Annotated in this window: 49 protein-coding genes and 4 pseudogenes (2 of these 53 only partly in view); 33 read left to right on the top strand and 20 right to left on the bottom strand. The window is 74.4% G+C overall.

Going from position 1 to position 56,578, the window contains the following annotated elements:
• From IE180_RS08845 to katG, 4 genes are all read right to left on the bottom strand, one after another.
• Positions 1–346 carry the start of an ATP-binding cassette domain-containing protein gene (locus IE180_RS08845; protein WP_190156218.1) on the bottom strand. The gene continues 656 nt to the left of window position 1, outside the view, so the window shows 346 of its 1,002 coding nt (coding positions 1–346); it begins with the start codon at positions 344–346; its stop codon lies beyond the left edge, outside the window.
• Between the two features lie 69 nt (positions 347–415).
• Positions 416–1,258: a DUF4097 family beta strand repeat-containing protein gene (locus IE180_RS08840; protein WP_190156217.1), complete on the bottom strand. Its 843-nt coding sequence runs from the start codon at positions 1,256–1,258 to the stop codon at positions 416–418.
• Between the two features lie 95 nt (positions 1,259–1,353).
• Positions 1,354–1,866 carry a toxin-antitoxin system HicB family antitoxin gene (locus IE180_RS08835; protein ID WP_190156216.1) on the bottom strand — a complete coding sequence of 171 codons (513 nt, stop codon included), beginning with the start codon at positions 1,864–1,866 and terminating at the stop codon, positions 1,354–1,356.
• A gap of 346 nt (positions 1,867–2,212) precedes the next feature.
• Positions 2,213–4,438 (bottom strand): catalase/peroxidase HPI, encoded by a 2,226-nt coding sequence (gene katG, locus IE180_RS08830; protein WP_190156215.1) that lies wholly within the window; start codon positions 4,436–4,438, stop codon positions 2,213–2,215.
• A gap of 198 nt (positions 4,439–4,636) precedes the next feature.
• On the opposite strand from katG, the gene IE180_RS08825 reads away from it, so the two are divergent.
• A complete protein-coding gene (locus IE180_RS08825) occupies positions 4,637–5,056 on the top strand; it encodes a Fur family transcriptional regulator (RefSeq protein ID WP_190156214.1) in 420 nt (139 codons plus the stop codon).
• Between the two features lie 97 nt (positions 5,057–5,153).
• On the opposite strand, the gene tpx is transcribed toward IE180_RS08825, so the two are convergent.
• Positions 5,154–5,654, bottom strand: a complete 501-nt coding sequence (tpx, locus tag IE180_RS08820; RefSeq protein WP_190156213.1) for a thiol peroxidase — start codon at positions 5,652–5,654, stop codon at positions 5,154–5,156.
• Positions 5,655–6,130: 476 nt separating this feature from the next.
• On the opposite strand from tpx, the gene IE180_RS08815 reads away from it, so the two are divergent.
• Entirely contained in the window at positions 6,131–7,405 is a 1,275-nt protein-coding gene (locus IE180_RS08815) for a glycoside hydrolase family 16 protein (RefSeq protein WP_190156212.1), read from the top strand.
• A gap of 84 nt (positions 7,406–7,489) precedes the next feature.
• On the opposite strand, the gene IE180_RS08810 is transcribed toward IE180_RS08815, so the two are convergent.
• Positions 7,490–8,257: an AraC family transcriptional regulator gene (locus IE180_RS08810; protein ID WP_190156211.1), complete on the bottom strand. Its 768-nt coding sequence runs from the start codon at positions 8,255–8,257 to the stop codon at positions 7,490–7,492.
• A gap of 84 nt (positions 8,258–8,341) precedes the next feature.
• Between IE180_RS08810 and IE180_RS08805 the strand changes: the two genes are divergently transcribed.
• From IE180_RS08805 to IE180_RS08785, 5 genes are all read left to right on the top strand, one after another.
• The gene (locus IE180_RS08805; protein ID WP_190156210.1) at positions 8,342–9,142 is read left to right on the top strand and encodes a sulfite exporter TauE/SafE family protein; all 801 of its coding nucleotides are present in this window, start codon (positions 8,342–8,344) and stop codon (positions 9,140–9,142) included.
• A 157-nt stretch (positions 9,143–9,299) separates the two neighbouring features.
• On the top strand, positions 9,300–10,352 hold the full coding sequence (locus IE180_RS08800) for an AI-2E family transporter (RefSeq protein WP_190156370.1): 1,053 nt from the start codon (positions 9,300–9,302) through the stop codon (positions 10,350–10,352).
• 108 nt (positions 10,353–10,460) lie between these two features.
• Positions 10,461–12,110, top strand: coding sequence for a glycosyl hydrolase family 8 (locus IE180_RS08795; protein ID WP_190156209.1), 1,650 nt, complete (start codon positions 10,461–10,463; stop codon positions 12,108–12,110).
• Between the two features lie 480 nt (positions 12,111–12,590).
• Entirely contained in the window at positions 12,591–13,280 is a 690-nt protein-coding gene (locus IE180_RS08790; protein WP_190156208.1) for a 4'-phosphopantetheinyl transferase family protein, read from the top strand.
• Positions 13,281–13,357: 77 nt separating this feature from the next.
• Positions 13,358–13,717 (top strand): hypothetical protein, encoded by a 360-nt coding sequence (locus IE180_RS08785; RefSeq protein WP_190156207.1) that lies wholly within the window; start codon positions 13,358–13,360, stop codon positions 13,715–13,717.
• Between the two features lie 128 nt (positions 13,718–13,845).
• On the opposite strand, the gene IE180_RS08780 is transcribed toward IE180_RS08785, so the two are convergent.
• Positions 13,846–15,237 carry an MFS transporter gene (locus IE180_RS08780; RefSeq protein WP_190156206.1) on the bottom strand — a complete coding sequence of 464 codons (1,392 nt, stop codon included), beginning with the start codon at positions 15,235–15,237 and terminating at the stop codon, positions 13,846–13,848.
• 111 nt (positions 15,238–15,348) lie between these two features.
• The gene (locus IE180_RS08775; RefSeq protein WP_190156205.1) at positions 15,349–15,738 is read right to left on the bottom strand and encodes a hypothetical protein; all 390 of its coding nucleotides are present in this window, start codon (positions 15,736–15,738) and stop codon (positions 15,349–15,351) included.
• A gap of 202 nt (positions 15,739–15,940) precedes the next feature.
• Here IE180_RS08775 and IE180_RS08770 point away from each other — a divergent pair, with 202 nt between their 5' ends.
• From IE180_RS08770 to IE180_RS08755, 4 genes are all read left to right on the top strand, one after another.
• Positions 15,941–17,149, top strand: coding sequence for a serine hydrolase domain-containing protein (locus IE180_RS08770; RefSeq protein WP_190156204.1), 1,209 nt, complete (start codon positions 15,941–15,943; stop codon positions 17,147–17,149).
• Between the two features lie 102 nt (positions 17,150–17,251).
• Complete coding sequence (locus IE180_RS08765) at positions 17,252–17,671, top strand: STAS domain-containing protein (protein ID WP_190156203.1); 420 nt, start codon at positions 17,252–17,254, stop codon at positions 17,669–17,671.
• Positions 17,664–18,128: an ATP-binding protein gene (locus IE180_RS08760; protein ID WP_190156202.1), complete on the top strand. Its 465-nt coding sequence runs from the start codon at positions 17,664–17,666 to the stop codon at positions 18,126–18,128. The genes IE180_RS08765 and IE180_RS08760 overlap by 8 nt, the downstream gene beginning before the upstream one ends.
• A gap of 65 nt (positions 18,129–18,193) precedes the next feature.
• Positions 18,194–18,517: a plasmid stabilization protein gene (locus tag IE180_RS08755; protein ID WP_190156201.1), complete on the top strand. Its 324-nt coding sequence runs from the start codon at positions 18,194–18,196 to the stop codon at positions 18,515–18,517.
• A 67-nt stretch (positions 18,518–18,584) separates the two neighbouring features.
• On the opposite strand, the gene IE180_RS08750 is transcribed toward IE180_RS08755, so the two are convergent.
• The 6 genes from IE180_RS08750 to IE180_RS08725 form a co-directional block, all read right to left on the bottom strand.
• Positions 18,585–19,943 (bottom strand): carboxyl transferase domain-containing protein, encoded by a 1,359-nt coding sequence (locus IE180_RS08750; RefSeq protein WP_190156200.1) that lies wholly within the window; start codon positions 19,941–19,943, stop codon positions 18,585–18,587.
• A 97-nt stretch (positions 19,944–20,040) separates the two neighbouring features.
• Positions 20,041–21,054, bottom strand: a complete 1,014-nt coding sequence (locus tag IE180_RS08745; RefSeq protein ID WP_190156199.1) for a radical SAM protein — start codon at positions 21,052–21,054, stop codon at positions 20,041–20,043.
• Between the two features lie 9 nt (positions 21,055–21,063).
• A complete protein-coding gene (locus tag IE180_RS08740) occupies positions 21,064–22,275 on the bottom strand; it encodes a cytochrome P450 (protein WP_190156198.1) in 1,212 nt (403 codons plus the stop codon).
• Positions 22,276–22,428: 153 nt separating this feature from the next.
• Positions 22,429–24,264: an ABC transporter ATP-binding protein gene (locus tag IE180_RS08735; RefSeq protein WP_444545780.1), complete on the bottom strand. Its 1,836-nt coding sequence runs from the start codon at positions 24,262–24,264 to the stop codon at positions 22,429–22,431.
• A gap of 214 nt (positions 24,265–24,478) precedes the next feature.
• A complete protein-coding gene (gene lanKC / locus IE180_RS08730) occupies positions 24,479–27,100 on the bottom strand; it encodes a class III lanthionine synthetase LanKC (RefSeq protein ID WP_190156197.1) in 2,622 nt (873 codons plus the stop codon).
• Positions 27,101–27,162: 62 nt separating this feature from the next.
• Entirely contained in the window at positions 27,163–28,839 is a 1,677-nt protein-coding gene (locus IE180_RS08725) for a cytochrome P450 (RefSeq protein ID WP_190156196.1), read from the bottom strand.
• A 178-nt stretch (positions 28,840–29,017) separates the two neighbouring features.
• On the opposite strand from IE180_RS08725, the gene IE180_RS37120 reads away from it, so the two are divergent.
• A complete protein-coding gene (locus tag IE180_RS37120; protein ID WP_190156195.1) occupies positions 29,018–31,939 on the top strand; it encodes a helix-turn-helix transcriptional regulator in 2,922 nt (973 codons plus the stop codon).
• A 114-nt stretch (positions 31,940–32,053) separates the two neighbouring features.
• Here IE180_RS37120 and IE180_RS08715 read toward each other — a convergent pair whose 3' ends face one another.
• Positions 32,054–32,512, bottom strand: coding sequence for a Crp/Fnr family transcriptional regulator (locus IE180_RS08715; protein WP_190156194.1), 459 nt, complete (start codon positions 32,510–32,512; stop codon positions 32,054–32,056).
• 226 nt (positions 32,513–32,738) lie between these two features.
• Here IE180_RS08715 and IE180_RS08710 point away from each other — a divergent pair, with 226 nt between their 5' ends.
• The 7 genes and pseudogenes from IE180_RS08710 to IE180_RS37495 form a co-directional block, all read left to right on the top strand.
• Positions 32,739–33,494, top strand: coding sequence for an amino acid ABC transporter ATP-binding protein (locus tag IE180_RS08710; protein ID WP_190156193.1), 756 nt, complete (start codon positions 32,739–32,741; stop codon positions 33,492–33,494).
• A 96-nt stretch (positions 33,495–33,590) separates the two neighbouring features.
• Positions 33,591–34,439: a glutamate ABC transporter substrate-binding protein gene (locus IE180_RS08705; protein ID WP_190156192.1), complete on the top strand. Its 849-nt coding sequence runs from the start codon at positions 33,591–33,593 to the stop codon at positions 34,437–34,439.
• Between the two features lie 10 nt (positions 34,440–34,449).
• A complete protein-coding gene (locus tag IE180_RS08700) occupies positions 34,450–35,115 on the top strand; it encodes an amino acid ABC transporter permease (RefSeq protein WP_190156191.1) in 666 nt (221 codons plus the stop codon).
• The gene (locus tag IE180_RS08695; RefSeq protein ID WP_190156190.1) at positions 35,112–36,014 is read left to right on the top strand and encodes an amino acid ABC transporter permease; all 903 of its coding nucleotides are present in this window, start codon (positions 35,112–35,114) and stop codon (positions 36,012–36,014) included. The genes IE180_RS08700 and IE180_RS08695 overlap by 4 nt, the downstream gene beginning before the upstream one ends.
• Positions 36,015–36,207: 193 nt before the next feature.
• Positions 36,208–37,812, top strand: coding sequence for a molybdopterin-dependent oxidoreductase (locus IE180_RS08690; RefSeq protein ID WP_190156189.1), 1,605 nt, complete (start codon positions 36,208–36,210; stop codon positions 37,810–37,812).
• A gap of 375 nt (positions 37,813–38,187) precedes the next feature.
• On the top strand, positions 38,188–40,332 hold the full coding sequence (locus IE180_RS08685; protein ID WP_190156188.1) for an ATP-binding protein: 2,145 nt from the start codon (positions 38,188–38,190) through the stop codon (positions 40,330–40,332).
• Positions 40,333–40,513: 181 nt separating this feature from the next.
• A pseudogene (locus tag IE180_RS37495) lies at positions 40,514–41,329 on the top strand (molybdopterin-dependent oxidoreductase); the annotation flags it as partial.
• A gap of 12 nt (positions 41,330–41,341) precedes the next feature.
• Here the strand turns inward: IE180_RS37495 and IE180_RS37490 are convergent.
• Positions 41,342–41,515 (bottom strand): annotated as a pseudogene (locus IE180_RS37490) (hypothetical protein); the annotation flags it as partial.
• Here IE180_RS37490 and IE180_RS37485 point away from each other — a divergent pair.
• The 6 genes from IE180_RS37485 (at position 41,450) to IE180_RS08655 (ending at position 47,252) form a co-directional block, all read left to right on the top strand.
• Positions 41,450–41,824: a molybdopterin-binding protein gene (locus tag IE180_RS37485; RefSeq protein WP_373302708.1), complete on the top strand. Its 375-nt coding sequence runs from the start codon at positions 41,450–41,452 to the stop codon at positions 41,822–41,824. The pseudogene IE180_RS37490 and the gene IE180_RS37485 overlap by 66 nt on opposite strands.
• A 65-nt stretch (positions 41,825–41,889) precedes the next feature.
• A complete protein-coding gene (gene nadE / locus IE180_RS08675; RefSeq protein WP_190156186.1) occupies positions 41,890–42,720 on the top strand; it encodes an NAD(+) synthase in 831 nt (276 codons plus the stop codon).
• Between the two features lie 179 nt (positions 42,721–42,899).
• Positions 42,900–44,207 (top strand): alpha/beta fold hydrolase, encoded by a 1,308-nt coding sequence (locus IE180_RS08670; RefSeq protein ID WP_190156185.1) that lies wholly within the window; start codon positions 42,900–42,902, stop codon positions 44,205–44,207.
• A gap of 140 nt (positions 44,208–44,347) precedes the next feature.
• Positions 44,348–45,481, top strand: a complete 1,134-nt coding sequence (locus tag IE180_RS08665; RefSeq protein WP_190156184.1) for a GntR family transcriptional regulator — start codon at positions 44,348–44,350, stop codon at positions 45,479–45,481.
• A gap of 89 nt (positions 45,482–45,570) precedes the next feature.
• Positions 45,571–46,503 carry an SIS domain-containing protein gene (locus IE180_RS08660; protein ID WP_190156183.1) on the top strand — a complete coding sequence of 311 codons (933 nt, stop codon included), beginning with the start codon at positions 45,571–45,573 and terminating at the stop codon, positions 46,501–46,503.
• Positions 46,500–47,252, top strand: a complete 753-nt coding sequence (locus IE180_RS08655; RefSeq protein WP_190156182.1) for a PIG-L deacetylase family protein — start codon at positions 46,500–46,502, stop codon at positions 47,250–47,252. Before IE180_RS08660 ends, IE180_RS08655 begins: the two co-directional genes overlap by 4 nt.
• 19 nt (positions 47,253–47,271) lie before the next feature.
• Here the strand turns inward: IE180_RS08655 and IE180_RS08650 are convergent, their stop codons facing one another.
• Positions 47,272–48,045 (bottom strand): VOC family protein, encoded by a 774-nt coding sequence (locus IE180_RS08650; RefSeq protein WP_190156181.1) that lies wholly within the window; start codon positions 48,043–48,045, stop codon positions 47,272–47,274.
• 193 nt (positions 48,046–48,238) lie between these two features.
• On the opposite strand from IE180_RS08650, the gene IE180_RS08645 reads away from it, so the two are divergent.
• From IE180_RS08645 to IE180_RS08625, 5 genes are all read left to right on the top strand, one after another.
• Positions 48,239–48,826: a helix-turn-helix domain-containing protein gene (locus IE180_RS08645; protein ID WP_190156368.1), complete on the top strand. Its 588-nt coding sequence runs from the start codon at positions 48,239–48,241 to the stop codon at positions 48,824–48,826.
• 89 nt (positions 48,827–48,915) lie between these two features.
• A complete protein-coding gene (locus IE180_RS08640; RefSeq protein ID WP_190156180.1) occupies positions 48,916–49,884 on the top strand; it encodes an NADPH:quinone oxidoreductase family protein in 969 nt (322 codons plus the stop codon).
• Positions 49,881–51,062 (top strand): acyl-CoA dehydrogenase family protein, encoded by a 1,182-nt coding sequence (locus tag IE180_RS08635; RefSeq protein WP_190156179.1) that lies wholly within the window; start codon positions 49,881–49,883, stop codon positions 51,060–51,062. The genes IE180_RS08640 and IE180_RS08635 overlap by 4 nt, the downstream gene beginning before the upstream one ends.
• Positions 51,059–52,204 carry an acyl-CoA dehydrogenase family protein gene (locus IE180_RS08630; protein WP_190156178.1) on the top strand — a complete coding sequence of 382 codons (1,146 nt, stop codon included), beginning with the start codon at positions 51,059–51,061 and terminating at the stop codon, positions 52,202–52,204. Before IE180_RS08635 ends, IE180_RS08630 begins: the two co-directional genes overlap by 4 nt.
• Before the next feature lie 224 nt (positions 52,205–52,428).
• Positions 52,429–52,623: a hypothetical protein gene (locus tag IE180_RS08625; protein ID WP_123457658.1), complete on the top strand. Its 195-nt coding sequence runs from the start codon at positions 52,429–52,431 to the stop codon at positions 52,621–52,623.
• 115 nt (positions 52,624–52,738) lie between these two features.
• Here IE180_RS08625 and IE180_RS08620 read toward each other — a convergent pair whose 3' ends face one another.
• Positions 52,739–53,266, bottom strand: coding sequence for a GNAT family N-acetyltransferase (locus IE180_RS08620; RefSeq protein WP_190156177.1), 528 nt, complete (start codon positions 53,264–53,266; stop codon positions 52,739–52,741).
• Positions 53,267–53,354: 88 nt separating this feature from the next.
• Here IE180_RS08620 and IE180_RS08615 point away from each other — a divergent pair.
• The 3 genes and pseudogenes from IE180_RS08615 to IE180_RS08605 form a co-directional block, all read left to right on the top strand.
• Positions 53,355–53,853 (top strand): annotated as a pseudogene (locus IE180_RS08615) (IS5/IS1182 family transposase); the annotation flags it as partial.
• Between the two features lie 186 nt (positions 53,854–54,039).
• On the top strand, positions 54,040–54,837 hold the full coding sequence (locus IE180_RS08610; protein WP_229860399.1) for a hypothetical protein: 798 nt from the start codon (positions 54,040–54,042) through the stop codon (positions 54,835–54,837).
• A 174-nt stretch (positions 54,838–55,011) separates the two neighbouring features.
• A pseudogene (locus tag IE180_RS08605) lies at positions 55,012–55,671 on the top strand (IS5 family transposase); the annotation flags it as partial.
• A gap of 19 nt (positions 55,672–55,690) precedes the next feature.
• On the opposite strand, the gene IE180_RS08600 reads toward IE180_RS08605, so the two are convergent.
• Complete coding sequence (locus IE180_RS08600) at positions 55,691–56,491, bottom strand: VOC family protein (protein WP_190156176.1); 801 nt, start codon at positions 56,489–56,491, stop codon at positions 55,691–55,693.
• Between the two features lie 47 nt (positions 56,492–56,538).
• On the bottom strand, positions 56,539–56,578 hold the final stretch of the coding sequence (locus IE180_RS08595; RefSeq protein WP_190156175.1) for a nucleotide triphosphate diphosphatase NUDT15. 512 nt of this gene lie beyond the right edge of the window; only the last 40 of its 552 coding nucleotides appear in the window; its start codon lies beyond the right edge, outside the window; the stop codon is at positions 56,539–56,541.

The following is a 56,578-nucleotide window of genomic DNA, read 5'->3' as shown; positions in this document are numbered from 1 at the left end:
GGAGCATGTTCTCCTCGCCCGTGATCAGGCCGTCCACCGCGGAGAACTGGCCGGTGACGCCGATCGCGGCCCGGACCGCCTGCGCCTCTGCGGTGAGGTCGTGGCCGCCGACCCGTACCTGCCCGCCGTCGGCCGTGATCAGCGTGGACAGGATCTTGACCGCCGTCGTCTTGCCCGCGCCGTTCGGACCCAGCAGGGCGAAGATCGAACCGGCCGGGACGTGCAGGTCGATGCCGTCCAGGACGGTCTTGTCGCCGTAGGACTTGCGCAGGCCGGTGGCGCTGATGGCGGCCGCCGGCGGCCGCCCGTCCGTCGGATTGATCATGGGCATGACAGAAGAAGGCATGGGGCCCTCCGATCGAAGGGTGAAGGAGGAAAGGGGAAGGGGGTGCGTGACCGGGCGCGGAGGTGGCGCTCAGGCCCTGGCGCGGCGGATGTCGATGTTGCCGTGGCGGGTGCGGGCGCGGACCTCGACGGTGTCCTCCGCCTTCCCGGGGGCCTCGGACGTGGTGAGCCCGTTGCGCACCTGGCCGGAGGCCGAGTGGGCGTCCAGCCAGGCGGCCACGCCCTCGCGGATGCCGACCTCGATGGCACCGTACGAGGTCTCCAGCTGGACGGTGCCGCTCGCCACCTCGCCGACGCGCAGGGTGCCGTGGGCCGTCGTGGCGGCGACCGAGGCCTCGGCGCGGCCGATCTCGATGTCGCCGTTGGCTCCGCTCACCCGCAGGGCACCGGTCGCGGCACCGATGGTCGTGGTGCCGTGCGAGTTCTTCAGGACGGCGGGGCCGTCGACGAGGCCGACGCGCAGGCTGCCGGAGCTCGTGGTGATCTCGGCCTTGCCCTCGACCCGGTCCACCGTGATCGAGCCGTGCGAGGCGGTCAGGTGCAGCGGGCCGGTGGTGTCGAAGCGGGCGTCTCCGGCGGAGGTCTTCACACGGACCTCGCCGAGCCGGCCCTCGCCGAGCACCTGGGTCCAGGCGCCGGTCATGTCGATCCGCGAGCCGGCGGGCAGTTCGACCGTGACGTCGACGACGCCGGTGCGGCCGAACATGGTGGACTTCGGCGTCCGGACGGTCAGTACGCCCCTCGCGTACGTGACCTCCGTCTGGTCCGCGGTCCGCGCGTCCAGGTCCTTCTTCGGGTTGCGCGCCCGCACCTCGACGACGGTGTCGGCGCGGTCGCCCGCGAGGAACTGGATGGAACCGGCCTCCACGCGCGCCGTGGCCGAGATCGGTTCGGGGGTGTCGAAAGAAGGCATGGCTGTCCCGTCCTCTTGGGTCTTCAGGTCGTCCCCGCAGGTGGGACGTGGGGTGGGTGAGGTGGTGCGGGTGGAGCGGCGGGCCCGGGGTGTGACTAGCGCACCCATCCGGTGATGCTCTGTCCGACGCTCTGGGGCCTCTCCGGCGTGCGGGGCCGGGCGCCGCCGACCGCGGCCGACACGGCCCGTACCAGCCAGGCGTTGACCGACAGGCCCTCGCGCGCCGCCGCCTCCTCGGCGCGGGTCTTGAGGTGGGCGGGCAGGCGCAGGTTGACGCGGGCGGTGCCGCCCTCGTCGCCCTCGGCGGGAGCCGGGGCGGGGAGGGCTTCGGCGGGGGCGTCCGGCTCCGCGGGGGCGCCGCCGGTGGGCGGGAGCGTCACCACGAAGTCGGGGTCGAGGCCCCGGAGCCGTACGTCGACCGAGCCGGGCGCGAGTTCACGGGTGATCTCGTCCGTCGCGGCGGAGAGCGCGTTGAGCAGGGTCAGCCGGACCGCCGACTCCAGGGGAGTGGTGAGCCGCTCCGCCAGCTCGCGCGCCTCCTCGCCGCCGGCTTCGGCAGCCACCGCGAGCTCGCGGCGAAGGTTCTCGACATACGGGGTGAGGTCCATGACGCCATCATGGCACCACTGTGGCGCCATGCGCAAGCGTTGCGGGGGAGGTGGCGAGTTCTTCTTCCTGTGTACCAGCTCTGACCTGCGGAAACTTCTCGATGTCGTGCGAGGGTGCCGGGATGTCGGAGGGGTGCGGTCGCCGTGGGTGGCACCGGCTGGCGCCATGTGGCACCACGTGGCACCACATGGCGCCATGACGTGCCGTGCGGCGTCACGGCACGGCGCGGGGGGCGGGTGCCGGACGTCCCGGCGCACCGCCCATGGGAACGGGGCCGGCCCGGGCGGCGTGGAAGCCACCCGGGCCGGCCCCGGAATCGCGCTGAGGATCAGTCAGCGGCGAGGATCAGGCGATGTCGAACCGGTCCAGGTTCATCACCTTGTCCCACGCCGACACGAAGTCCTTCACGAACTTCTCCTTCGCGTCGTCGCTCGCGTAGACCTCGGCCAGCGCGCGCAGTTCGCTGTTGGAGCCGAAGACCAGGTCGGCGCGGCTGCCCGTCCACTTGACCTCGCCGGTGGCCGTGTCGCGGCCCTCGAACGTGGTCTGGTCGGCGGAGGTGGACTTCCACTCCGTGCCCAGGTCCAGCAGGTTGGCGAAGAAGTCGTTCGTCAGCTTGCCGGGCGTCTCGGTGAGGACGCCGAGCGAGGACTGCGGCTGGGTCACGCCCAGGGCGCGCAGGCCGCCGACGAGGACGGTCAGCTCGGGCGCGCTCAGGGTGAGCAGGTTCGCCTTGTCGATGAGCAGGTACTCGGCCGGGAGGCGGTTGCCCTTGCCCAGGTAGTTGCGGAAGCCGTCCGCGGTGGGCTCCAGGGCGGCGAAGGACTCGACGTCCGTCTGCTCCTGGGCGGCGTCCACGCGGCCCGGGGTGAAGGGCACCTCGACGGCGTGACCGGCGTCCGCGGCCGCCTTCTCGACCGCCGCGACGCCCGCGAGGACGACGAGGTCGGCGAGGGAGACCTGCTTGCCGCCGGCCTGGGCGGAGTTGAAGGACTCCTGGACGCCCTCCAGGACGCGCAGCACCTGCGCCAGCTCGTCCGGGTTGTTGACCTCCCAGTTGCGCTGCGGCTCCAGGCGGATGCGACCGCCGTTGGCGCCACCGCGCTTGTCGCTGCCGCGGAAGGACGAGGCGGCGGCCCAGGCGGCGGAGACCAGCTGCGTGACCGTCAGGTCCGAGGCGAGGATCTTCTCCTTGAGGGCGGCGACGTCCGCGGCGTCGACGAGCTCGCCCGTGCGCTCCGGCAGCGGGTCCTGCCAGAGGAGCACCTCGGACGGGACCTCGGAGCCGAGGTAGCGCGCGACCGGGCCCATGTCGCGGTGGGTGAGCTTGTACCAGGCGCGGGCGAAGGCGTCCGCGAACTCCTCCGGGTTCTCGTAGAAGCGCCGGGAGATCTGCTCGTAGACCGGGTCGAAGCGCAGCGACAGGTCGGTGGTGAGCATCGTCGGGAGGTGCTTCTTCTCCGGGTCGTACGCGTCCGGGATGATCGCCTCGGCGTTCTTCGCGACCCACTGGTGGGCGCCGGCCGGGCTCTTGGTGAGCTCGTAGTCGTACTCGAAGAGGTTCTTGAAGAAGCCGTTGCCCCACTGGGTCGGCGTCGTGGTCCAGGTGACCTCCAGACCACTGGTGATCGCGTCGGCGCCCTTGCCGGTGCCGTACGAGCTCTTCCAGCCGAGGCCCTGGGCCTCCAGCGGCGCGGCCTCGGGGTCGGCGCCGACGTGGTCCGCCGGACCGGCGCCGTGCGTCTTGCCGAAGGTGTGGCCGCCGGCGATGAGGGCGACGGTCTCCTCGTCGTTCATCGCCATCCGGCGGAAGGTCTCGCGGATGTCGCGGGCCGCGGCGATCGGGTCCGGATTGGCGTTGGGACCCTCCGGGTTGACGTAGATGAGGCCCATCTGCACGGCGCCGAGCGGGTTCTCCAGCTCGCGGTCGCCGGTGTAGCGCTCGTCGCCGAGCCAGGTGGTCTCCGGGCCCCAGTAGACGTCCTCGTCGGGCTCCCACACGTCCGCGCGGCCGCCGGCGAAGCCGAAGGTCTCGAAGCCCATCGACTCCAGGGCGACGTTGCCCGCGAGGATCATGAGGTCGGCCCAGGAGAGGCTCTGGCCGTACTTCTTCTTCACCGGCCACAGCAGACGGCGCGCCTTGTCCAGGTTGCCGTTGTCCGGCCAGCTGTTCAGCGGCGCGAAGCGCTGCTGGCCGGCGCCGGCGCCGCCCCGGCCGTCGCTGATGCGGTAGGTGCCGGCGCTGTGCCAGGCCATGCGGACCATGAACGGGCCGTAGTGGCCGAAGTCGGCGGGCCACCAGTCCTGCGAGGTGGTCAGGACCTCGGCGATGTCCTGCTTGACGGCCGGCAGGTCGAGGCTCTGGAAGGCCTCGGCGTAGTCGAAGTCCTCACCGAGCGGGTTGGCCACGGCGGGGTTCTTGGCGAGGATCTTCAGGTTCAGCCGGTTCGGCCACCACTGGCTGTTGCCGCCGCCCTGGGTGGGGTGGGCGGCACGCCCGTGCGCGACGGGGCAGCCGCCTGCGCCCTCCGTCTTCGGGTCGGTGACGATCGCGTCGTGGTTCTCAGACATGGAAATCCTTCCGGACATGGCGGATCACTGTGCTCAGGAAGTGCGTTTCGGCGGACGGGCCTGGCGCGGGTGACACGTGTGCTTCTCCCGCCGTGCTGGAGTCTTCCTGTCCCTTGGCCATTTACGAAACCGATCCTACGATGGACGTTGTCCAAGTCAAGAAGAACCCCAAGTTTGCCTATGTCTCCGAGGTGAAACATGAGTGACCTGCTGGAGCGCCTGCGCGCACGCGGCTGGCGGATGACGTCCCAGCGCCGCGTCGTCGCGGAGGTCCTGGCCGGGGAGCACGTGCACCTCACGGCGGACGAGGTCCACGCGCGCGCGGTGGAGCGCCTGCCGGAGATCGCGCGGGCGACGGTCTACAACACCCTCGGCGAGCTGGTCGCCCTCGGGGAGGTCGTGGAGCTCTCCATGGACGGGCGGGCCAAGCGCTACGACCCGAACGCGCACCGCGCGCACCAGCACCTGGTCTGCTCGAACTGCGGGCTCATCCGCGACGTCCGTCCCTCGGGGGACCCGCTCGCGGTCCTCCCGTCGACGGAGCGGTTCGGCTTCGCGGTGTCGAAGGCGGACGTGGTCTACCGGGGGCTCTGCCCGGGCTGTGCCCGGGCGCGGTGATACGACGGGAGCCCTCCACCGACCGGTGTCGGTGGAGGGCTCCTTCGTGACCCGCGTCGGCGAGGACCGCGGGGAACGGCCGGAGGCCGTCCGGGGATCACTTCAGGACGGCGAGGGCCTCGTCGTAGCTCGGCTCGTCGGCGATCTCGCCCACGAGCTGCGCGTGCAGGACCGTGTCGTTCTCGTCGAGGACGACGACGGCGCGGGCCGTCAGGCCGGCGAGCGGCCCGTCCGCGATCTCCACGCCGTAGTTGGTGTGGAACTCGCGGCCGCGGAGCGTCGAGAGGTTCTTGACGTTCTCCAGGCCCTCGGCGCCGCAGAAGCGGGCCTGGGCGAAGGGCAGGTCGGCGGAGATGCAGAGGACGACCGTGTTGTCCAGCTGCCCGGCCTTCTCGTTGAAGGCGCGGACGGAGGAGGCGCACGTCGGGGTGTCGACGCTCGGGAAGATGTTGAGGACCTTGCGCAGACCGGCGAAGTCCTTCAGCGACTTGTCCGCCAGTCCCTCGGCGACGAGCGTGAAGTCGGGGGCCTGGCTGCCGGGGGTCGGCAGGGCGCCGTTGACCTGTACGGGGCTGCCCTTCAGCGTGACCTGGGCCATGGGATCTCCTTCAGACGTATGAGTGGCAACGGGGGGAATCGTACGGAAGACAGGCCCGTCCCGACGACGCGGGCCGTCGCGACGCTCCTCCATCGATTCACAAACTTGAACCAGGAGGTCCGTCGATGGACGCGGTGATCCTCCCGCGAGACCGAACTTTCGCCAACAGGCATTCTTGACAACTCCGGTTCAGGCCTTCGAGTTCCCTCCTCCACCCTCCCCGCTTGTTCATGTACGTGGATAAGGGGTAACCACGTGACCCAATGGTTCACCGCCCCTCGTCCTCGCCGGCCGCCCGGCAGGCCCTCACCCACGCGGGCGATCCCCGCTGGGACGAAGGGAGCGGGGGAGGGTCCGGAAGGGGTTCGAAAGGTACGTCCCACGTCTTGACGACCCCTTACCTCACTCCTTAAATCATGGGTGCGGCGAAGTGGACCGTCCCGCCGCGCCCCCACAGCCGACGGAAGAGAACCCCCATGACCTCCTCCCGTGCACGACTGCGCTCACGACTGCGACCGCTGTCCTCCGCCGTGACGGCCCTCGCGCTCGCCCTGGCCGTCGCGGCGCTCGGCCCGGCCGGACAGCCGGGCGAAGCGCTCCGGACCGTGGCCGGGACGGCCGCCGTCACCTTCTCCGACGACTTCGACGGCCCCGCCGGCTCCGCCGTCGACGGCACGCGGTGGCAGACCGAGACCGGCGACAACGTCAGCAACCACGAGCGCCAGTACTACACGGCCGGCAACGCCAACGCCGCGCTCGACGGGCAGGGACACCTGGTCATCACCGCCCGCAAGGAGAACCCGGGCAACTACCAGTGCTGGTACGGGCGCTGCGACTACACCTCCGCCCGGCTCAACACCGCCGGAAGGTTCACCACGAAGTACGGTCACGTCGAGGCCCGCATGAAGGTGCCGCGCGGCCAGGGCATGTGGCCCGCCTTCTGGATGCTCGGCAACGACATCGGCCAGGTCGGCTGGCCGAACTCGGGCGAGATCGACGTCATGGAGAACGTCGGCTTCGAACCGTCCACCGTGCACGGCACCCTGCACGGCCCCGGCTACTCCGGGTCCGGAGGCATCGGCGCCCCCTACACCCTGCCCGGCGGACAGGCCTTCGCCGACGCCTTCCACACCTTCGCCGTGGACTGGTCGCCCAACCTGATCAGCTGGTCCGTGGACGGGACCGTCTACCAGACCCGCACGCCCGCCGACCTCGGCGGCCGGACCTGGGTCTTCGACAAGCCCTTCTTCCTCATCCTCAACCTCGCCGTCGGCGGCTACTGGCCCGGCGACCCGGACGGCTCCACCGCCTTCCCCCAGCAACTCGTCGTCGACCACGTCCGCGTCACCACCGCCGACGCGCCCGCCACCGCCGGACCGATCACGGGCATCGGCGGCAAGTGCGTCGACGTGGCCGGCGCGAACACCGCGAACGGCACCCCCGTCCAGCTCTACGACTGCAACGGGACCCCCGCCCAGCAGTGGACCCTCGCGGCCGACGGAACCGTCCGCGCGCTCGGCAAATGCCTCGACGTGACCTCCGGAGGCACGGCCGACGGCACCCCCGTGCAGCTGTGGGAGTGCAACGGCACGGGCGCCCAGCGCTGGACCGCCACCTCCGCCCGGGACGTGGTGAACCCACAGTCCGGAAAGTGCCTGGACGCCACCGGCAACAGCTCCGCCAACGGCACCAGGCTCCAGATCTGGACCTGCTCCGGCGGCGCCAACCAGAAGTGGACGGTGACCCGTTGAACGCGTGAGGGCCGACCGTCCCCGCTCGTGTCCCCGAGTGCGCCCCGGCCCTCCGGCGACCGCCGTCCCGTCCCGGGCGGCGGTTCAGCCCCGGCCCGCCGAGAAGCGGGACGGCGGCGTGCCGAACGCCCGCGTGAACGCGGCCGTGAACGCGGCCGGAGAGGCGTACCCGAGCCGGCCCGAGACCTCGGTGACCGTCGCGGTGCGCAGCAGGGGCACGGCCGCGAGGAGCCGGGCGCGGGACCGCCAGGCGGCCGGGCTCTCGCCCGTCTCCGCGCGGAAGCGCCGGGTGAACGCCCGCTCGCTCAGCGCGGACCGGGCCGCCCAGTCGGTGTTGGTGACGGCGGCGTCCGGGGCGGCCAGGTACTCCCGGCACAGCGCCGCGAGGTCGCCGGAGGCGGGGACCGCCACGTGGAAGGGGAGCGGGGAGCGCGCGGCGATCTCGTGCAGCAGCAGCGTCGCGATGGCGCCCTCCCGCCCCGACAGGTCGTAGTCGGGCGCGAACTCCACCGCCGCGAGCAGCAGTTCGCGCAGCAGCGGCGGCACGTCCACCACCGTGCAGCGGGCCGGCCACCAGGGAACGGCACCCGGCTCCACGTACAGGCTGCGGGTGCTCACGCCCAGCATCCGGACCCGGTGCGGAGTGGCGGCCGGGATCAGGACCGCCCGCTCGGGCGGGACCGTCCAGGTGCCGTCGGCGGTCTCGACGACCATGACGCCGGTCGCCCCGTAGAGGAACTGCGCCCGCCGGTGCTCGTGCCGGTCCAGGACCTGACCCGGCGCGTAGTCGGTGCCGATCGGCAGCACCACCCGGTCGAGGTGGTCGACGTCGTCCAGCGGGATGTTCTTCACCGGGCCACCGTACCGGCCGAGACGCGAAGGAATCCTGCCGACCATCGCATGCGGGAACCCCGGGCCGCCTGGTGATCTTGAGTCATGGACGTGGTGGTTCTGATGGCGATCGGGCTCCTCACCGGAGCGACGACGGTCTTGTTCGGGTTCGGCGGCGGGTTCGTGGCCGTCCCGGTCGTGGCGTGGGCGGACGCGGCCCTCGGCACCGCGGCCCTTCCGGTGGCCACCGCCACCTCGGCCCTGGTGATGGCCGTGAACGCCGCCTTCGCCACGGCCGTCACCCCACGGCCGGTGCTCCTCGCCCTGCGCGGCAGCGGCGCGCTGCTGCCCCTGCTCGCGGCGGGCGCCTGCGCCGGGGCGTACGCGTCCCGCTTCGCCCCGCCGGCCCTCGTCCGCTGGGCGTTCGTCGCGTACACCGCCCTGACCGCCCTCGACCTTCTGCTCCGCCCCGGCTTCCTCCGCCCCGCGCCCCCGCCGGACGCGGCGCCGTCGCGGATCCCGAGGCCGCTGCCCGCCGGCGCCGGCGCCCCGATCGGCGCCGTCGCCGCCTTCCTCGGCGTCGGCGGCAGCGTGATGACCGTCCCCGCCATGCGCCGGGCCGGCCATCCCATGCGGATCGCGGCCGCGCTCGCCAACCCGCTCACCCTCGCCGTGGCGTTCCCGGCCGTCGCGGTCTCCCTCGCCGCCTCCCCGCCCCCGGCCGCCGCCACCGGACTGATCGGCCTGGTCGATCCGTACGCGGCGGGGGCCCTGCTCCTGGGTGCCCTGCCGGTCGTCGTCGTCCTCCGCCGCCGCCCGCCCCGGATCCCGGACCGGATCCACGCCTGCGCGTACCTCGCGCTGCTCGGCCTGGTGATCCTCGCGATGCCGCTCACCGGCGACTGATCCCCGCACCCCCCGGCGGGCGGGACGGCGCCGGAGGCCCCGGGCGTCACCGCGCCGCGCACCCGCATTCGCCGGACGGCCGAATGCCGCGCCCGGGTCGGGCGAATCCGGGGCCTCGGAGGTGGTGCCGTGAGCCGGTGGTGGTACGTCGATGGCCATGCAGCCAGGCACACCCCCGACGGTCTCCCCCTTCCTCCGTACGGCCGCCGCCTACGCGTGGCGGCTGCTCGCCGTCGGCCTCCTCGTCTACAGCCTGTTCGCGGTGCTCGGGCGCTTCCACGAGATCGGGGTGGCCGTCTTCCTGGGTCTGGTGATCACCGCGTTGCTCCGGCCCGTCGCCGACCTGGTCGCCCGGCTGCTGCCCCGCCCGCCGGCCGTCGCCCTCACCCTGATCGGCAGCATCGTGCTCTTCCTCGGGGTCCTCGCACTGGTCGGCGAGGCGGTCGCGGGGGAGCGGACGACGCTCGTGCGCGAGTTCCGGGCGGGCGTCGGGCGGATCGAGGACTGGCTGGAGCGGCCGCCGTTCCGCCTCGACCCCGGCACGCTCTCCAGCCTCCAGGACAAGATCGGGGACTACCTCTCCAGCCACCGGACGGACCTGCTCAGCACGGCGGTGAGCGGAGCCGGCCACGTCGTCGCCGTCTTCGCCACGCTGGCCCTCGGCCTGTTCTCCTCGGTGTTCTTCATCCACTCGGGGGACCGGCACTGGTCCTGGTTCCAGCAGCAGCTGCCGAGGTCGGTGCGCGGCCGGGTGGGCATCGGCGGCCGCGCGGCCTGGCGCACCTTCACCGGCTACACGCACGGCATCGTCCTGGTGGCCGGTACGAACGCCGTCCTCGTCGGCCTCGCCCTCTGGGCCCTCGGGGTCCCGCTGGCGGTGCCCCTCGCCCTCCTGGAGTTCTTCGCCGCCTTCGTCCCGCTCGTCGGCTCGCCGATCGCCCTCGCGATCGCCGCCGTGGTGGCGCTCGCCTCGAAGGGTCCGCTGGTGGCGGGCCTCGTCATCGCCCTGATCGTGGTCATCGGCCAGATCGAGGGGCACCTGCTCCATCCGCTGGTCATGAGCTGGGCGGTGCGGCTCCATCCGCTGGTGGTGGCCATCTCGGTCGTCGCCGGCTCGATCGCGGCGGGCGTGGTGGGCGCGGTGGTGGCGGTGCCGCTGGTGTCGGTGGTGTGGGCGGTCCACACCGCGCTCCGGGACGCGCGCGTCTGAGCCCGCCCGTGCACGGGGTCTTGCGCGGAAGGTGCGGCCTCTCTACTCTCCCGGCCAATGGTTAGGAATATTTCCTAACCATTGGCCATGGAGGGAAAGGGAGTTGACATGCGTCGACGAAGCGTCTCGCTTCTCGGGCTCGCGGGTCTGCTGGCGTTGCCCCTGACGGTCATGCCGCAGGCGCAGGCCGCCGACGGCCTGGTGTCCGGCGGAAAGGCGGTGACGGCCTCGTCCGTCGAGACCTCGGCCTTCGGGCCCGGCCTCGCGGTGGACGGCAGCACGGCCACCCGCTGGGCGAGCGCCGAGGGGGTCGACCCGCAGTGGATACGGATCGACCTCGGCGCGAACCACACGATCTCCCGCGTGAAGCTCGACTGGGAGGCCGCGTACGGCAAGGCGTACCGGATCCAGACCTCCACCGACGGTTCGACCTGGACCGACGTCTACTCCACCACCGCCGGTGACGGGGCGACCGACGACCTCACGGTCTCCGGCAGCGGCCGGTACGTCCGGATGTACGGCACGGGGCGCGGCACGCCGTACGGCTACTCCCTCTGGGAGTTCCAGGTGTACGGAGCACCCACCGGCACCGGCGGGGGCGGCGGCGGACCGGCCGTCCCCTTCGGCAGCCACCTCAAGCCCTACGCCGCCGGCGTCCTGAAGCCCTCCGGCACGCAGTCCGCCCTCGACCAGAAGGTCGTCGACCACTACAACCGGTGGAAGGCCGCCTTCGTCCGGCAGAACTGCGGCAACGGCTGGTACCAGATCATCTCGCCCGACGCCGACCACCCCTACGTCGCCGAGGCCCAGGGCTACGGCATGGTCGTCACCGCCACCATGGCGGGCGCCGACCCGGACGCCAAGAAGATCTTCGACGGCCTCGTGAAGTGGAAGATCGACCACCCGTCCTCCGTCAACCCGGACCTCCTCGCCGCCGAACAGGACACCGCCTGCAAGAGCGTCAACGGCGGGGACGGCGCCACCGACGGAGACATGGACGTCGCCTACGGCCTGCTCCTCGCCGACAAGCAGTGGGGGAGCGGCGGCACGTACGACTACAAGGACCTCGCGCTCAAGCACATCGCCGCCATCAAGAAGGACGAGGTCAACCCCACGACCAAACTCCTGAAGCTCGGCGACTGGAGCAGCTCGGGCGACCAGTACTACTACGTCTCCCGCACCTCGGACTGGATGGTCGACCACTTCCGCGCCTTCCGCGCGGCCTCGGGCGACACCACCTGGGACGCCGTGCGCAGCGCGCACCAGACGCAGATCTCCCGCCTCCAGTCCACCTACGCCTCCGGCACCGGACTCCTGCCGGACTTCGTCGTCGACACGAACACCACGCCCAGGCCCGCCCCGGGGCAGGTCCTGGAGGACCCCAACGACGGCTCCTACTGGTGGAACGCCTGCCGTACGCCGTGGCGCATCGCCGACGACGCGGTGACCAGCGGCGACGCCACGTCCCTCGCCGCCGCGCGGAAGGTCAACGGCTGGATCAAGACGAAGACCGGCGGCGACCCCAACAAGATCGGCATCGGCTACAAGCTCAACGGCACCCAGATCTCCTCGGGCAGCGAGGCCGCCTTCTTCGCCCCGTTCGCGGTGGCGGCGATGACCGACCCGGGCAGCCAGGCCTGGCTGGACGCCCTGTGGAACAAGATGGTGGCGACCCCGGTCGACACGAGCAGCTACTTCTCGGCCAGCATCCAGCTCCAGGTCATGATCACGGCCTCGGGCAACCACTGGGTCCCGTAGCGGGGCGCCCGGCCGCACGGACAGGGCCCTGAGACGGACGCTCAGGGCGGCGGCCCCACGGGCGACGAGGCCGGCGGCGCCGTCGGGGAGTCGGAACGCGCGAACTCCCCGGCGGCGCCGCCGTGTACGGTCGCGGGCCGAGGGCGGGGCGCGGGGCCGGCCGGCGGGAGTGCCGGTCGGGAGCGGTACTGTCGCGGCCATGTCGGCACCGATCGCTCCCCACGCCCGCCCGCACGCCTCCGGGAAGGAGGCGCCCGACGAGCGGCCCGCCGGCGCGCGACAGGACGGCGCGCGTCCTCGACCGGCACCGTCCCCGACGTCCCCCGCGCTGCCGGTCACGGGCCCCGGCGGGACCCCCTCGAACGGACTCCGGGCACGGGGCCGGTCCCGGGGACCCGACGTACCGGACCGCGGCCGGCCGGCCGGCGAGCTCCCGCACGCGGGGGAACGCGCCACCGAAGAGGCCGGGAAGCGCGTCGCATGATCGCGGAACTGCTGCCGGACACCGTCGCCTCCGCCTGGCGGCGTGACGACACGGAGCCCGTCACGCTCTTCCCGGAGGAGGCCGCCGCCGTCGCCCGCGCGGTCGTGGGGCGACAGCGCGAGTTCGCCACCGTACGGCTGTGCGCACGGCTCGCGCTGCGCCGCCTCGGCCTCCCCGAGACGCCCCTCGCACCGGGCACGCGCGGGGAGCCGCGCTGGCCGCACGGCGTGGCCGGGAGCATGACGCACTGTGCGGGATACCGGGCCGCGGCCCTGGCCAGGACCACGGACGTCCTGTCGCTCGGCATCGACGCGGAACCGGCGGCCCCCCTCCCCGAAGGGGTCCTGGAGGGCGTGTCGCTGCCCGGGGAGCGACGTCGTCTGAGGGCGCTGACAGCCCGCACGCCGGACGTCCCCTGGGAACGGCTGCTGTTCAGCGCCAAGGAGAGCGTCTTCAAGACCTGGTACCCGCTGACCCGCAGGGAGCTCGGATTCGACGAGGCCTCGATCGACTTCGAACAGGCCCCGGCCGGCGCGGGCCCGCAGCCGCCGGAGCACACGGGCACGTTCACCGCCCGGCTCCTCGTCCCCGGCCCGGTGGCCGGCCACGTCCGGCGGGACCGCTTCACCGGACGCTGGCTCGTGCGCGACGGAGTGATCCTCACCGCGATCGTCCTGCCCCGGTAGCCCCACGAGGCGTCCCACCGGGGCCGGGCGCACCGGCGCGGGGAACCGGGCGGCGCCGTCCGGCGTCCGTCCCGGGCATGAGCGAGACGCCGTCACAGGAAGCACGGGACCGGGCCGAGAGCGCCGTCGGCTGCCTGCTCGCCGTCGTCGGGGCCGCGGTGACGGGCGCCTTCGCGCTGTCCCGGGCCGCGTACAGCATCGACGGCGGCTTCGAGGCGCACGCGCGGGACTGGGGCGTGATCCTCGTCGATCTGCCGCTGATCCTCTTCGCCGGTCCGGTCGTCCCCCCGCTGTGCTGGGCGGCAGCCACCCGATGGCTCCGGCCGTGGGTGGCGCTGCTCGTCTGCGTGGTCGTCGCCGGACTCGCCCTGGGGGGTCTCGCGGTCTGGTGGCATCCGCGGCAGGGTCCGGATCCCGGGTACGGACCCGGCATCTGACGGCCTTTCGCCGCGGAGTGGCGTGCCCGGGGCGCCTCGCCGCGCGCGACGCGGTGCCCCGGGCGGCGTACGCCGAACGCCCGTACGGATCCCGGGGAGGACGCGCCCGCCGTGCGCGAGCCCGCCCGTCAGCTCCTCGGCCTCGCGGCGCGTGCCACCACCAGGAGGAAGAGCCCGCACGCCGTCACGACGAGCCAGCCCGGGCGGGCCGCGGCGGGGAGGCCGGCCGGGGTGGTGCCCGCGACCAGTCCGCCGGCGACGGCGATGCCGATCGCCACGCCGACCTGGCGCGAGGTGGAGGTGATCGCCCCCGCCACTCCCGCCCGGGACGGCGGCAGGCCGCCGACCGCGGTGTTCGTCAGGGGGGCGTTGGCGAAGCCGAAGCCGATGCCGATCAGCAGGAAGGCGAGGAGGATCGGCGGCACGCCCGTGTCCCCGTCCAGGCCCATGAGGCAGAGGCCGCCGGCCGCGGTGAACCCGCCCGCCAGGAGCAGCGGGCGCCGGGGCCCGACGCGGCCCACCAGCACACCCGACCAGGGAGCGCAGAGCGTGGCGCCGAGCGCCATGGGCAGGGTCGCGGCGCCGGCCGCGAGCGGCGTCCAGCCGCGGGCCTGCTGGAGGTAGAGGGTACTGAGGAGCAGGGTCATGTTGAGGGCGACGAAGACCGCCGTCGCGCCGAGCACCGCCGTGACGAACGGCGGCCGGCGGAACAGGCCGAGGTCCATCAGCGGCTCCTCGCGCCGGAGTTCGACCCGGACGAAGCCGGCCGTGGCCGCCGCGGCCAGCGCGTAACCGATGAGGGCCGCGGGCGACGTCCAGCCGATGCGGGGGCCTTCGACGAGGAGGCCGGTGGTGAGGAAGAGCACCACGGTGAGGAGCAGTTGACCGGGCAGGTCGAGACGGCGGGCGCGCTCCCCGCGGGACTCCGGCACGAACAGGGCGACCAGGGCGAGGACGAGGAGCACCACCGGAGCGTTGATCCAGAACACCGAGCGCCAGCCGAACGCGGCGATGAGCGCGCCGCCGGTGACCGGGCCCGCCGCCATGCTCAGCCCGAAGACCGAGGCCCAGACGCCGATGGCGCGGGCCCGTTCGCGCGGGTCGGGCATCGCGTTCACCACGATGGCCAGGGCCACCGGGCTCAGCATCGAGGCGCCGATCCCCTGGACGGCCCGGGCCGCCACCAGCACGCCGGGCGACGGGGCGAGGGCGCACACGAGGGAGGCCATGCCGAAGACGAGCAGCCCGCACCGGAAGACCCGGCGGCGCCCGAAGCGGTCGGCGAGGGCACCGGAGACGATGAGCAGACTGGCCATGACCGCCGTGTACGCGTCCACGACCCATTCGAGGCCGCGGGTGCCCACGTCGAGGCCCCGGCCGATCTCGGGCAGGCCCACGTTGACGATGGTGGCGTCGACACCGACCAGGAACATGCTGAGCGCGCAGACCGCCAGCACCGTCCGGCGCCGGCGCGAACTCAGGGGTGCGGGTGGAGCGGCGGTCAGGGATGGCGTGGGCATGCGTGTTCCCCCTTCGGCGAGACCGGATGACGCCCAGACTCGGACGGGGGAAGAAAAGTGGCAAAGAACTTTGCGGTTATCGCAAAATCGCGTGAGAAGGGGAGCGCGTGTTCAGAGGGCGGTGAAGAGGTCCCCGGGCGCGTCGTCGAGGACGAAGCCGTTGTCGAAGCGGACACGGACCGTCAGACGCAGCACCCGTTCCCGGTGGGCGGTCCACGCCGGCTCCAGCGAGCCGACCTGCTCCTCCAACTGCCGTCTGCTGCCCGGAGGCATCTGGTGGCCGAAGTCGTCGAGGAGCGACTTGAGCCGCTCGTACTCACGGACCTCATGGCTCTGCGGCCGGTCCTCGTCCACCCGCTCGACGGTCCCCTCGACGCCCGCGGCCAGAGCCAGGAACCCCGCCCCGCCCCCCTCCTCCGCCGGGTCCTCGCCCGCCGGGACGACCCGGCCCAGCCGGAGGTCCGCCGCCAGCCTCACCCGCAGGCCCTCTTTCAGCGTCATCGGTCCTTCGTCTCCACAGTGGTCGGGGGTGGCCATTATCCGGCCCCGAGGCCGTACCGGTCGTCCCCCCCCGTGGCCCCGTACGGGTGGACTCGCCGCGCACGCGCCGGACCGGAGCGCCCCCGCCCCGGCCCCCGGTGGTGATGATGCCCCTCCTGAGCCCGTGACCCCGAGCTCGTGACCCGGAAGAGGCACCCCCGACATGCGACGCACCCCCTCCCGACGGCTGTTCGCCGCGACGTTGCTCGTGGCGTCCGTGCTGGCCCCCGTGACGGCCGCGCCCGCCGCCGCCGTCCACCCCGTGAGCGGCGCCGCCGTCGTCGGGCACGGGGAGGACGACTGCCCGCCCGGCGGACTCGGCCCCGCACTCACCGCTCGGCTCGACCGGGCCATCGAGGACGTCCGCAAGCGGGCCGGCATCCCCGGCGTCGCCGTCGGCCTGTGGCTGCCCGGCAAGGGAAGCTACGTCCGCGCGACCGGCGTCGCCGACAAGGTCACCCGCGAGCCGATGACCACCGACGGCTTCGTCCGCATCGGCAGCGAGACCAAGACCTTCACGGTCACCGCCCTCCTGGAGCTCGTCGACGACCACCGGATCCGCCTCGACGACCCCATCGCCCGCTACGTCCGCGGAGTGCCGAACGGCCGCCGGATCACCCTGCGCCACCTCGCCGAGATGCGCAGCGGCCTCTTCCCGTACACCTCCGACCCGGACTTCGTCCACGCCCTGCTCAGCGACCCGCGGCGCTCCTTCACCCCGGAGGAGACGCTCGCGTACGGCTTCAGGCACAAGAACACCTTCGAGCCGGGCGCGCGGTTCGAGTACTCGAACAGCAACCTGGTGCTCCTCGGCCTGGTGGTGGAGAAGGTCAGCGGCCGGCCGCTGACCGAGTTCCTCCGCGACCGCGTGCTCCGCCCGGCCCGCCTGCGCCACACCTTCCTCCCCACCGGCCCCGAGTTCCCCGAGCCGCACCCCCGCGGCTACACCGACCAGACGCTCAGCGGCGCGGTCGTGGACTCCACCGACTGGAACCCCAGCTGGGCCTGGGCGGCCGGGGCGATGATCTCCGACATGCACGACCTGCGCCGCTGGGCGAAGATCCTCGCCACCGGCGAGCTGCTCAGCCCCCGGACACAGGCGCAGCGGCTCAAGACGCTGCCGACCGGCCACCCCGGCCTCGGCTACGGCCTCGGCATCTTCGACGCCAACGGGTGGATCGGGCACAACGGCTCGATCCCCGGGTACGAGACGGTGACCGTCCACCTGCCCGAGCGGGACGCCACGCTCGTCATCATGATCAACACCGACATCACCAGCCAGGGCCAGGAGCCGTCCACGCCGCTCGCCCGCGCGATCACCTCGATCGTCACCCCGGACCACGTCTACGACGGCGCGGTCCAGCCCCGCTAGAAGGGTCCGACACCCCCGAGGGGGTGTCGATCGGGGCCATCTGGCCGAAACTGGGGGGAGAGGTGGTCCCGTCGAGCGGTACGAGGAGGTGGGCCGGTGTCCATGGACGCCGACGACAGTACGGGGGAGCGGCCGCCGTCCCCCGCCCCCCGGTTCGTCGTCCGGGCCCGGCCCGGGACGCCCGACGCGGTGGTCGTCCTCGAGCTGGGCGGCGAGCTCGACCACGACACGGCCGGCCCGCTGAGCCGGGCGCTGGACGCATGCGCCCGGGCCCGGCGGGTAGTCGTGGACTGCTCAGGCCTGACCTTCTGCGACTCGACCGGCCTGAACGAGCTGTTGCGGGCCCGCGCACGCCTGCGAGAGACGGACGGGCGCCTCGACCTCGCCGGACTCCACCCGCCGGTGGACCGGATGTTCGACATCACCGGGGCACGGACGGTCTTCCGGGTGTACGCGGACGCGGTCGAGGCGCTGGCCGACGAAGACGCAGGGACACGGGACGGGGGAGACATCCATGGCTGACGACGGTGACGGCGGTCCCCCGGAACAGGTCCGCAGACTGGTGCTGCACGGGACGCGCGGCGTCGTCTCGCGCTGCCGGGACTTCACCGCGAAGGCCCTGGCCGACTGGGGGTGGATCCCGGCGGACGGCGAGGAGGCCGAGGAGCGCGTCGAGGACGTCCTGCTCCTCGTGTCGGAGGTCGTCACCAACGCCTGCCTGCACGCCGGCGGCCCCGAGCAGTTCGTCCTGCGGAACGGGCGGGAGCGTCTGCGCGTCGAGGTGTACGACGCCAGCCCGGAGCATCCGCAGGTGCGGACGCCCCGGTCTCCCGCGCTGCCCGGCGGGCACGGCCTGATGGTCCTGGACCGGCTCGCCGGCGACTGGGGCAGCCGGGACAAGGGCCCGGGGGCCATGGGCAAGGTGGTCTGGCTGGAGGTCGACCGCCCGCCCCGGGGGAAGCGGGACGAACCGGATTAGACCCGCCGGGGGCGGGCAGGCGTCGGGCGCGGGGGCAAGCGCATCCGGACGGAGAGGAGCGGGTCATGCCGCGCGGATCGAACGCCAAGCGGGAGCGGCAGTACGAGCACATCAAGGAGAGCGCCCTGGACCGGGGCGAGAACGAGAAGCGCGCCGAGGAGATCGCCGCACGCACGGTGAACAAGGAACGGGCGCGGTCCGGCGAGGCGAAGACCGCGAGCAGGAGCTCCACGCAGGACATGTCCTCCTCGCGCCGCGGCGGCAAGCGCTCGCACAGCGGCTCGGAGGGCCCGACCTACGACCAGCTCTACGCCGAGGCCCAGCGCCGCAACATCCACGGCCGCTCCTCGATGGACAAGGCCGGACTGAAGCGGGCCCTGGGCGAGTAGGGAGGCCCGGGTGGAGAAGCCGGGAGCCGGGGGAGCCCGGACGGCCGCCGGGCTTCCGGGCCGTCCCTCAGCTCCGGGGCCGCCCCGGCGGAGGCCCCACGACGCCCCGGACGACGCCGAGGTCCACCAGGTCCTGGGGACGCAGCCGCAGTCGGTCCGCCGTGGCCGCGGCCTCCTCGGGGGCCCGCTTGAGGATGGCCGCGGCCGCCTCGGGCGCGATGACGGAGAAGTAACCGTCCGGAGTGGCCCAGGTGTTGCCCGGCGCGGCGAGCGCCAGGGCGCCTCCCGACCCTCCCTCGCCGATGAGCAGCGAGGTGAGCGGGGTGCGGGCGGAGGCGACGGCGGCGAACAGGTCGGCGATCGCCGTCCCCGCGCCCGCGCGCTCCGCCGCCGGGTCGTTGGCGGCGCCCGGGGTGTCCACGAGGGTCAGCACCGGGATGCCGAGCCGGCCGGCCAGGCGCACCAGACGGGCCGCCGTGCGGAAGCCGGCCGGGCGGGTCGCCGTGCCGCACTGGGCCGCGTAGGCGACGGTGCCGCCGTCCGGGAGCCGCCCGAAGCCGCACCGCATGCCCGGGTCGACGCCCCCGCAGCGGTCGCCGGAGATCTCCTCGCGCAGGGTGAAGTGGGCGTCGAGGTACGCGTCGGCCCGGGGCCGGTCGGGATGCCGGGCGCGCGCCACCGCCTCCCGGCCGCTCGCGGAGGGCGGCGCCCCCGGGTCGCCGAGCGCGTACGGCGGCGCGACCGGGCCCTCGGCGGGCCGGACGAGCAGCGACAGCCATCGCCCGAGGGTCTCGCGCAGCGCCGCGGGCGGCACGATCGCGTCGAGGTGGCCGTGGGCGAACTGGGCCTCCGCGGTGTACGCGGCCGGGTCCGCGTCCGGCGGCCGCACGCGGGAACCGGCGAAGCCGACCTGGGCGCCGGGCAGGGCGAGGACGACGTCGGAACCGGCGCCGAGCGTGGCCCAGCCGCCGCCCGTGGTCGGATCCCGCAGCACGGCGACCTGCGGCAGGCCGGCGGCCCGGGTGGCCTCCGACTCGCGGGCCAGGAGCTGGAGTTGCAGCAGGGCGCGCATGCCCTCGTGCATCCGGCTGCCGCCGGTGGCCGGGAGGACGACCACGGGCAGCCGTCGCGCCCGGGCCAGCGCGTGGGCGGCGGCGGCCCGCGCGCCCGTCCGCTCCCCGAGGGACCCGCCGAGGAACCGGAACTCGAAGGAGATCAGCACCGCCGTCACCCCGCCCACCACGCCCGTGCCGCAGACCACCGACTCGGTCTCGCCGGTGCGCTCGGCGGCGCGGGCGTGCGCGGCGGAGTAGCCGGGCCAGCCGATCGGCCCGTCACCGGTCAGGGGGCCTTCGGCGAAGGGGAGTTCGCTGAAGTCGTCGGTGACGAGGGCGATCGCCCCGCGTGCCGTCGTCGGATCGCTCATGCTGGCCTCGCCGCTCATGGCCGGGGATACGGACGGGATGGCGCGCCACTCCGGCGTCCGGGCGGTGCTGCTCCACCACCCTACCGCCCGGTAGCCGTCAGCCGCCCGGGACGAACGCCGGACGGCGGGCGATCCGCCGCCGGTCCGCCTCCGTGCCGAAGCGGAGGTCGATCGCCCGCGTGGCCTCCGCCCACTCCCGCATGGTCCGCACCGGGGCCAGGACCTCCCGTACGAACGGGTCGTGCCAGCGGGCGACGGCCCGCCGCCACAGCTCCGCCGGATCGTCCGTCAGGACGTTCCCCACGGTCCCCTCGTAGGCCGCCATCGCCCGCACCGCGCCGTCCGGTTCGATCTGGAGCACCGGCAGGCACACGCCCGCGGCGATCAGGTCGGGGCTCATCCGCAGGGCCAGGTTGTCGGTGCTCGTCACCCGGACGCCCGGCGGTGCGAGGTCCTGGAGGCGCCGCCCGTACTCCGGGCTGCCCAGGAGCCGTACCCGCGCGTCGTCGAGCAGCTCGTGCTCCGCGAAACCCGGCCGGCTGGCGAGCCCCTCCGGGACGACGGCCCCGAACGACACCCGCCCGAGACCCGGGAAGCGGGGAGCGACGGCGGTGAGGAACTCCTCGACCTGGTGGGCGTTGCTCCGCATGACCACGTAGTCGACGCCGATCGCCGCGTTCCCCGCGCCGGCGAGCAGCGCCAGGGCGGCCACCGCGCGGTCGAAGGAACCGCGTCGGCCCCGTATCCGGTCGTGGACGGCGGCCGTGGCCCCGTCGAGGCTCACGCTCACCGCCGAGAAGGCGCCCGCGGCGGCCTCGGCGGACGCCCGGTCGAGCGTCCAGCCGCTGGTGAACAGCGACACCGGCACCCCGGCGGCGGTGAACCGCCCGGCGACCGCGAACAGCTCCGGCACGAGCAGCGGCTCGCCCCCGGCCAGGCACACCCCTTCCGTCCCGAGGGCCAGGATCGCGTCGGCGGCGCGCAGCATGTCCTCGCCGGAGAGGCGGCGCGCCGGGCGCCGTCCGGACTCGGAGTAGCAGTGCGTGCACCGCAGGGGACAGGCGTACGTGACGTCCCACAGGACTTCCAGCGGGTGGTCGGGGATCTCCACGGCGGCTCCTCAGCGCTGTACGGGTTCGTGGTCGCCGTCCGGGTCCAGGACCACCCGGAGGCGTCGCCGCCCGGGCTCCTCCTCGGCCGCCGGGGCCGGTTCGGCGAGGGCCAGACGCGGGAAGCGGGCGACCAGGGTGCCGAAGGCGGTCCGCAGCTCGGCGCGGGCGAGCGCCGAGCCCAGGCAGTGCTTGTGCCCGAGGCCGAAGGACAGATGGGCGTTGGGCGTCCGGTCGGGGTCGAAGCGGTCCGGGTCCTCGAAGCGGTCCGGGTCCCGGTTGACGGCCGCGAGGGCGCAGTGCACCCCGTCGCCGCCGGCCAGCGCGGAGCCGTCCACCTCGGTCGGCACCCCGGCGTAGCGGGACGCCAGCGTCGTCGGGGTGACGTGGCGCAGCAGCTCCTCGACGGTGGCGTCGAGCCGGCCCGGGTCGGCGACGAGCCGCTCCCAGTGCTCCCGCTGCCGCAGCAGCAGCTCCAGGCCGTCGGTGATCAGCCGGGTGACCGGGCGGTGGCCCGCGACGAGCAGGAACCGGACGGCGGCCAGGACGTCCTCCCGCAGCAGTTCCGCGTCCTCGCCGCCCCGCCGGAGCATCGCGCTGATCAGGTCGTCCCCGGGCGACCCGGCCCGCGCCTCGATCAGCCCCTCCAGATACCGGGACAGCGCGTGGCCCGCGCTCTCCGTGACGGTGCTCGCCCCGCCGTACTCCGCGACCCAGCCGTACAGGTAGTCGCGGACGTACCCCCGCTCCTCCCGGGGGATCCCCAGGAGTTCGCAGAGCACCGCGACCGGGAACGGACGGGAGAACACCCGCACCAGGTCGACGGCCTCGCCCGGCGGCACGGCCGCGAGCAGCAGGTCGGCCTCCCGCCGGACGCGCGGGACGAGCGCCGCGACCCGGCGGTGGGTCAGCTGCCGGGAGACCGTGCGGCGGATCCGGCGGTGCTCCTCGGTCGGCAGGAAGAACAACTGCTCCTCGTCGCAGGCCTCTTCGTCCGCGCCGGTGCGCATCGACGCGGCGAGCGGGTGCTCGCCGCGCAGGGCCGGTTCGACCAGGACGGCGGCGGCCACCTCGTACCGGGTGACCATCAGTCCGTCCTCGCGGCCGCCGAGGCTGACCTCCACCGTGCCGCTCTCGCGCAGCCGCGTCAGGGCCGGGTGGTCTCTGAGCATCTCCGCGCCGATCACGGGCGGGCGTCCGGATCCGGCGTACGGGCATTCCATCGGGCGGACCTCCAGGGGGCCGGGGATCGGGCGGGGTTCGGGCGCGGGGCTCGGACGCCGGGCCGGACGCCGGGTCCGGGCGGCGGGCCCTGACGGTGGGTCCGGGCGGCGGGTCCGGGCGACGGGCCCTGACAGTGGGTTCAGGCGGTGGGTTCAGGCGGTGGGTTCGAGGAACTGGGTCGCGGCCAGTTCGGCGTAGAGGGGGTCACCGGCGAGGAGTTCGGCGTGCGTGCCGACCGCCCGCACGACGCCCCCGTCGAGCACGACGATCCGGTCCGCCGTCGCGACCGTGGACAGCCGGTGCGCCACGATCAGGACCGTCGTCGTCCGCGCGACGTCGGCGACGGTGTCCCGCAGCGCGGCCTCGTTCACCGCGTCCAGCTGCGACGTCGCCTCGTCCAGGAGCAGCAGCCGGGGGCGGCGGAGCAGCGCCCGGGCGATCGCCACCCGCTGCCGCTGCCCCCCGGAGAGCCGGGTGCCGCGATGCCCCACCAGCGTGTCCAGCCCCTCCGGCAGGCGCTCCACCAGCTCGTCGAGGCGCGCCGTGCGCAGGACCCGGTCCAGCTCGGGACCGCTCGCGCCGGGCCGGCCGAGCAGCAGGTTCTCCCGCAGGGAGCCGGACACGACGGGCGCGTCCTGCTCCACGTAACCGATGAGGGAGCGCAGTTCCCGCAGGTCCCAGCCGTCCAGGCGGCGCCCGTCCAGGAGGATGCTGCCTGCCGAGGCGTCGTAGAAGCGCTCCAGGAGCGAGAAGAGGGTGGTCTTGCCCGCTCCGGACGGGCCGACGAACGCCGTCGTGCCCCGGGACGGGACGGAGAAGCTCACCCCCCGGTGCACGGGCGGCAGTTCGGGGCCGTACCGGAAGTGCACGTCCCGGAACTCCAGACGGGCCGGTACGGGGGAGCGGGCGGGTTCCGCGGCCGGCGCGCCCGGCTCCGGCCCCCGGCCCGCCGGTTCGGCGCGCAGCGACTCCGTCTCCCGGATGCGGTTCACCGCGGCCGCGCCCAGGTGGTACTGGCTGACGCCGCCGACGAGTTGCTGCACGGCGGGCACCAGGTAGAACACGTACATCAGGAAGGCGATGAGCCGGCCGACGTCCAGGGCACCGGAGGCGACCCGGCTGCCGCCGATCGCGAGGACGGTGAAGAAGGCGGTCTGCACGGCGAGTTCGGCGGTGTTGCCGGCGAGCGCGAGCCACTTCGCCGCCCGCACCCCGGCCCGCCAGGAGCTCTCGGCCGCCGCGTGGACGGCGGCCTCGGCCCGGTCCTCCGCTCCGGAGGCCTTCATCGTGCGCAGCGCGCCGAGCGCCCGCTCCAGGGCGGCGCCGACCGCGCCGACCGACTCCTGGGCGGCGGTCCCGGCCTCGTTGACGCGCGCCATGACCGTGCGCACCACCCAGCCCGCGAGGAGCAGCACGCCGAGCGTCACGCCGGTGAGCACCGGGTCGAGCAGGCACATCAGGGCCGTGGTCACGACGAGGGTGAGCGCCCCGGTGGCGGTGCCGACGAGCGCGTCGGTGGTGACCTGCCGGAGCAGGGCCGCGTCGGAGGTGACCCGGGCGATCAGGTCGCCGGGCTCGGTCCGGTCGAACTCGCCGATCCGCAGCCGCAGGAGGTGCGAGGAGAGGCGCCGTCGCGCGGTGAGGACGACCGTCTCGGCGGCCCGGCGCAGCACGTATTGCGCGACCGGGCCCGCGAGCGCGGTGACGGCGACGAGGACCCCCATCGCCCACAGCACGCCGTCGAGGGGCCGGTCGTGGGTCAGGCCGTCGATGAGCCGCTCGGCCACGAGCGGGATCGTCAGCCCGGCGGCGGCGGTCACCAGGCTCAGCAGGGCGCCGAGGGCGAGCGCCGGCCAGGAGGGGCGGACGTGGTCGAGCAGGACGCGCCGGACGGAGGCGCCGGGCCGCCCGGGGGGTGCCGTGGCCTCCTCCGGTGGCGCCGCGGACTCCTCGGGCGGGACGTCGGGGTGGTGGGGCGGTGTCTTCACGGGATTCCTCGAAGCGGGTCGGGGACGCCGGCGCCCCGCCGGGCCGTCGGTGCCGGGGCCCTGCGGGGATCGTCGGTGCCGGGGCCGCCGTGGGGGCGGCCCCGGCACCGGACCCGTCAGCAGGTGCCCTTGTAGGAGGTCACGATGCTGTTGCAGGGGTGCGCGGACTCGGCCTCGCCGAGCGACTGCAGCTGGAGAACGCAGGCCATCTCTCTCACCTCCCTCCGTGTTCCGGAAGCGGTTCCCCGGTCGCGGGCGCCCGCAGATCGAGGAAGGGGACGATCGACGCGTTCCGTTCGAACGCGACGCCGAGGGCGACGAGCACGCCCGCCGAACCGCTGTCCAGGTCCATGGACAGCCGCAGGAGCTGGTTGCCGGGGAAGGCCGGGAGGCCTTCGTGGGAGACGGCGTGCCAGGACAGCCGCCGGACGTGCTCGCGCACGTGCGGCCGGTCCTCGGGCACGTCGAGAAGACCGAGGGTGGCGATGATGCCGGCCCGCCCCATGAACAGCGCGGGATGGCGGACGAACGGTGCCCGGCAGGCGTGCCGCACCCCGGCGACGACCCGCGCGAACTCGGCGGCGTCGGGATCCGTGGCGTCGGGGTCCCCGGCGTCGCCGGGGCGCGCGAGGTACCGGGCGAGGACCAGCGCGAGACCGCCGCTGCCGGGCCCCAGGTAGACCAGGTGCCGGTTGCCGTACAGGAGCCGGAAGCCCCCGTCCGGGAGGAACTGCCCCCGGTCCGTCTCCCGGCGCAGCGCCGTCCGCGCCGACTCCAGGTGACGGGGGTCGCCGGTGAGCTCGTGGAGCCGCAGGAAGAAGTACGCCACGCCCGCGAGCCCGTGTTCGAGCCCCACCCGCCCCCGCGCCGGGAACATCGCGGAGTCCGCGCGCCCCAGCTCCGCGGCGAGCGTCTCGCCGATGCCGAGGGCCTCCGCGCGCAGTCCGCCGTCGCCGGTGAGCGAGGCGAAGCCGAGCAGCCCCAGGCCGGCGCCCGCGAGACCCGAGTGCAGTCCGGGCGCCCGCAGCCCCGCGTGGAGCGCGCGGGCCCGGTCGAGCGCGTCCAGGGCCTCGTCACGGCGCCCGAGCGCGTCGAGTGCCGCCGCCACGCCGTGCAGACCGTCCATCAGACCGGGGCGCGGGTCCTTCGCCCGCCGCACGGCCGCCGTCAGCCACTCCACGTGCTCCTCCGGCACCTCGGCGCCCGCCTGACGCAGCGCCCACAGCACCCCGGCGGCTCCGGAGGCGACGGAGAGGCCGCCCGTGCCGAACTGCTGGGGGTCGCCGGGGAAGAGCCGGTCCGTGCGCCCCGGGGTCGCGCTCGCCCGGATGCCGGCGACCAGGGCGTCCCGCACGGCGGGCCAGTCCTCCGGCGTCCCGGCGAACAGCCGGGCCGCGGTGTCCTCGCCGAAGGGCTCGCGACCCTCGCCCAGTTTGCGGACGAGACGGGCGCCGAAGCCCTCGGGCACCGGGAAGTGCGCGGTGATGACGTCGGTGAGGGTGGCGTACTTGACGGGGTCGCGCTCCTGGAGCGGGTTGACCGGCAGGAACATCCACTGCCGCAGGCAGTTCAGGGCGTACGCGTCGGCCTCCCGCCCGGACATCCCCTCGGGCGCGGTGAAGCCGGGCGCGCCGAGCGCCGGCGGCTTCGGGTCGTCGAGGTCGCCGGCGATCTCGAAGTCGATCAGGGCCACCCGCCCGTCGGGCCGCAGGATGACGTTCGCCGGATGCAGGTCGGCGAAGCGCACCCCGCGCGCGTGGACGGCCGTCAGCGCCCGGTCCACCTTCGCCAGGACGCCGGTCGCCCACTCGGTGTACTCGGCGAGCCACTCGTCCGAGGGCTCGGGACTCCCGAGCGGATAGCGGGCGAACACCTCCTCCAGGAGCGTCTCGCCCTCGACGTACTCCTCGACGAGGAAGTGGTGCTCCCAGACGACCAGGTGGTCGAGGACCCGGGGCACGCAGTCGAGGCCGTCGAGCCGCTCCAGGACCTCCCGCTGCCGGGCCAGCCGGGCGACGGCGTCGGCGCCGTCGCGGTCGAGGCCCGCGTGCGGCCGGGCCTCCACGAGGACGACGTAGCCGCCCCCGTCCCGGGACCTGGCCAGGTAGACCCCGCCGCCGTTGGAGAAGTGCAGCGACTTCTCGATCAGGTACGGGAACTCCCCGCCGCCCGCCGTGCGGCGCTCGACCGACTCCCGCAGCACCTCCGGGACCGTCACCCACTCCGGGACCGTGAAGACCGGGTCGCGCCGGTCCGGCACCAGGGAGCCGTCCGGCGCCCGCACGGCGTACACGAGCTCGCCGCCGGGCGCCGTGTACGTCAGCGGCACGAACGCGCCGTACCGCACGTACACGGGGGAGTCCTCGTACCGGACGTCGCTGAGGACGTACGGGCCGGTGAAGCCCTTCAGGAGCGCCGCGAGCTCCGGCAGCAGCTCGCCGAGGACGGTGTCGTCCGCCGGGTACAGGGTGAGGAGCTTGCCGCTGCCGCCCCGGTCGGCGTACTTGCTGTTCAGGAGACGCAGCGCGGCCCCGCTGCGGAGGAACTTGAAGGTGACGCCCCGGGCGAGGCAGAACGCGGAGACGAGGTCGCACACGGCGGCCGCGTCGGCGGCCGTGGCGGACACGTGGATCTTCCAGCCCTGCTCGGGCAGCCGCCCGTCCCGGGGTTCGAGGACCGTCCACAGACCGTTGGCGCGGCGGCGCCAGCCGGGCGGGCAGGGCCGCGTCCCGGCCTCGAACAGACTGTCCTCGTCCCGCATGTGCCACGGCGGTTCGAAGAAGGCCGGATCGGCCTGACAGTAGGCCATCAGCTCCGGAATCGTGGTGGCTTCCATGCGGACGTCTCCCGTGCGAGAAGGGGCTGCGAGAAGAGGAGGGGAAGTGCCGGACGCGGGCGCTACGGGCGGTCCTCGGGGCCCTCGGGACCCTCGGGACCCTCGGGGCCGAGGAGGACCGGCAGGGCCAGCAGGTACCGCACCCGGCTCCTGCGGTAGTGCAGCTCCCGTGTGCCGGGGGCCAGGTCCAGGCCGGGGAACCGGCGGGCCAGGGCGCCGAGCGCCGTGCGGACCAGTGCCCGGGCGAAGCCGGCGCCGAGGCACGCGTGCCGCCCGTGGCCGAAGGAGGCGTGGGGGTACGGGGCGCGCCCCAGGTCGGGTCCCCGGGCAGCTCCCGCCGACGGCACCGCGGCCGGGTCGTGCGGCACCACGGCCGGGTCGTGGTTCGCGGCCGTCAGGGAGGCCAGCACGTGGTGCCCCGCCGGGATCCGGACACCGGCCGTGTCGACCGGTGCGACGACGCGCCGTGCGAACCCCACCGGATACGGCGTGACGTGACGCAGCAGTTCCTCGGTGGCCGGCCCGGCGACCGCGTCCGGGTCCCCGGCGAGCAGCCGCCACTGGTCACGGCGGGCGAGGAGCGCGGCGACACCGTTCCCGAGGAGCGTCGTCGTCGGCCGGGCCCCCGACACCAGGAGCAGCCGGGCCGCCGCGACCACCTCCTCGTCGCGGACCGCGTCGCCCCCGCCGGCGCACATCCGGCCGAGGAGGTCGTCGGCGGGCCGCTTCCGCCGCTCCGCGACGAGACCGCCCAGGTAGGCGTCGACGTCCTCGTGCGCGGCGGGCGGGGGCGTCGGCACCCGCCGGACCAGCCAGTCGGCGAGGTACGGCCGGTCCGGTTCCGGCACGCCCAGGAGCACGCACAGCGCGGCCACGGGCAGCGGGACCGCGAACGCGGCCACCAGATCGACCTCCCGGTCCCGGGGCAGCGCGTCCAGGAGCCCGTCCGTGACCCGGCGCAGCCGGGGCAGGAGCGAGTCGACCCACTCCTCGGTGAGGTGCCGCTCGACGAGCCCGCGCAGCCGCTCGTGCTCCCCGGCGTCGACCGTGATCGTGTCGGCGTCGCCCGGATGGACGGCCGCCGGCCCGGCCGGCTGCGGCCGGTACCCGGCCGTCGTCGCGGTGTCCCCCCGCAGCCCCGGATCCGCCAGGACCGCCCGCGCCGCCCCGTACCCCGTGACGACCCAGGTCGGTACGGAGCCGGGCGAGGCGAGCCGGTGGACCGGCCCGGCCGCCGCGAAGCGGCGCATGACCGAGGGCTCGTGCAGGTCCGCCGGGCAGAGCGCCCGGTTCCGTACGGGGCGCTCCTCCTCGGCCGGTCCCGTCCGCAGCTCCGTGAGGAACCGCTCGACGGCCGGCCCGGACCCGTCGTCCGGGTCCGGCAGCACCAGGACCGGGCAGGCGAGGCCGAGGGCCGGGACGTCCGCCGGGGGCTCCGGAACGATCGCCACCACGGCGACGACCCGCTCCGGATGCCGGTCCGCCAGCTCGAACACCGCGCCGCAGGCCCGGCCCTCCGCCGCGAGGACCATCCGGTCCGGACTGTCCTGCGCCCCCAGGAAGCCGGTGAGCCGCGCGGTCCAGTCGCCCTCCCCGCCCCCCGTGGGCGGGGTGAGCGTCCGGACCCGCAGGCCGCCCCGTACCGCGAGCGCCTCCAGACCGGCCGGACCCGTGCCCGTACACCCTTCGCCGAGGAGCACGAGCTCCCCGGATCCCCCCGACGCCGGTACGGCGTTCATGTCGCACTCCCCCCGAAGCACTTACGGCGGCCGGCGGGCTTTCGGCCGTGGTGCCCGCCTGCCGCATAGCCTCCGCCGCCGGGGGGAACGGCGACAGAGTGGACACCTACTCAAACCCCGGCGGACACCTACTCAACGGACAAGCGACACAAGGGCGGAGAAGGGGGTGGGGGCGCCGGTGACGGACGACGGAAGACCCCTGCCCCTCACCGGGCGATCCCTGCCTCCCACCGAGCGGCCCTCGTCCTTCGCCGAGCGGCCGTCGCCCTTCACCGGGCGACCCTCGTCCTTCGCCGAGCGGCCCTCGCCCTTCACCGGGCGACCCCTGCCCTTCACCGGGCGCCACACCGAACTCGAGCGCCTGCGCGGCGGACTGCGCCGACCGGGCTGCCGGGGCGTCGTCATCACGGGGGAGGGCGGCGTCGGGAAGAGCAGGCTCGCCGTCGAGTTCGCCGACGAGGTCGCCGCGCGCCACCGGACCGTGCGGCTCCCGGTGAGCGAGGCCGCCTCGCACGTCCCCCTCGCGGCCTTCGCCCCCCACCTCACCGGCCCCGCGCTCCCCGGTGAACTCGGTCGCCACTTCCAGGAGTTGCGGCAGCTGCTCGCCGTCCCGGCAGGCCGGCCCCGCACCCTGCTCCTGGTGGACGGCATCCACCACCTGGACGATTCCTCCCTCACCCTGCTCTCCGCGCTCGCCACCGACGCGGCCACCGCCCCGGCACCCGGCTTCTTCCTGGTCGCCACCCTGCCCCAGGGCGCGGACTGGCCCGAGGCCCTGCGCGCGCTCTGGCACCAGGACGCCGTGGAACACCTCCGCGTCGGACCCCTCGACCGGGCCGCCACCGCCCGTCTCCTCGCCGACACGCTCGGCGCACCCGTCACCGCCCCCGCCGTACGGGCCCTGTGGGAGGCGGGACGGGGCAACGCCCTGTGGACCCGGGAGATCCTGCGCGCCGCCGTCCGGGAGGGCACCCTGCGGCCCGTGGACGACGTGTGGTGCCTCACCGGCCCGCTGGACGACGCCCTGCTCGACGCGCCCGCCGAAGGACGCTTCCGCGGGATCCCGGAGGACCGGCGGACCCTGCTGCGGCTGCTCGCCCTGTGCGGCCCGCTCGGGCTCGCCGACGCCCTGGCGCGGGTGACGCCCGAGGCCCTCGCCGCCCTGGAGGAGGAGCACCTCGTCGTCGTCACCGAGGACGACCGGCGCAGCCGGGTCCAGCTGGCCCACCCCTGGCACGCCCTGCTCCTCCGCCGGGGCACGCCCCGCCTCCTCGCCCGCGCCCTCCTGCTCGAACAGGCCGGACGCTTACGGGAGCACGGGGCGAGGCGGCACGGCGACGCGCTCTCCCTCGCCCGCTGGGAGCTCGACGCCACCGGCACCGCCGACCCCGAGCTGCTCGTCCGCGCGGCCGGGCACGCCCTGGACGACGGGGACGTGGACACCATGTGCCGGCTAGCCCGGGCCGCCCTGGCACGGGGCCCCCACGTCGTGGCCGGGCTGCTGCTCGGCGAAGGGCTCGGCCAGCGCGGCGAGTTCACCGAGAGCATCCCCGTCCTGGAACGGGCCTTCGACGAGGCCCGCTCGCCGGGCGAGGTCGAGTCCGCCGCCGCGGCGCTCTCCCAGCACCACCTGTACGGCCTCGGCGACGCCCCCGCCGCGCTCGGAATCCTCGACCGGGCCGCCGACCGGATCGGGGCCCGGCCCGTGCTCACGGCCTGCCGGGCCACCCTGCTCAGCGCCGTCGGCCGCAACGACGAGGCGGCCGACGTCCTGGCCCTGGCCGAGGGCGCCGACCCGAAACCCGGCGACGGCGGCGACGCGTGGACCCAGGCGGACGTGCTGCTGTTGCAGGCGCACCTGCGGGTTCGGCTCGCCGCCGGGCGCGTCGACGAGGCCGTACGGACCGGCCGGCACGCCTACGCCGTCCAGAGCGGGCTCGCCGACCGCTGGACCGCCTACTACCCGGCCCGCAGCCTGTACCTCGTGGCGGCCGCCCTCCTGGAGTCGGGCCGCCTCGACGAGGCGGAACGCACCGCCCTCGAAGGCCAGGAGGCGACGCGGGACGCGGTTCCGGCGCTCACCGTCTGGTTCGCCTGGGTCCGCGGCCGCATCGCCCTCGAACGCGGCCTCGTCACCGACGCCCTGGCCCACTTCCGCGAGGCCCGCGCCCTCGCCCGCCACTGCGGACAGCCCTTCGCCGAACAACGCGCCCTCGCGGGTCTGGTCCTCGCCGCGGCCCAGACGGGCCGCATCGCCCCGGAGGCGGAGGCCCTGGCGCCGGCACCCGCCCCCGCCCGGGCGTCCGGGGCGGTCGCCGGGGACGCGCCGGGCCCCGCCGCCGCGGTCGCCGGGGGTGCGTCGATGCCCGCCCGGCCGCCCGGCGCGGACGTGCCGACGCCGGTGCCCCCGCCGTACAGCCCGCTCTGCCAGGTCGACACCCTTCGCGCCCACGGCTGGGTCCGGCTGTTGCGGGGAGCGGACGGTCCCGCGCGGGAGCTGATGCTCGGCGCCGCCCGCGCGGCGCTCGCCCGGGGCGAGGCGACCGTCGCCACGGCACTGCTCCACGACGTCCTGCGCTGGGGGTCGCGGGGCTCCCGTGCGGGGGCCGGTGCCGTCGCGGCGGAACTGACGGCGGCGACCGCGCTCGTCCAGGGCTCGCTCGCGGAGCTCCGGGGCGCCCACGCGGCGGCGACGGCCCCGGCGGACGGGCCCGACCCGGAGGCCCTGGAGGCCGTCGCCGAGCGGATGGGCGCGCTCGGCCTGCACCTGTACGCGGCCGAGGCGTTCGGGGAGGCGGCCGGGGCGTGGCGGCGCCGGGGCCGGACGGCGGGCGCCGCGCGGGCCGCCGCCCGGTCCCTCGCGCTGCGCGGCCGGTGTCAGGAGGCGGCCACCCCGGCGCTCGCCGGAGCCGCGGCGGCGGTGCCGCTCAGCGCGCGGGAGCGGGACATCGCGCTGATGGCCGCGCGCGGCCGCACGAGCCGGGAGATCGCCGAGGCGTACGTCCTGTCCGTGCGGACCGTGGAGAACCACCTCGGCAGGATCTACCGCAAGCTCGGCGTCAGCGGCCGGGCGGACCTGGCGGACGTCCTCCTCGCCTGACGGTCCGGGCCTGACGGTCCCGGCCCGCCCGTCCCCGGCCCGACCGGCGCCGTGCCGTCCGTACGGCGCCGGTCGGGCCGGGCAGGTCACGACGCCGCTCCGGCGCGCCGCCGGTCAGGCCAGGACGCCGCTGCCGTGCGGGGCGTACAGGTCGAGGAGGCGGACCCGGGTCACATGGAGGCGGTGGGCGAGGATCGACCCCACCCAGAAGATGACCGAGGCGCCGAACTCCGCGTCCGAGTGGCACATCGACCGCACGGCCGAGGCGTCGAACTCGTACGCCCGGACCGGTGTCATCGCCTCGGCCCCCGACTGGCACAGGTACGGCGGGAACAGCCAGGAGAGCCCGACCAGCTCGCCGTGGCGCAGCGTCTCGATCACGGGCGACCCCCGGCCCGGGACCTTCGCGTCGAGGGTCACCGCGCCGGTCTTCACGATCCAGAACCGGTCGGCGTGCTGCTGCTCCTCGAACAGGCGGTGACCGGATTCGAAGTACACGTCCTCGGCGAAGGCCATCAGGCGCTCCCGGTGCTCCTGGGGCAACGTGCTGACCTTCGGCGCGGCTCTGCTCATGGCGGTCCCTCCTCGCACACTCGGATCCCCATCCCAGTGTGGGCCCGGCCGTCGCCGCGCGCAGGATCCGGGCCGCCCGGCGCGGCCGCCACGAGGGCGGGCCCCGCGGCGTGCCCGTGCGCTCACCCTCCGTGCGCCCGCCGTCCGGAGTGCGCCGGTCGGGTGGAGGGCGGAGCATGAACGTGGGGAGGGAGCGGCAAGCGGGGGCGCGACCCAGGAGGGTGCCATGCCCGTCCCGGACGGCGGCGACGCGCTCGTCGTACTGCGCGGGGTCGACAAGCACTTCGGCCCCCTGCACGTCCTCCAGTCCATCGACCTCACGATCCACCGCGGCGAGGTCGTCGTCGTCATCGGGCCGTCCGGCTCGGGGAAGTCGACGCTGTGCCGGGCGATCAACCGCCTGGAGACCATCGACGCGGGCGAGATCGTCGTCGACGGGCGGCCGCTGCCCGCCGAGGGCCGCGAACTGGCGGCCCTGCGGGCCGACGTGGGCATGGTCTTCCAGTCCTTCAACCTCTTCGCGCACAAGACCGTGCTCGACAACGTGACCCTCGGCCAGATCAAGGTCCGCAAGAAGGACCGGAAGAAGGCCGAGGAGAGGGCCCGCACCCTCCTCGACCGGGTCGGCGTCGCCTCGCAGGCCGACAAGTACCCGGCTCAGCTCTCCGGGGGCCAGCAGCAGCGCGTGGCGATCGCCCGCGCCCTCGCCATGGATCCGAAGGTGATGCTCTTCGACGAGCCGACCTCCGCGCTCGACCCGGAGATGATCAACGAGGTCCTGGAGGTCATGCGGCAGCTCGCGCAGGACGGCATGACGATGGTGGTCGTCACCCACGAGATGGGCTTCGCCCGCTCCGCCGCCCACCGCGTGGTCTTCATGGCCGACGGCCGGATCGTCGAGGCGACGACCCCGGACGAGTTCTTCGGCAACCCGCGCAGCGACCGCGCCAAGGACTTCCTCTCCAAGATCCTCCACCACTGACCCGTCCAGGAGCCCCCGTCCTTCCGAGACCCTCCACCACCGAGCCGCGGCCGCCCCGGCCGGTCGCCCGATCAGCAGCCCCCAGGGGTGATCCTCATGAACCCGCTCAGGACCAGCAGGGCCGTCGTGGCGGCCGCCGCGACGGTCGTCCTCTCCGTCACCTCGACAGGACTCGCGAACGCCGCGACCGGAGCGCTCCGCGACCACCGCGACGGCGACAAGATCACCATCGGCATCAAGTTCGACCAGCCCGGCATCGGCCTGAAGACCCCCGACGGCACCTACACCGGCTTCGACGTCGACGTGGCGACCTACGTCGCCAAGCAGCTCGGCCACAAGCCGTCCGACATCGAGTGGAAGGAGGCCAAGAGCGCCGACCGCGAGACGCTGCTCCAGCGCGGCGACGTGGACTTCATCGCGGCCTCGTACTCGATCAACGACAAGCGGCTGGAGAAGGTCGACTTCGCGGGTCCCTACCTCCTCGCCCACCAGGACGTCCTGATCCGGGCGGACGACGACTCCATCAAGAAGCCGTCCGACCTGAACGACAAGAAGCTCTGCTCGGTCACCGGCTCGACCTCCGCGCAGAACGTCAAGGACAAGATCGCCCCCAATGCCCAACTCCAGGAGTACGGCGGCTACTCCGAGTGCCTGACCGGACTGGAGAACGGGGTCATCGACGCCGTCACCACCGACGACTCGATCCTCGCCGGCTACGCCTCGCAGCCCGAGTTCAAGGGCAAGTTCAAGCTGGGCGGCTTCAAGATGAGCAACGAGAACTACGGCATCGGCGTCCAGAAGGGCAGCGACCTCAAGGGCGAGATCAACACGGCCCTGCAGAAGATGGTCGCCGACGGCTCCTGGGACGCGGCGGTCAAGAAGAACTTCGGCCCCGCCGGCTACCAGAACGAGCCCGCCCCGAAGATCGGCGTCGTCGTCAAGTGAGCAGGCCGTCGTGTTCGACTTCCTCCAGGGGTACGACCTGCTCGGAGCCTTCTGGGTGACGGTGCAGCTCACCGTCTACTCCGCGATCGGCTCCCTCGTCTGGGGGACGCTGCTGGCCGCGATGCGCGTCAGCCCCGTCCCCCTCATGCGGGGCTTCGGCACCGCCTACGTCAACATCGTCCGCAACATCCCCCTCACCGTCATCATCGTCTTCACCTCGCTCGGCCTCTTCCAGACCCTCGGGGTCAGCCTCGGCGCCGAACGCTTCACCACCATCAACTTCCGGCTCGCCGTCCTCGGCCTCACCGCCTACACCAGCGCGTTCGTCTGCGAGGCCCTCCGCTCCGGCATCAACACCGTCCCCCTCGGACAGGTCGAGGCCGCCCGCGCCATCGGACTGAACTTCCCCCAGGTGCTGCGCCTGATCGTGCTCCCCCAGGCCTTCCGCTCCGTCGTCGGCCCGCTCGCCAACGTCCTCATCGCCCTCACCAAGAACACCACCGTGGCCGCCGCCATCGGCGTCGCCGAGGCGGCCCTGCTGATGCGCGAGATGATCGAGAACGAGGCCCAGCTCCTCCTCATCTCCGTGATCTTCGCCGTCGGCTTCCTCTGCCTCACCCTGCCCACCGGGCTCTTCCTCGGCTGGGTGGCCAAGAAGGCGGCGGTGAAGCGGTGAAGGACAAGCCCACCGTCCTCTACGACGTCCCCGGCCCGCGCGCCCACCGGCGCAACCTCGCCTGGAGCCTGCTGTTCGTGCTCGTCCTCGCCGCCGTGGTGTGGTGGGTCGTGACGAGCCTCGCCGACAAGAACCAGCTCGAATGGTCCAAGTGGGCGCCCTTCTTCACCGACGCCCGCGTCTGGGAGACGTACATCCTGCCCGCCCTGAAGAACACCGTGATCGCCGCCGCGCTCGCCATGGTCATCGCCCTGCCCCTGGGCGCGTTCCTCGGCATCCTCCGGCTCTCCGACCACCGGTCCGTCCGCGCCGTGGCCGGCACCGTCGTCGAGTTCTTCCGGGCCATCCCCGTCCTGATCCTGATGCTCTTCGCGAACGCCGCCTACTCCGAGTTCACCGACATCAGCCCGGACACCCGCCCCCTGTACGCCGTCGTCACCGGCCTCGTCCTCTACAACGCCTCCGTGCTCGCCGAGGTCGTCCGCGCCGGCATCCTCGCCCTGCCCGCCGGCCAGACCGACGCCGCCAAGGCCATCGGCATGCGCAAGGGCCAGACCATGGTCCACGTCCTCCTGCCGCAGGCCGTCACCGCCATGCTGCCCGCCCTGGTCAGCCAGCTCGTCGTCATCGTCAAGGACACCGCCCTCGGCGGCGCGATGCTCGGCTTCTCCGAACTCCTCGCCTCCGTCCGTCCGATGAGCGCCAACTACGGAGCCAACACGATCGCCTGCTTCACCGTCGTCGCCGTGATCTTCATCGTCCTCAACTTCGCGCTCACCACCTTCGCCTCCCGGCTCGAACGCCGGCTGCGCCGCGGCAAGAAGTCCACCGGCGCGGTCGTCGGGGCCGAGGCGGTGGAGGAACTGGCCACGCCGGGCGAGCACCCGGACACGCGCTGAGACCCCGACAGGGCGAACACCGGGACGGGTGCCGGGGCCCGCCGGGCCGGCGCTCCCGGTACGTCCCGGGGCCCGGCCGGGCGGGCGCTCCCGGCGTGCCCAGGGGCCCGGCCGGGCGAGCCCCGGGACGCGTGCCGGGGCCGTACGGGTGACGCGGCCCATCCGCACGGCCCGGCATGCCGAAACACCCACCATGGAAGCCACCCGGAACCCGCGCGAGCCGCACCACGAACCCACCCGCACCGACCGCCTCCTCGCCGCGCTCGGCGGCCTGGTCTCGGCGTACGTCTCCCTGGCCGTCGCGGACCTCGTCGCCCGCCGGGTACGCCCCGAGGCGGGTCCCGTGCCCGCCGTCGGCGGCGCCGTCGTCGACCGGACCCCGGCGGTCCTCAAGGAATGGGCGATCCGTGCCTTCGGCGAGAACGACAAGACCGTCCTCCAGCTCGGCATCCTGCTCCTCCTCGCCCTCCTCGCCCTCGCGGTCGGGCTGCTCGCCCTGCGCCACCGCCCGCTCGGCACGGCGGCCGTCGCCGCCTTCGGCGTCCTCGGGGCCCTCGCCGCCGTCACCCGCCCCGACTCCGAGTCCGCCGTGGACGCCGTGCCCTCCCTCGTCGGAGCCGCGGCCGGCGCGCTCCTCCTGTACGTCCTGACCGGCCGGCTCCTCACCCCCCGCCCCGGAACCGCGCAGTCCGGAACCTCCCGGGCCGACCGGCGTGGCTTCCTGATCGTCGCCGCCTCCACCGGCCTCGCCGCGACCGGCGCCGCCGCACTCGGCCGCGCGGTCGGCAGCCCCGTACAGGAGAACGCCGCCGCCTCCCGCGACGCCCTGCGCCTGCCCCGGCCCGCTTCCCCCGCACCGGCCGTGCCCGCCGGAGCGCGGCTCGCCGTCCCCGGCATCAGCCCGTTCGTCACCCCGAACCGGGACTTCTACCGCGTCGACACCGCGCTCATCGTCCCCCGAGTCGACGCCGACCACTGGCGGCTGCGCCTCCACGGCCTCGGCGTCCGCGAGGAACGCACCCTCACCCTGCGGGAACTCATGGCCCGGCCGACGGTGGAGCGGGACATCACCCTGTGCTGCGTCTCCAACGAGGTCGGCGGTCCGCTCGTCGGCAACGCCCGCTGGCTCGGCGTCCCCCTCGCACCCCTGCTCCGCGAGGCCGGCGTCCGCCCGCCCTCCGAGGGCGGCCCCGCCGACCAGCTGGTCGCCCGCTCCGTCGACGGCATGACCATCGGCACCCCCGTCGAAGCCGTCATGGACGGCCGCGACGCCCTCCTCGCCTTCGGGATGAACGGCGAACCCCTGCCCTTCGCCCACGGCTTCCCCGTCCGCATGGTCGTCCCCGGCCTGTACGGCTACGTCTCCGCCTGCAAGTGGATCGAGACGATCGAACTCACCACCTTCGACGCGTACGACGCCTACTGGGTCCCGCGCGGCTGGGCGGCGCAGGCCCCCGTCAAGACGCAGTCCCGCATCGACACCCCGCGCGCCGGCGCCCGCCCCGCCGCCGGCACCGTCATGGTCGCCGGGGTCGCCTGGGCCCAGCACCGGGGCATCCGCCGGGTCCAGGTGCGGATCGACGACGGCCCCTGGCAGGACGCCCGGCTCGCGGCCGAGGACGGCGCCGACACCTGGCGCCAGTGGGTCCACCCCTGGGCCGCCGCCCCCGGCCGCCACACCCTCACCGTCCGCGCCACCGACGGCACCGGCGCCACCCAGCCGGAACGCCGCACCGACACCGTGCCCGACGGGGCACAGGGATGGCACTCGGTCGTCGTCACGGTCGGAGGAGGGTGATCCCGGCGCCGTCGCGCGCTCGGAACCGGTGCAGGCGGTGCGGGGAGCGTTCGCCGGGGAACAGGGCGTCGGCGCGCGCGGCCGGTGGGCCCGGACGTGCCCGGCGCGCACCAGGGCGTCCGGGGAGGGGCCGCCGAGGCGGACCGCGCCCAGGTCCCGTACCTCCAGGGAGGGACCGGGCTCCCGGTCGGTCGGGACGCACTCGGCCCTGCCGTTCTCCCCCCGGTACCGCCGCCTCCCCGGAACACCGGCGCCACCACCCGTGGCGCCCCGCACGGTGCGGTCCCGCCCCGGGTCCGGGTCAAACGATTCTCCGCTCCGGAGCGGAGACCGGCGGCGTAACGAACCGGTTCCACCGGCCCGTTCGCGGCGCGCATGAGGGAGACTGCTCCCGTGCGTGGACATCTGCCGGACGAGAACCCCGGTTTCGTGGGACGCCGCACGGAACTGGAGGGCGTGTCCGCCGCGTTGGCGGACCACCGACTCGTCACCGTGACCGGCGTCGGGGGAGTCGGCAAGACCCGGCTCGCGCTGCGCGCCGCGCACCGCGCCGCCGACGGCCACCCGGACGGCGCCTGGTGGACCGACCTCTCCCAGCTCGACGGCGACCGGCTCCTCGTCCCGCTCGTCGCCGACTCCGTCGACCTCGCCGACCACACCCCCGGCATGTCCACCACCGGCCTCTGCCGACGCCTCGCCGACGCCCGGCTGCTCCTCGTCCTCGACTCCTGCGAGCACCTCGCCGAACCCTGCGCCCGACTCGTCACCGAACTCCTCGCCGCCGCCCCCGGACTCACCGTCCTCGCCACCAGCCGCCGCCCCCTCGGCGTCCGGGGGGAGCGGGTCGTCGCCCTCGACCCGCTGCCGCCCGCCGGACCCGACGCCCTGGAACTCCTCCGCCGGGCCGCCGGCGAGGACCTCCCCGCCGCCGGACCCGCCGGCGAGATCTGCGTACGCCTGGAAGGCATCCCGCTCGCCCTGGAACTGGCCGCCGCGCAGATCCGCCTCCAGGGCGCCGAAGCCGTCCGCGACCAGCTCGGCACCCGCCTCGACGCCCCGCCGGGCGCCCGCTTCGACCTGCTCGCCCACACCGAGCGGGTCTGGCCGAGCCGCCACCAGACCCTGCGCGCCGCCATCGGCTGGAGCCACGAGCTGAGCACCCCCCTCGAACGCCTCCTCTGGGCCCGGCTCTCCGTCTTCCGCGGCCCCTTCGACCTCGCCTCCGCGACCGCCGTCTGCGCCGGCGGTCCCCTGGACCGCACCACGCTGCCCGGCGCGCTCGACGGACTCGTCCGTTCCTCCGTGGTCCGCCCGCCGGACGCCGCCGGCGGACTCCGGATGCTCGACACCCTCCGCGCGTACGGGGCGACCTGGCTGGACCGCACCGGCGAGACCGCGACGGTCGCCGAACGGCACGCCGCCCACTTCCTGGGCCTGGCCCGCCGGGCCGAGACCGCTTGGCACGGCGCCCGCCAGCTCCGCTGGTACCGGACCGTCGACGCGCACCACACCGACCTGCGCACCGCCCTGGACCGGCTGCTGCGCACCGACCCCGACGCCGCCCTCGACCTCGTCGGCTCCGTCGCCTTCGCCTGGTCCTGCCGGGGCCGCCTCCACGAGGCCCGCGACGGCCTCGAACGGGCCCTGCTCCTCAGCGGGTCCCGGGGCCGCGCCCGGGCCCGCGCCCTGTGGGCCCTCGGCGTCACCCTGGTCCTGCAGGGCGAGTCCGGCGCCGCGCAGGAGGTGAGCGAGCGCTGCGCCCGGGAGGCCAGGTACACGGAGCACGTCGAGCCCTCGCCGCACGGGGGAGACCCCCGCGGCGACCGCGACCGGTCCGGCGGCCGCGACCGGTCCGGCGGCCGCGACCGGCCCGGCGACCTCACCCTCGACGCCGCCGCCCTCGCCGGGCTCATCGCCCTGACCACCGGCCGGCCGATGGCCGCGCACGTCGTCGTGGGCCACGTCCTCGACGCCGCCCGGGGCGGGCCCGCCGACTCCGCCGCCCGGCTCCGCTGCCGGCTCGTACGGGTCTTCGCCCTCACCGGCCTCGGCCGCCTCGCCGAGGCCCGGGAGCGGGCGCTCCGGCTGCGCGCCCGGTGCGAGGAGCTCGACGAGCACTGGGTCCGCACGGCCCTCGAGTACCAGCTCGCCCTCACCGGCCTCCTGGAGGGCGACCCGGCGGCCGCCGCCGACCACGCCCGCGCCATGCTCGAAGGCACCCGCGGCCTCGGTGCCAGCCTCGGCGTCGCCCTCGGCCTCGACGTCCTCGCCACCGCCCTCGCGGCGGCCGGGGACGGCGAGCGCGCCGCCGACGTGAGCGGCACGGGCGAGGCGTACTGGCGCTCCACCGGCCAGCCCCGGCGCGGCCTGCCCGGCCTGCGGGCCCTGAGCGAGAAGTACGCGGACACCGCCCGCGCGACGATCGGCGACCCCGCCTACGAGGAGATCTTCGTCCGCGCCCTCACGGGCCCCCCGCAGGCCGGCCTCGACCGTGCCCTGCGCGCTCCCCGACAGGACTGAGGGGGCGCACCTGCTCCTGCACCTCGCCCGGCACGCGGGCCGCGCGCTCCCCGACAGGGCTGAGGGGGCGGGGCCGCCCCGAGCCCCCGGCCAGGGCCGGGGGAACCGCCCGCGCGAAGGGGCCGGGCCCGCGCCGAGGCTCCGGCCAGGGCCCGCGGGGGTGCCCCCGCCGAGGTGCCCGATGGCCCCGGGAGGCCTTCCGCTTCGGGGGCCGGGGCCCCGGCCCCCGAAGCGGCCCGCGCCCCGGCCCGGCGGGACCGGCCGGCCCGTCCCCGGCCGACGTGCCGGGCCCCCGGCCGGGGCGCACCATGAGGGCATGGACGGATCCCCGAGCGGTCTGGGTGACATCAGCGCACCGGGCCGCGTGGCCGGCCCCGACGAGGGCGTCACCGCGCAGGAGCTCGCCCTCGCCGCCCGGAACCACGGGCTGCCCCTCGAAGCCCTGCGGTACGACGTCACCCCGCCCGGACTCCACTACGTCCTCGTGCACTACGACATCCCCGCCACCGACGCGGACGGCTGGCGGCTCACGGTCGGCGGCCGGGTCCTGCGGCCGCTCGACCTGGACCTGGCGGCGCTCCGCGCCCGGCCCTCCGTCACCCGCCGGGTCACCCTGGAGTGCGCCGGGAACGGCCGGGCCCGGCTCGTGCCCCGCCCCGTCAGCCAGCCCTGGCTGGTCGAGGCCGTCGGGACCGCCGACTGGACCGGCGTCCCGCTCGCCGCCCTCCTCGCCGAGGCGGGCATCGCGGAGGACGCGGCCGACGCGGTGTTCACCGGCGCCGACCACGGGGTCGAGCGGGGCGTCGAGCAGGACTACCGCCGCGGCCTGCCCCTGGCGGTCGCCGCCGATCCCGCCCGGGACGTCCTCGTCGCGTACGCGATGAACGGCGCGCCCCTGCCGCCGCAGCACGGCAGCCCGCTCCGGCTCGTCGTCCCCGGCTGGTACGGCATGGCGCACGTGAAGTGGCTCCACGACATCACGCTCACCGACACCCCGTACACCGGCTTCCAGCAGAGCGTCGCCTACCGTCTGCGCCGGGAGGCGGACGAGCCGGGGGCGCCCGTCACGCTCATCGCGCCCCGGGCCCTGATGGTGCCGCCGGGCTTCCCCGACTTCATGTCCCGCACCCGCGTCGTGCGCCCCGGCCCCGTGCCGCTCACCGGCCGTGCCTGGTCCGGGCACGGACCGGTCGTCCGCGTCGAGGTCAGTGAGGACGGCGGCGCGGCCTGGACCGACGCCGAGACCGAGCGGAACCCCGCGCACCCCTGGGCCTGGTCCGCCTGGCGCGCCACCTGGAACGCGACGCCGGGGCTGCGCCACCTGACCGTGCGGGCCACCGACGCCGAGGGGAACGTCCAGCCGCTCACCGCCCCCTGGAACCGCGGAGGCTTCGCGAACAACCTCGTCCAGCGGGTCGAGGTCCTGTGCGTCCCGGGAACTCGGCCCCCGGCCGCCGGGGACGCGTCCACGGTCCCGGCGGCCGGCGCGTAGAGTCGACTCCGGTGCACCCCGTACCAGCGGGTACACCGTCGACCGACCCTGACGAGGAGACTTCCGTGACCGACCCGGCGTCCACCGACCTCCAGCAGCAGATCGCCCGGGACCTCCAGGTCGCCGACGCCTTCGACCCGAAGGCGGAGATCGAGCGCCGGGTGGCCTTCCTCACCGAGCGGCTCACCTCCACCGGGCTGCGTTCCCTGGTCCTCGGCATCAGCGGCGGCGTCGACTCCACGACCGCCGGCCGGCTCTGCCAGCTCGCCGTGGAGCGGGCCCGCGCCGCCGGCCACGACGCCACCTTCTACGCGATGCGCCTGCCGTACGGCGTGCAGGCCGACGAACACGACGCGCAGACCGCCCTCGGCTTCATCCGCGCCGACCGGGTCCTCACCGTGGACGTCAAGGCGGCCAGCGACGCGGCCCTGGAGGCCTGCCTCGCCGGCGGGGTGACCTTCCGCGACGCCCACCACCAGGACTTCGTGCAGGGCAACATCAAGGCCCGGCAGCGGATGATCGCCCAGTACGCGGTCGCCGGCGCCCACGACGGCCTCGTGGTCGGCACCGACCACGCCGCCGAGGCCGTCTCGGGCTTCTTCACCAAGTTCGGCGACGGCGCCGCCGACGTCGTCCCGCTGACCGGTCTGACCAAGCGGCGCGTCCGCGCGGTCGCCGACGAACTGGGCGCCCCCGCCGAGCTGGTGTGGAAGACCCCCACGGCCGACCTGGAGACCCTCGCCCCGGGCAAGGCCGACGAGGACGCGCTCGGCGTCACCTACGACGACATCGACGACTTCCTGGAGGGCAAGCCGGTCACGGAGGCCGTCCACGCCACGATCGTCCGCCGCTACGAGCTCACCGAGCACAAGCGGCAGCTGCCCCTCGCCCCCTGAGCGCCCTCCGTCCGGGGACGGGCCGTCCCCGGGCGGGCCGTCCCCGGACGGCGGCCTCCGTCCGCGCCGACGACGGGCAAGGGGCCCGTCCCGGAAAGAGGTGAGGCCTGCTCCGGAACGCCCCCGCGGTGTGATCCACTGTCCGCGCGGGGGCGTACCGAACAGGAGCAGGAGCAGCGTTGACCACCTACCGCCAGCCGGGCCTCGTCCTCACGGACCACCGCTTCCCCGTCCCACTCGACCACGCCCGCCCCGACGGCGAGCGCATCGAGGTCTTCGGCCGCGAGGTCGTCGCGAGCGGCCACGCCGGATCCGGCCGCGAGAAGCTGCCCTGGCTGGTCTACCTGGAGGGCGGGCCCGGCTTCGGCGCCCGCCGCTTCATCGGCCCGCAGGCCTGGCTGGGCCGCGCCGTGAAGGAGTTCCGCGTCCTCCTCCTCGACCAGCGCGGCACCGGCCGCTCCACCCCCGCCAACCGCCAGACCCTGCCCCTGCGCGGCGGCCCGGCCGAGCAGGCGGACTACCTGGCCCACTTCCGCGCCGACTCCATCGTCAAGGACTGCGAGCTGATCCGGCGCCGTCTCACCGGCGGCGCCCCCTGGACCGTCCTCGGCCAGAGCTTCGGCGGCTTCTGCGCCACCCACTACCTCTCCACCGCCCCCGAGGGCCTGGACACCGTCCTCGTCACCGGCGGCCTGCCCTCCCTCGACGCCACCGCCGACGAGGTCTACCGCGCCGCGTACCCCCGCGTCCGGCGGAAGAACGAGGCCCATTTCGCCCGCTACCCCCAGGACGCCGAACGGGCCCGCTCGATCGCCGCCCACCTCCTCGACCGGGAGACCGTCCTCCCCGGCGGCGGGCTCCTCACCGTCGAGGCCTTCCAGTCCCTCGGCATCCTCCTCGGCTCCGGCGAGGGCACCCACCAGCTCCATCTGCTCCTGGAGGGCGCCTTCGTGCCCACACCGGGCGGACCCGCGCTCTCCGACGCCTTCCTGGAGCAGGTCCAGGCACACCTCTCGTACGCCGGACACCCGCTGTACGCCGTGCTCCACGAGGCCATCTACGCCCAGGGCCGGGGCCCCACCGACTGGGCCGCCGAGCGGATCCGCGCCGAACACCCCGAGTTCGACGCCCGCGCGGCGCTCGCCGAGGGCGCGCCGCCGCTCTTCACCGGAGAGACCGTCCATCCGTGGCACTTCACCACCGACCCCGCCCTGCGCCCGCTCCGCGAGACCGCCGAACTGCTCGCCGCGCGCACCGACTGGCCGTCGCTGTACGACCCCGAGCGCCTCGCCGCCAACCGGGTCCCGGTGGCGGCCGCCGTCTACCACGACGACATGTACGTCGACACCGCCCACTCCCTGGAGACCGCGCGCGCCGTACGCGGCCTGCGGACCTGGGTGACCGACGAGTTCGAGCACGACGGGGTGCGGGCCGGCGGGCCGCGCGTCCTCGACCGGCTCCTCGCCCTCGCCCGGAACGAGGTCTGACCGCCCGGCCCGGGGAAGGGGCATAGGATTCGGCGCGCAATCGATCGGCAACGACGTACGGCCATGACGGACCACCGTGATGCACGACGTCCGACGCGGGCGGGCCGGGCGAGGCCGGCCCGCGGCACGAGGGGGCCCGGATGGCGGCACGCGAGACACCGGCCTCCGGCCGGGAGCTGAAGTTCCGGACCCTCATGGCGGAGTTGCGGCGCGGCATCCTCGACGGCACCTGGCCCCCCGGCAGCAAGCTCCCCACCGAGCGGGCGCTCGCCACCGAGACGGGTCTCTCCGTCACCACCGTCCGCCGCGCCTACGAGGACCTCGTCGCCCTCGGCCTCGTCGAACGGCGCCAGGGCGCGGGCACCTTCTCCGCCCACCGGCCCGAGCGGGACCGGGCCGACCGCCGGATCGTCGGCGTCCTCGTCCCCGACACCGCCTTCTACTACCCGCGCGTCCTGCAGGGCATCGAGGGGAAACTCGCGGCGGCCGGCGCCCGGCTCGTCCTCGCCTGCTCGCACTACGACCCCGACGAGGAGGACACCGCCGTCGAACGGCTCCTCTCCGCCGGGGTCCACGGGCTCCTCCTTGTCCCCAGCCTGCACACCGCCACCGATCCGGGCCGGCGCGCCGAGGAACTCCTCGCCCTGCCCGTCCCCGCCGTCCTCGTCGAGCGCCGGCTCGCCGCCCACGGCCCCGGCGACCCCACCGAGCACGTCTGCACCGACCACGAGGGCGGCGCCTACGACGCGGTGCGCCATCTGCGCGCCCTCGGCCACGAGCGGCTCGGACTCGTCGCCCGCACCGACGCGCCCACCACCGCGCCCATCGAGTCCGGCTTCGCCCGTGCGCTCACCGACCTCGGGCTGCCCGCCGCCCCGGCGTCCGAGCGGGACGTGATGGCCCGCTGGGACCCGGACCGCGCCGACCGGGCGCTCGCCGCGCTGCGTTCCGCCGGCGTGACCGCCGCGCTCTGCTTCGGCGACCGGGAGGCCGCCCTGATGCTCGGAGCGGCCCGCCGGGCCGGGCTCCGGGTGCCCGAGGACCTCGCCCTGATCAGCTACGACAACGAGTTCGCCGATGTCGCGGAGATCCCGCTGACGGCCGTCTCGCCCCCCAAGTACCAGCTCGGCCGCCTCGCCGCGCAGATCCTGCTCCGGCGGCTCGCCGAGGGGGACGCGGCCCCGCTCCACCAGGTGCAGTTGAGACCGCGCCTGGTGGTCCGGGCCTCCTGCGGCGGTCGGACGGCGGGGGGCCCACAAAAGTCCAAGCGGTGAGTCCGGATTGCTCATGGTGTGCTCTGCCCGCGTACGGATACAACTCGGTCCGGACCCGTGAGGGCCCCTGCGAGGAGAGGACCCGGACCATGAGCACCCACGTCAGCGCGGAGATCGCCGGCCAGCCCGACTGCTGGCGCCGTGCCGCCGAGATCGCCGACCGCGACACCGGCCTGCTGCCGGCCCGGGGCGAGCGCGTGGCGGTCGTCGGCTGCGGCACCTCGTACTTCATCGCCCGCGCCTACGCGGCCCTGCGCGAGTCCCTCGACGCGGGCGAGACCGACGCGTTCCCCGCCTCCGACGCGACCCCGCTCGGCCGCGGCTACGACCGGATCGTGGCCCTCACGCGCTCCGGCACCACCACGGAGGTCGTGGACCTGCTCGCCCGCGCCGCCGGGCGCGTCCCGGCGCTCGTCGTCACCGGTGTCCCCGACAGTCCCGCCGGGCGGCTCGCCGACCGGATCGTCGACCTCGGCTTCGCCGACGAACGTTCGGTGGTCCAGACCCGGTTCGCCACCACCGCCCTGCAACTCCTGCGCGCCGGGCTCGGGGTGGACCTCGGCCCGGCGATCGCCGACGCCGAACTCGTCCTGTACGAGCGGCTGCCCGCCGCCTGGGAGCGGCGCGGTCAGTTCACCTTCCTCGGCACCGGCTGGACCGTCGGGCTCGCCGACGAGGCGGCGCTCAAGCTGCGCGAAGTGGCCCGCGCCTGGACGGAGTCGTACGCGGCGATGGAGTACCGCCACGGCCCGATCAGCATCAGCGACCGGGCGAGCCTGGTCTGCTGCCTCGGTCCCGCCCCGGCCGGCCTGCGGGACGAAGTGGAGTCCACCGGAGCCCTGTTCGCCGCCGACGCGATCGATCCGGTGGCGGCCCTCGTCCGCGCCCAGCGGCTCGCGGTCGCCCTCGCGGGCCGGCGCGGTCTCAACCCGGACCGCCCGCGCCACATTTCGCGCTCGGTGATCCTCGCCGGGACGTTCCGCCCGGCGGTGTCAGACGCGACCCGTATCCTGCGGTCATGATCGACACGGATGCGATGGACCTCCTGGAGATGCCCGGCGACTGGCGGCGCGCGCTGTGCGTCGTGGCCCACCCCGACGACCTGGAGTACGGCTGCGCGGCGGCGGTCGCCGCCTGGACGGACGAGGGGAAGGAGGTCGCGTACGTCCTCGCCACCCGGGGCGAGGCCGGCATCGACACCCTCGCCCCGGACGTCTGCGGTCCGCTCCGCGAGCGCGAGCAGCGGGACAGCGCCGCCGTCGTCGGCGTGGAGACCGTCGAGTTCCTCGACCACCGCGACGGCGTGATCGAGTACGGGCTCGGCCTGCGCCGTGACGTCGCGGCCGCGATCCGCCGCCACCGCCCGGAGCTCGTGATCACCCTCAACCACCGCGACACCTGGGGCGGTGGCCCGGGCGCTCCGTGGAACACCCCCGACCACCTGGCCGTCGGCCGCGCCACGCTGGACGCGGCCGCCGACGCCGGGAACCGCTGGATCTTCCCCGAACTGACCGAGGAGGGCCTGGAGCCCTGGAACGGCGTCCGCTGGGTCGCGGTCGCCGCCTCCGGCACCCCGACCCACGCGGTCGACGCGGGCCCCGGCCTGGACCGCGCGATCCGTTCCCTCCTCTGCCACCGCGCCTACATCGAGGCCCTGACGGACGAGGACCCGGAGGAGTACGTCCGGACCTTCCTCACCACGGCGACGTCACGGGCCTCGGACCGCTTCGGCGGCCGTCCGGCGGTGACGTTCGAACTCTTCGGCCGCTGACGGCGGGAACGGAGCCCGTTCATCCCCTCGGCGCGGGCTTCAGCACCGCGAAGATCGCGTCGAAGGGGTCGGCGAGCCAGGCGATGCGGCCGACGTCCGGGACGTCGGCGGGGGGCATCAGGACCGAGCCGCCGCTGCCCCGGGTCGCGTCGGCGATCGCGTCGGCGTCCTCCACCGCGAAGTACGGGACCCAGGACGGCGTCATCCCCTCCTGGGCCTCCGCCACGCCCCCGAAAGAGGCGTCCTCCTGGTCCCCCTCGGCGGTGGAGAGCACCCGGTAGGTCATGCCGGGCGCGTCCATGGACGCCCAGCGCCAGCCGAAGAGGGTCCGGTAGAAGGCGAGCGTGGACTCCGGGTCGGGGACGTGGAGTTCGGTCCAGAGGAGGGCGTGGGGGACGGAGGTCCGCTCCAGGCCCTTCACGCTGCCCGGCTGCCAGACGGCGAACTCCGCGCCGGCCGGGTCGGTGAGGCAGGCCGTGCGGCCGGCGTCCATGACGTCGAAGGCCTCGACGCGGACCTTTCCGCCCGCCGCCTCGGCGGCCTCCTGGGTGGCGTCCGCGTCCGGGGTCTGGAAGTAGACCGTCCAGGCGCTGCGCGCGCCCTCGTCGAGCGGCCCCAGGGCGCCGACCGTGCGGCCGTCCTGCTGGAAGAAGCCGTAGCCGCCGGCCTCCGGTCCCGCCGACCGGAACTCCCAGCCGAAGACGGCTCCGTAGAAGGCGGCGGCGGCCTCGGTGTCGGGGCTGCCGAGGTCGAGCCAGCTGGGGGAGCCCTGGGTGAACTGCGTACCGAGCATGGAGGTGTCCCGTCCTTGTGTCGTACGTGGCCGATGGTGGTCACCATGGCCGATCCTCGCCTGTGGGCAGGCGCGGCGCAGCCCCTGCCACCCTCTTTCATCCGGCCGGGCGAACCCCCGTCGAGGGCGACCGCGGCCATGACCGTTCCGCAAAGGACCTTGCCATTTCTGCAACACTGGCCGTATGACTCGTATGACTGAGGACGACCGCATCGAAGCCGTACTGACCGAGGTCGGCCCCCGGCTCCGCCGTGTCCGCCGTGACCGCGGGGTGACGCTCGCCGAGCTCTCCGCCGCCACCGGGATCTCCGTGAGCACCCTGTCCCGGCTGGAGTCCGGGCAGCGCAAGCCCAGCCTCGAACTGCTCCTGCCGCTCGCCCGTGCCCACCAGGTCCCCCTGGACGAGCTGGTCGGAGCCCCGCCGGTGGGCGACCCCCGGGTCAAGGCGAAGCCCATCGTGCGCCACGGGCGGACGATGTACCCCCTGACCCGGCAGCCGGGCGGGCTCCAGGCGTACAAGGTGATCCAGGAGAAGGCGCACGAGGCGCCGGAGCCCCGGGTGCACGAGGGGTACGAGTGGCTGTACGTGCTCTCCGGGAGGCTCCGGCTCGTCCTGGGCGAGCACGACGTCGTCCTGGCCGCCGGCGAGGCGGCCGAGTTCGACACGCGCGTCCCGCACTGGTTCGGGCCGGCGGCCGAGGGCCCGGTGGAGTTCCTGAGCCTGTTCGGGCCGCAGGGGGAGCGCATGCACGTCAGGGCGCGCCCCAAGAAGTCCGGCTGACCCGCGGGAAAGTCCGGCCGGCCGGTTCCCCCGGGGCAAGCGACCGCTTAGTATGCCACCGACCGCTCGGTACGGAGGAGGCATTCCGGATGCAGGCATGGCGTGTGTACGAGAACGGCGAACCGCGCGCGGTGATGCGCCGCGAAGAGGTGGAACCGCCCACGCCCGGCGACGGCCAGGTCCTCCTCAGGGTCCGTGCGGCGAACGTCAACTTCCCCGACGCGCTGCTCTGCCGCGGCCACTACCAGGTGCGGCCCCCGCTGCCCTTCACCCCCGGCGTCGAGGTCTGCGCGGAGACCGAGGACGGCCGCCGGGTCATCACCACCGCCGCCCTCCCGCACGGCGGCTTCGCCGCCTACGTCCTCGCCGACGCCGCCGGCCTCCTGCCCGCCCCGGAGGCGCTCGACGACGCCGAGGCCGCCGCGCTGCACATCGGCTACCAGACCGGCTGGTTCGGCCTGCACCGCCGCGCCGGCCTGAAGGAGGGCGAGACCCTCCTCGTCCACGCGGCGGCCGGCGGCGTCGGCAGCGCCGCCGTCCAGCTCGGCAAGGCGGCCGGCGCCACCGTCATCGGCGTCGTCGGCGGCCCGGAGAAGGCGGCCGTCGCCCGCGCCCTCGGCTGCGACCTGGTGATCGACCGCCGCTCCGAGGACGTCGTCGCCGCCGTCAAGGCCGCGACCGGAGGCCGGGGCGCCGACGTGATCTACGACCCGGTCGGCGGCGAGGCCTACCAGCAGTCCGCCAAGTGCGTCGCCTTCGAGGGCCGGATCGTGGTCGTCGGCTTCGCCAGCGGCACCGTCCCCGCCCCCGCCCTCAACCACGCCCTGGTGAAGAACTACTCGGTCCTCGGCCTCCACTGGGGCCTGTACGCGGCGAAGGACCCGGCCTCCGTCGGCCGCTGCCACGAGACCCTGACCGCCTACGCGGCGAAGGGGCTCATCAAGCCGCTCATCGGCGAACGCGTCCCCTTCGCGGGCGCGGCGGACGCCGTCCAGCGCGTCGCCGACGGCACCACCACCGGCCGCCTGGTCGTCCTCCCGGAAGGAGCCCACGCATGACCGACGCCGGGGAACTCCGCTCCCGCACCAGGCGGTTGCTCGCCGAGCACCCGCCCGCCACGACCGGCCGCACCGACTTCCTCAAAGCCCGCTTCGACGCCGGGCTGGCCTGGGTGCACTACCCCGCGGGCCTCGGCGGACTCGACGCGCCCCGCGCGCTCCAGGCCGTCGTCGACGCCGAACTCGCCGCCGCGGGCGCCCCCGACAACGACCCGCGCCGGATCGGCATCGGCCTCGGCATGGCCGCCCCCACCCTGCTCCAGTACGGCTCCGAAGAGGTCAAGGAGCGCTTCCTGCGACCCCTCTGGGTCGGCGAGGAGGTCTGGTGCCAGCTCTTCAGCGAGCCCGGCGCCGGCTCCGACCTCGCCGCGCTCGGCACCCGCGCCGTACGGGACGGCGGGGACTGGGTGGTCGACGGGCAGAAGGTGTGGACCTCCAGCGCCCACCTCGCCCGCTGGGCCATCCTCATCGCCCGCACCGACCCGGACGCCCCCAAGCACCGGGGCATCACCTACTTCGTCTGCGACATGACCGACCCCGGCGTGGAGGTCAGGCCGCTGCGCCAGATCACCGGCGAGGCCGAGTTCAACGAGGTCTTCCTCACCGGCGTCCGCATCCCCGACGCCCACCGCCTCGGCGAGGTCGGCGACGGCTGGCGGGTCGCCCAGACCACCCTGATGAACGAACGGGTCTCCATCGGCGGCGCCCGCATCCCCCGCGAGGGCGGCATGATCGGGAAGCTCGCCACGACCTGGCGCGAGCGCCCCGAACTGCGCACCCACGAGCTGCACCGGCGCCTCCTCGACCTCTGGGTCGACGCCGAGGTCGCCCGCCTCACCGGCGAACGCCTCCGCCAGCAGCTCGTCGCCGGACAGCCCGGACCCGAGGGCAGCGCGATGAAGCTCGGCTTCGCCCGGCTCAACCAGGCCATCAGCGGCCTGGAGGTCGAACTCCTCGGGGACGAGGGACTGTTGTACGGCGAATGGGAGATGAGCCGTCCCGAGCTCGTCGACTTCACCGGCCGGGACGCCGGATACCGCTATCTGCGCTCCAAGGGCAACTCGATCGAGGGCGGGACCAGCGAGGTGCTCCTCAACATCGTCGCCGAGCGGGTCCTCGGCCTGCCGCCGGAGCCCCGCAACGACAAGGACGTCGCATGGAAGGACCTGAGCCGATGACAGCGCAGGGCGATCTGCTGTACTCCGAGACCGAGGACGACCTGCGGGCGGCCGTCCGCGCCCTGCTCGCCGACCGGGCCGGCCACCAGACCCTGCTCGACCGGATCGAGACGGCCGACCCGTACGTCCCCGGCCTCTGGAAGTCCCTCGCGGGCGACATCGGCGCCGCCGGACTCCTCGTCCCCGAGGAACTCGGCGGCCAGGGCGCGAGCCACCGCGAGGCCGCGGTGGTCCTGGAGGAGCTGGGCCGCGCGGTGACGCCGCTGCCGTACCTCACGAGCGCGGTGGTGGCCACGGAGACGCTGCTCGGACTCGCGGGGCGGGGCGGCCCGGCGACCGAGCTCCTGGCGGGGATCGCGAGCGGCCACACGGTCGCGGTGCTCGCCGTACCCCTGTCGACCGCGCCGGACGCGGAGCCGTTCCCGTCCGGAACGCCGGACGGGGAACCGTCCCCGCCCGCCGTGACCGGCGCCGGGCCGCTGCCCGCCGCCACCGTCACGGGCGTCGCCGACGCCGTCGCGGCCGACGTCCTCCTCGTCCCGCGCGCCGACGGCCTGTACGCCGTACCGGCCGGAGAGGCGACCGTCGAGCCGCAGACCCCGCTCGACCTCACCCGCCCCCTCGCCCGCGTCACCCCGGAGCCCGGGAGCGGCACCCGGCTCGCCGAGGGCGAGGCCGCCCGCGCGGCCGTCCGGCGCGGACTCCTCGCCGGCGCGGGACTGCTCGCCTCCGAGCAGCTCGGCCTCGCCGCGTGGTGTCTGGAGGAGACCGTCCGGTACACCCGCGAGCGCCACCAGTTCAACCGGCCCGTGGGCTCCTTCCAGGCGCTGAAGCACCGCATGGCCCAGCTCTGGCTGGACCTCGTCGGGGCCAGGGCCGCGGCCCGCGCCGCCGCCGACGCCCTCGCCACCGGCGCCCCGGACGCCCCGCTGACCGTGGCGGTGGCCCAGGCCTACTGCTCCAAGGTCGCGGTCCGCGCCGCCGAGGAGTGCGTGCAGCTGCACGGCGGGATCGGGATGACCTGGGAACACCCGGCGCACCTGGCGCTGAAGCGGGCCAAGTCCGACCAGATCGCGCTGGGTTCGACGGGCCGGCACCAGGACGCGATCGCCGCTCTGACGAACCTGCCCGCGCCCGAGTAGGGGCTCCGTGTCCGCACCCCTCCGCCTCCTGCCGCGCCGGTCCGCGGGAGGGGCGCGGACACGACGACCGCCCGGTACGGGCGCCCTCGGCAGGGCCTCGACGGCTCCCGGCCGAATCTCACCCGTATGGCCGCCCCGCCATACGCCCGGACGGACCGCGCATTCCGCCACACTGTCCGCCGAACGCCGCAATTCCGGTGCGGCGACGGAGGGACGTGAGAGCGATGGCCGTTTCCATTTCTGTCGTGGTGCTGCTGCTGGTGCTGGCCGTGATCTTCCTGAGGAACGGCGGCCTGAAGGTCACGCACGCCCTGGTGTGCGCCCTGCTCGGCTTCTTCCTCGCCGGCACCAGCATGGCGCCCACCATCCACAACGGCGTGGCCGCCACCGCCGACGTGGTCTCCAGCCTCAGACCGTGATCGTCACGGCTCCGTGAACTCCCGTGAACCGCTGTGAACCGCCCATGAAAACCGGGGCGGTTCCATGTACGTCGCACGGACTCGGTCCCAAGGGGTGTCCTGCAACTGTGGGTCGTCACCGGGCGGCGACGTACAGCTTCCGGACGTACCGGTCGAAGCGTGTGCCGTCCGTGCTGGGTGTCGGCTCGCAGGGGGTGAACCCTGCCCGCTGTGCGACCGCGGCAGATGCGGGATTCTCCGGTTCCACCTGGATCACCGCCTCCGCCCCGCCCTCACTCGCCGCGTACTGGGACGCCAACAGGACCGCGCGGGTGGCCAGGCCACGTCCCCGCCAGGACGGATAGAGGCCATAGGCGACGTTCACCTGGCCGGGCGCCAGACCTTCTCCTGCGAACCGCAAGTCGATCGTGCCCGCAAGCACCTCGTCGGCACCCACCCGGATGCCGAACGCGCGCAGTGGCCCGGCGGTGTCCCACTGCTCCCGGCAGTGCCGGAAATACGCTTCGACGCCCTCCCGCGTGCCGGGACCGCCGTTGAGCCGACGAACGAGCAGCTCGTCCTCCCCGGCGAGGTGCGCCTCGGCATCGTCCACGCGCAGGGGGGACAGAGTGATGATCCCGTCGGACAGCTTCACTTCGTGCATCCGGTGATTCTTGATGCCGGCGCCGTGCCGCACCACCGGATTCTGCGCGACATCACGCGGAGTCCGGGCCGCGGGAGACGATCTCCATGTGGCTGGTGTGATCACGACGTCGGAGCCGTCCCGGATGACCCCGTTCACCGGGTCGAGCCCCCGCCTTTTCGGGAAGCTGGTGGCGGTTCCGCGTCGTGAGGGCACGGACGCGGTCCGCAAGGGCCGGCCGGGAGCCTTCCGCCGGAGGACCGGGCCCTGCTGGTCGCCGCGTACGGGCGAACGGGCACGACGACGCGGCAGCTCGCTCCGCTGTTCGGGACCACACCATCGCCGAGCGGTCGAAGAACTGCCGGTACTCCACCAACCACCAGTTCGTCATCGACGCCGACACCCGCCTGGTCGTCCTGGTCGGCCGGCCGCCGGCCGGAAACCGGAACGACTGCAAGGCGCGGGAGGAGTCCGGAGCCAAGACCGCCGTAGGCAACACCGCCACCATCGCCGACGGCGGCCGCCCAGGCACCGGACTCGTCGTCCCGCACCGCCGCGAACGCGGTCGGATCGAACTGCCGGACTGGAAGCAGGAGCACAACAAGTCCCCATCGCCCGCCTGCACAACCTCGCCCGCACCGGACGGCCCCGCCCCGCAGGAGCACGGGTCGTGGACGGACCGTCTTGCTCGAGTGGCGTCGCACCGTAGCCGTCCTCGGGCAGTGAACGTGGGCCGATCGTCATCGGAGTCGGATCTCGGGCTCATGTCAGTGGAGTGCGCTTTCCTGTCCTCCATGGATGTCACCCATGCGATGCTCAACAGCCTGCTGGACCGGATCCCCCGGCCGAGCGGGGTCCTGTACCTCTCCCAGAACATCGACGCGCACGCGCTGGTCGAGAACCTGGCTTCCCTTCACGGAGAACCGCGGGCCCTGGTCCTGGACGGCGTCATGGCCCCGGGCGTGAGCGAGGTTCACGGCACGAATCTCCTCGACCTCCTCGAAGGCCGTGCCGAGACGCTAATGACCTGGGCCCATGCAGGGCAGTGGCTCGGCGCGGGGACCGCACTGGACGCGCAGGGCGACATCGTGCCGGTGCTGGCGGTCACCCCGAGGCGGATCCGAGTGCTGCCCGCAGGGATCGCCGGCCAGGACGAGGACTGGGTCGAGCGGCTCATCGGCATCACCGGCTGGACCCTGCCGCCCCGGCGACCGGACCTCGACTGGACGCAGGTCGAGGCGCGCATGGGCACGCGTCTTCCCCGCGACTACAAGCGCATGGTGGAGACGTTCGGGGAGGGCGCCTTCGACGCGTACCTCCGTCTGAACCAGGAACCGTGGACCCATGGGAAGGAGGACGGCCTGCTCGTCTGGGCAGGTACCGAGCACGAGAACCTGTACTGCTGGCAGATCGACGACGGGGACCCCGACCACTGGCCCGTCGCCGTACAGACATTCGACGGGGAGAACGTCCCCTTCGGCTGTTCCACCGCAGAGTTCGTCTGCCGCATCCTCCTCGAGAGGGACCACCCCTTCACCATGGCCCACTACTTCGACACCCACTGGTTCATGACGTCTCGCACGAACGCATGAAGCCTCCCTGCCACGGCCACGCAGGAACCGGTCCGAGTCCGGTGGCGACCGATCCGGGGCGGATGGTCACGGGACATCCTTCAGCGTGTGTCTCTTTGATCGGCTGGTCGGTTGATCGGGCGTGTTTGTCCGATGAGGGGCCACTGATGCGAGGGGGACCGGATCGAGCCGTTGATGCCGGCCGGTCCGGTCCGCGGTCGGCGATGGGCCGATCACCGCCGCACCTTGGAAGCCATCGCGTGGAAGTGCCGAACCCGCTCGCCCTGGCGGGACCTGCCCGACGGGCTCGGCTCGTTCCACACCGCCCGCGAACGGCTGATCGAGTGGGCCGTGGACGGCACCTGGGAACGGATCCTGCCCGCGGTGATGGCTGCGGCCGAGAGCGCTGACGACATCGGTCGGACCGTGTCGGTGGACTCCACCGTCTGCCGGGTCCACCATCACGCCGCCGGAGTCGGGAAAAGGGGGCGCCGGACCGGGCCGAACCCGACGACCACGCACTCGGACGCTCCCGAGGCGGCCCGAGCACGAAGGTTCACCTCGCCGACGGCAGCCGGGCGCGGCCCTTGGACCTCCGCGTCACCGCAGGCCCGGCAGGCGATGCACCGGCCTTCGAGACCGTCATGGCCGCCATCCGTGTTCCGCGAAGCGGCCCTGGAAGGCCGAGGACCCGACCCGATGTCGTCCTGGCGGACCGCGCGTATTCCTCCCGCGCGCTCCGGAATCACCTGCGGCGACGCGGGATCCGCACTGCCATCCCCCCAACCGTCCGACCAGGTCGGCCATCGTCGCCGTCCGCGACGGCGCCTGACGCACCGCGGTGCGGCGCCGCCGGGGCGCCGCGCCGCACCGCTCACTCGAACTCGGGCATGTCCCCGACGGTCGTCTTCTCGTCGATCACCGTGAACGCGGCGCCCTGCGGGTCCACGATCGCCGCGAACCGGCCGAACGGGCTGTCCACCGGTCCGAACACCTTCCGCCCCTTGAGCGCCACGGCCCGGTCGACGGCCAGGTCGCAGTTGTCGACGGCGAAGTAGACCTGGATGTACGAGGGGACCTCCGGCGGGAAGTCCTCGTCCGACATCACCATCCGGCCGAGCACCGGCCGCTCGCCACCGACGTCGAAGGCCCGGTAGTCCATGTGCTCGTCCCTGATCTTCTTGGAGCCGTAGCCGAAGACCTCGGTGAAGAAGGCGTCGGACTTCGCCGGCTCCCGGGTGAGGATCTCGGCCCAGGCGTACGAGCCGGGCTCGCCCTCCCGTTCGAATCCCTCGTGGGCGCCGCCCTGCCAGACGCCGAACGCGACGCCCGCCGGGTCCCGCGCGATGCACATCGAGCCGAGGTCGCCGACCCTCATCGGCTCCATCAGGAGGGTGCCGCCCGCACCCCGGATCTTCTCCGCCGTGGCGGCGACGTCGTCCGAGGCGAGGTACAGGCACCAGGCCGACCTCGGTTCTCCGTCCTGTCCCGGCATCGGCGGGACCACGGCCGCGACCGCCTTGCCGCCCTTGTACGCCTGCGTGTAGTTGCCGTATTCCGTGGAGGCTTCGCCGAAGGTCCAGCCGAGCACATCGCCGTAGAACACCTTGGCGCCCTCGACGTCGGTGTACATCGCGTCGGTCCAGACCGGTGTGCCTTCAGGTCGTGCGGCCATGGCGGTGACTCCCATTCCCGATTCGACGACGTGTTCCTCCGGCCACGCTAGCCACGCTCGTCGGGGCTCGCGCGGTGACGCACCGCA

The organism is Streptomyces litmocidini, from assembly GCF_014649755.1.
Lineage (GTDB): Bacteria > Actinomycetota > Actinomycetes > Streptomycetales > Streptomycetaceae > Streptomyces > Streptomyces litmocidini.
Note: the sequence above shows the minus strand (reverse complement) of the source record. Positions and strands in the feature narration are given on the sequence as shown.

Bases quoted from the DNA above. Each gene is read 5' to 3' on its own strand.
- IE180_RS37485 (WP_373302708.1), top strand. From the start codon at position 41,450: ATGTCCCGCACCCGCGTCGTGCGCCCCGGCCCCGTGCCGCTCACCGGC.
- IE180_RS08640 (WP_190156180.1), top strand. From the start codon at position 48,916: ATGCAGGCATGGCGTGTGTACGAGAACGGCGAACCGCGCGCGGTGATG.
- IE180_RS08825 (WP_190156214.1), top strand. From the start codon at position 4,637: ATGAGTGACCTGCTGGAGCGCCTGCGCGCACGCGGCTGGCGGATGACG.
- IE180_RS08740 (WP_190156198.1), bottom strand. From the start codon at position 22,275: ATGGAATGCCCGTACGCCGGATCCGGACGCCCGCCCGTGATCGGCGCG.
- tpx (WP_190156213.1), bottom strand. From the start codon at position 5,654: ATGGCCCAGGTCACGCTGAAGGGCAGCCCCGTACAGGTCAACGGCGCC.
- IE180_RS08750 (WP_190156200.1), bottom strand. From the start codon at position 19,943: ATGAGCGATCCGACGACGGCACGCGGGGCGATCGCCCTCGTCACCGAC.
- IE180_RS08800 (WP_190156370.1), top strand. From the start codon at position 9,300: ATGCAGCCAGGCACACCCCCGACGGTCTCCCCCTTCCTCCGTACGGCC.
- IE180_RS08780 (WP_190156206.1), bottom strand. From the start codon at position 15,237: ATGCCCACGCCATCCCTGACCGCCGCTCCACCCGCACCCCTGAGTTCG.
- IE180_RS08815 (WP_190156212.1), top strand. From the start codon at position 6,131: ATGACCTCCTCCCGTGCACGACTGCGCTCACGACTGCGACCGCTGTCC.
- IE180_RS08705 (WP_190156192.1), top strand. From the start codon at position 33,591: ATGAACCCGCTCAGGACCAGCAGGGCCGTCGTGGCGGCCGCCGCGACG.
- IE180_RS08755 (WP_190156201.1), top strand. From the start codon at position 18,194: ATGCCGCGCGGATCGAACGCCAAGCGGGAGCGGCAGTACGAGCACATC.
- IE180_RS08835 (WP_190156216.1), bottom strand. From the start codon at position 1,866: ATGGACCTCACCCCGTATGTCGAGAACCTTCGCCGCGAGCTCGCGGTG.
- IE180_RS08840 (WP_190156217.1), bottom strand. From the start codon at position 1,258: ATGCCTTCTTTCGACACCCCCGAACCGATCTCGGCCACGGCGCGCGTG.
- IE180_RS08765 (WP_190156203.1), top strand. From the start codon at position 17,252: ATGGACGCCGACGACAGTACGGGGGAGCGGCCGCCGTCCCCCGCCCCC.
- IE180_RS08795 (WP_190156209.1), top strand. From the start codon at position 10,461: ATGCGTCGACGAAGCGTCTCGCTTCTCGGGCTCGCGGGTCTGCTGGCG.
- IE180_RS08635 (WP_190156179.1), top strand. From the start codon at position 49,881: ATGACCGACGCCGGGGAACTCCGCTCCCGCACCAGGCGGTTGCTCGCC.
- IE180_RS08725 (WP_190156196.1), bottom strand. From the start codon at position 28,839: ATGAACGCCGTACCGGCGTCGGGGGGATCCGGGGAGCTCGTGCTCCTC.
- IE180_RS08630 (WP_190156178.1), top strand. From the start codon at position 51,059: ATGACAGCGCAGGGCGATCTGCTGTACTCCGAGACCGAGGACGACCTG.
- IE180_RS08685 (WP_190156188.1), top strand. From the start codon at position 38,188: ATGAGGGAGACTGCTCCCGTGCGTGGACATCTGCCGGACGAGAACCCC.
- IE180_RS08645 (WP_190156368.1), top strand. From the start codon at position 48,239: ATGACTGAGGACGACCGCATCGAAGCCGTACTGACCGAGGTCGGCCCC.
- IE180_RS08665 (WP_190156184.1), top strand. From the start codon at position 44,348: ATGGCGGCACGCGAGACACCGGCCTCCGGCCGGGAGCTGAAGTTCCGG.
- IE180_RS08620 (WP_190156177.1), bottom strand. From the start codon at position 53,266: ATGCACGAAGTGAAGCTGTCCGACGGGATCATCACTCTGTCCCCCCTG.
- IE180_RS08805 (WP_190156210.1), top strand. From the start codon at position 8,342: ATGGACGTGGTGGTTCTGATGGCGATCGGGCTCCTCACCGGAGCGACG.
- IE180_RS08600 (WP_190156176.1), bottom strand. From the start codon at position 56,491: ATGGCCGCACGACCTGAAGGCACACCGGTCTGGACCGACGCGATGTAC.
- IE180_RS08790 (WP_190156208.1), top strand. From the start codon at position 12,591: ATGATCGCGGAACTGCTGCCGGACACCGTCGCCTCCGCCTGGCGGCGT.
- IE180_RS08785 (WP_190156207.1), top strand. From the start codon at position 13,358: ATGAGCGAGACGCCGTCACAGGAAGCACGGGACCGGGCCGAGAGCGCC.
- IE180_RS08760 (WP_190156202.1), top strand. From the start codon at position 17,664: ATGGCTGACGACGGTGACGGCGGTCCCCCGGAACAGGTCCGCAGACTG.
- IE180_RS08710 (WP_190156193.1), top strand. From the start codon at position 32,739: ATGCCCGTCCCGGACGGCGGCGACGCGCTCGTCGTACTGCGCGGGGTC.
- lanKC (WP_190156197.1), bottom strand. From the start codon at position 27,100: ATGGAAGCCACCACGATTCCGGAGCTGATGGCCTACTGTCAGGCCGAT.
- IE180_RS08690 (WP_190156189.1), top strand. From the start codon at position 36,208: ATGGAAGCCACCCGGAACCCGCGCGAGCCGCACCACGAACCCACCCGC.
- IE180_RS08625 (WP_123457658.1), top strand. From the start codon at position 52,429: ATGGCCGTTTCCATTTCTGTCGTGGTGCTGCTGCTGGTGCTGGCCGTG.
- IE180_RS08775 (WP_190156205.1), bottom strand. From the start codon at position 15,738: ATGACGCTGAAAGAGGGCCTGCGGGTGAGGCTGGCGGCGGACCTCCGG.
- IE180_RS08660 (WP_190156183.1), top strand. From the start codon at position 45,571: ATGAGCACCCACGTCAGCGCGGAGATCGCCGGCCAGCCCGACTGCTGG.
- IE180_RS08770 (WP_190156204.1), top strand. From the start codon at position 15,941: ATGCGACGCACCCCCTCCCGACGGCTGTTCGCCGCGACGTTGCTCGTG.
- IE180_RS08650 (WP_190156181.1), bottom strand. From the start codon at position 48,045: ATGCTCGGTACGCAGTTCACCCAGGGCTCCCCCAGCTGGCTCGACCTC.
- katG (WP_190156215.1), bottom strand. From the start codon at position 4,438: ATGTCTGAGAACCACGACGCGATCGTCACCGACCCGAAGACGGAGGGC.
- IE180_RS08655 (WP_190156182.1), top strand. From the start codon at position 46,500: ATGATCGACACGGATGCGATGGACCTCCTGGAGATGCCCGGCGACTGG.
- IE180_RS08715 (WP_190156194.1), bottom strand. From the start codon at position 32,512: ATGAGCAGAGCCGCGCCGAAGGTCAGCACGTTGCCCCAGGAGCACCGG.
- IE180_RS08610 (WP_229860399.1), top strand. From the start codon at position 54,040: ATGGATGTCACCCATGCGATGCTCAACAGCCTGCTGGACCGGATCCCC.